The following is a 56,539-nucleotide window of genomic DNA, read 5'->3' as shown; positions in this document are numbered from 1 at the left end:
CTTCACGACGGGCAGATGGGCCAGGGCTGCAATGGGGGCGGTGGTGCTGCGTTCCCCCTTATCCTTGCGTGGGGCGCGTTCGGTGAAGCTGAACCGCCACAGGGTCAGCGCTGTCAGCCCCAGCCCGACCCCCAGCCAGATCAGCCGGTTCCACAACAAGGCACCTTCCAGCGTTGGCAGGCTGCCATTGCGTTCCGCCATGGTCCAATAGCGGGTGGCATTGCCCAGGGCGGCCAGCCCGAACGGGTCCAGAAAAGCCCGGATCTGCCGATATTCGATGTCGGAAAAGATGGCGTTCAGGGTGAGATAAATCACCAGCACAGCCACCAGACTGGCATAGGTCACCATCAGGCTGCGGGTGGCCGTGGCCACGGCAAAGAAGATGGCACCCGTGGACAGCAGGTTGGGGATGGCGATCACGGCCAGCGTGAACAGATAATCCCCCGGACGGAATGGCCCCACTGTTTCCGGGTCCAGCCACCACATGCAACTGCCCACCGCCATGCCCAGCGCCGTGGTGGCAAAGGCCAGCACCACGGCGATGAAGGCACCGGTGAAGCGCCCGGCCAGGAACGGATATTTTTCCACCGGCAGGGAATGCATGATGCCGGCCATGCGGGTTTCCCCATCGCGCAGCACCACGTTGGACAGCATGGCCACCGGGATGAACATGCCAAACAGCGACAGGATGGCCAGCGTCTGCATCACCGCAAAGGGTGAATTGACATGCACCGCGTCGTTAGAGCCGATCTGGATATTATCGACCGTGACGGACAGGAAGGTCATCAACCCGAAAATCAGGGCAGTGACGATGAAAACGGGCTGGCGTATCTGGTAACGCAGCTCGAACCAGGCGATCTTGCCGAACATGTTCTGCGGCTCCCGGCTCAGGCGGCGGTGCGGCTGGCGCGCAGGGTGGAGAAATAGACATCCTCCAGCCCGCCGGCCACCGGCTCAAACCCGTCACCGGGGTCGCTGTCGGCCACCACATGCACCACGCTGCGGCCGGCGAACAGCCGGGTGGAGATGACATTGTAACGGGCCTGATGGTCGGCCACGGCGGCCTTATCCAGCATCTTGCGCCAGATGCGGCCGCGCATCCCCTCAATCATTGCCAGCGGCTGGCCCTGGGCCACGATGCGGCCACCGACAATGATGGCCATGTTCTGGCAGAGATCGGCCACATCCTCTACGATATGGGTGGAAAGGATGACCACTACGTTTTCCCCAATCTCCGACAGAAGATTGTGGAAACGGTTGCGTTCCTCCGGGTCCAGGCCAGCGGTGGGCTCATCGACGATGATCAGCTTGGGGTCGCCCAGAAGGGCCTGGGCGATGCCGAAACGCTGGCGCATCCCGCCGGAATAGCCGGCCAGCGCCTTCTTGCGCACATCATAGAGGTTGGTCTGGCGCAGCAGCTCCGTCACCAGTTCCCGGCGCTGTCTGGTATTGGTGATGCCTTTCAGCACGGCCAGATGGTCCAGCATATCCTCGGCTGAGATGCGGGGATAGACGCCGAATTCCTGCGGCAGATAGCCCAGCATCTGGCGCAGACCCATTGGGTCGGACAGCACATCGACCGTGCCGAAGCGGATGCTGCCGCCGGTGGGTTTCTGCAGGGTGGCGAGCGTGCGCATCAGCGTGGATTTGCCGGCCCCGTTGGGGCCCAGCAGGCCAAACATGCCGCGCGGTATGTCCAGGCTGACATTGTCCAGCGCCTGCACCCCATTGGCATAAACATGGCTGAGATTGCTGATCTGTAGCATGGCCACCCTGCAGGTCTTCCCGATTATGTCCCCTGAGCGTGCCACCGGGTTGCATTGGTTGCAATAAGGGGTTGGTTACCCAACCGTTTCAGGGGGCAGCATCGCCGTACCGGCGCTTTCATTGCGCTGCGGCAAGGGCTATACAGGGCCGTTCTGCTGGTTAACCAAAGCACTGTTTTATGGCCATCAAGCGCACCTATACCCGCAAGGAAGTTGAAGGACTGATCGGCGCCCTGGAAAAGCAGGCGCGTGACGCCATGCGTCTGGCCAAGCTTGCGGAGGAAGAGGCCGCCAAGGACAGTTTCCAGGCTTATAATGAGTTCCGCAACAAGGTGGGGGAGTTCCGCGCGCTCTGCATCCTGATCGAAGGACGGCTGAAATCGGTGGAAGCGGTGCGGGTGGATGACCTGCGCGATGAATATGCGCGGCTGGATACGCTGATGCTGGGCCTGCTGGTGCGGGCCTCCATGCGCTTTTTCTTCGTGCTGTCGGCCAAGACCATGCTGCCCATGGGTGCGCGGGATATTTTCGTTTCCGAGCTGCATAGCCTTTACGATGCGGCCGAAAAGCTGCGCCGGCCGGAATATCAAAAACAGCTGGGCGACAAGCTGAAGGGCGATCTGGATACGGCGGAAATGATCCTGGAAGAGATCATCGACAAGGCGCCCAGCTTGCTGAAGTTCGGTTGAGGCCTGCCGAGAACGCGGCCGGAATGCCCGGCCGCGTTGGTGAAAACCCCCTTATCCGGCAGGCGCCCGCACATCCAGCACGGTCAATTGCTTGGATCTGCGGTCAATCGTCTCATAGGTGATGGTCTGGCCCCGGCTCAGCCCCAGCAGGGCGGCCCCCACAGGGGTCAGGATGGAGATGCTGTCGGGCGGTGCCTCCTGCCGTTCTTCCGGCAGGTGCAGTGTGCCGGCATGGCGGGCACCTTCCTCATCGCAGAAGGCGACCCATGAACCCAGCTGGATGAAGGGTTGCCGGGTCTGACGGTCGACCAGTTCGGCACGCATCACCTCGTTCTGCAGGAAAAGCGAGACACGGGCATAGGCGCGGTGCAGATGGTCCAGCAGGTTTTCCAACTTTTCCAAATCATTGCGCAGGATGCGGATGGGCGGATCGCCGATCTGGGTTTTGCGGTTCATGATGCATGGTCCATAAGGTTGCAAAGGTGCCGGCAGGGGCGCCGGTACCGGTGCAGCAAAGCGGTTGGTGGCGGTTGCGTCAATCCCCATCGCCCTTTCGGGCATGATCGGCCATCACCGGCATTCGGGCGGATTAATCCCACCGCTGGCGGGAGCGCTGGCGGCACCAGGGCGTTCAGCACATATCGCCAATGGGCGCTGAACGATAAGAAGGAACCGCCGGACCATGACCACCATCCTGTTGATCATCCTGATTCTCATCCTGATCGGCGTGCTGCCGGCCTGGCCGCATTCCCGTGCCTGGGGCTATGGGCCCAGCGGACTGTTGACGGTGGTGGTCGTGGTGCTGCTGATCCTGCTGTTGATGGGGCGTATCTGATGCCACTGGCGTGATCGGTCGCTGCGGGGGTAGCCTTGGATGAAGCTGCGGCGACGCATAGCAAGGGAACCCCGATGACCGATCACGCCGATACCCACCCGGATGCCCAGGACCAGCATTTCCTGACCCTGGCGGCCGCGCTGTCCCGCCAGGGGATGGAGGCGGGCGATGGTGGCCCCTTCGGCTCTGTGGTGGTGCTGGAAGGGCAGGTGGTGGGGCAGGGCTGGAACCGCGTCACCTCCACCAATGATCCCACCGCCCATGCCGAGGTGGTGGCCATCCGCGATGCCTGTCAGCGCCTGTCGCGCTTTGATCTGCGCGGTGCTACGCTCTATGCCAGCTGTGAGCCCTGCCCCATGTGTCTGGCCTCGGCCCTGTGGGCGCGGGTGGATCGCATCGTCTATGGCAATACCCGTGATCAGGCGGCCGCCATCGGCTTTGACGATGCGCTGATTTATGAACAGGTGCCGCTGCCGCCTGATGCCCGGATCATTCCCTGCCAGCATCGCCCCAGCACGGCAGCCTTGTCCGTCTTTAATGACTGGATTGTGAAGGCGGATCGTGTCCCCTATTGATAGGGTCTGACAACGAAGGGTAGCGGCCATGCGCACAATTCTTGATCCCGAGGCGGGCGATCTGCTGGTGCTGGTGGATATCCAGAATGATTTCTGTGGTGGTGGCGCCTTGGCCGTACCAGACGGGGACGCCGTGGTGCCGCTGGCCAATGACCTGATCCGCCGCTTCAAGGCGGCGGGGGCGGGGATTGTGCTGACACAGGATTGGCACCCGGCGGGCCATTCCTCCTTCGCCTCCGTTCATCCCGGCCGGGCACCCTATGATATGGTTGAGATGCCATATGGGCCGCAGACACTGTGGCCCGACCATTGTGTCCAGGGCACCGCAGGGGCGGAATTCCACCCTGATCTGCTGACGCTGGCGGCCGATATGGTGGTGCGCAAGGGCTTCCGCCCTGCCATCGACAGCTATTCCGCCTTTTTTGAAAATGACGGTATCACCCCGACCGGGTTGACTGGCTATTGCCGGGAACGCGGTTTCCGCCGGCTGTTCTTTGCCGGGCTGGCGCTGGATTACTGCGTCTCTTATTCAGCGGAGGACTCGGCGCGCTGCGGCTTTCAGCCCATCGTGATTGAGGATGCCTGCCGCCCCATCGACATGAACGGGTCGCTGGATCTGGCGATTGCCCGGATGAATGCCATCGGCGTGCAGTTCACCCGTGCGACCTGCGGGAAATAGCAGGCCGCACGGGTGAGTAGTGGGCGGGCTGGCGCCGTTCCGGCTCAGGCAGCCTTGATGGCGGTCAGGAACCGTTCCACTGCCTGTTTCAGGCTGTCCGACTGGCTGGACAGGCCGGCGGCGGCCATCAGCACCTGGCCGGCCGCCTCACCCGACTCCGCTGCCGCCTGCATCAGCTGATCGACATTGCCGGAGACGTTCCGCGTGCCGGCCGCTGCCTGGGTGACATTGCGGCTGATCTCCGCCGTGGAAGCGCCCTGCTCCTCCATGGCGGCGGCGATGGAGGTGGAGATGTCATTCACCTCGTCGATGGTGCGGCCAATGGCCTGAATGGCGTGGCAGGTCTCGCCGGAAACCTTCTGGATGGCGGCGATCTGCACGGCGATTTCCTCTGTCGCCTTGGCCGTCTGGCTGGCCAGGTTTTTCACTTCGGAGGCGACGACGGCGAAGCCCTTGCCGGCCTCTCCCGCCCTTGCGGCCTCAATAGTGGCATTCAGGGCCAGCAGGTTGGTCTGGGCCGCGATGGCCTGGATCAGCCCCACCACATCGCCAATCCTCTGGGCCGCCTGGGCCAGCCCGGTGACCGTCTCGTCGGTCTGGCGCACCCCGGTGGCGGCCTCCCCGGCCACCTGCTTGGCGCGGTAGATCTGTTGACTGATCTCGGTGATGCTGGCCACCATCTGCTCGCTGGCGGCGGCCACCGTTTCCACATTGGATGTCGTCTGTTCTGCCGAGGCGGCGGCATCGGCGGCCTGCCGGCTGGTCTGTTCCGACAGGGCCGACATGGTGTGGGCGGTGCTGTCCAGATCATGGGCGGCGTCGGTGACGTTGCGCAAGGTCTCACCGGATTCGCTGTCAAAGGCCTGGATCAGCCGGTCGATCTGCGCCGCGCGGCGGTTCTTGGCCTCCTCCTCCGCCTGCTGGGCGGCAGCCAGCGCGTCGGCCTGGATCAGCCCTTCCTTGAACACCTGGACGGCGCGTGCCATGGAACCGATCTCATCCTGGCGGTCCAGGCCGAAAATCTCCGTCCCCAACTGCTTCTGGCTCAGCAGGGACATGCATTGCGTCAGCCGGTTGGTGGGGACGGTGATGGCGCGGGTAATGGTAAAGGCAATAGCCACTGCCAGAACCAGGGCGACGGCAAGGGCGCTCATCGCCACGGTGCGCGCCCGATCCCATTCCGATTGCATGGTGTGGCTGGCGATCTCTCCCTCACTCTCATTTACCGCGACGGCCCTGTCCAAGGCCTTGAACATTTCATTGACGGCCGTGCGGCTGTCACCCTGGAACAGGGCCGTTGCGCCCAGCGCATCGCCAGCGCCCAGCTTCTGCAGGATAGCGCTGCTGCTGGGCTGGAAAATGGCCCACGCCTGATCGAAGCGGGTAATTTCTGCCCGCTCTATATCCACCAATGCTTCGTAGTCTTCCCGAACCTTGAGGATGTCACTTTCCAGCGCGGCAATAGTCTTTTGATGTTCTTTCAGCTTATCCGGATCATTTTCGATAATCGCGGTAGCCTGGAAGCGACGCACTTGCAGGATATTCGTCAGCAATTTATTGCTGGCGACGATGGATGGCATGGTGTTGGTCATTACTTCATTGCCGGCTTCGCCCATGGCGGACATACCGTTCAGCGAAAATAACCCAAGAAAAGCTGTGACAATCAGCATCAATCCAAAGGATCCAATGATCCGGGTCCGAAAAGATAAATCGGACAGGCGCATCTCAACTCTCCCGGCTAGGTAACCAAAGATGGAGGATCTTCTTTTTCTTTCTGACTTATCCTTTCGTATAGGGTATTTTTCTTTCATATATCTGACCAGTTAAAAATTTATGCCATTTATTCACGTGTGAATATTTTTCTTGGCTGATTTCCTGGATCGGCTTGTCTTTTGAGGGCTTGTGACGCCTGCCGCGCTACCGCTTGGCAGTGTTAACAAACCGTCACTTCCCCTTTTTCCGGCGCGGGTTTACTCCCAATCGGATATGTCCAGCACCAGCGGGGCCGTCGGCTCAGGGGAGGTCGGGTTTGTTCTCGATATTGATCCCGCTCATGAACGAGCAGGATAATGTCCAGCCCTTGCTGGCGGAGATTTATGCGACATTGCCGGGTACGCTGGCCTTCGAAGTGCTGCTGGTGGATGACGGTTCCACTGACGAGACGGTGGCACGGGTGCGAGAGGTGCAGGGGCTTTATCCGGGCCTGCGGCTGATCCGTCATCAATGGCGCGCCGGCAAGAGTGCGGCCCTGCGCACAGGCGCGCTGGCCGCGCGGGGGGATTGGCTGGTGACCATTGATGGCGACCGCCAGAATGATCCGGCCGATATTCCCCGCCTGCTGGCCGAGCGCGACAGACAACCCGATCTGGTGCTGGTGGCCGGCAACCGCCGTCGACGCGATGACACGCTGGCCAAGCGTCTTACCTCGCGTCTGGGCAATGGTATCCGGCGGGCCTTCCTGCGCGATGCCTGTCCGGATACGGCCTGCGGGTTGAAGCTGATCCGCCGCGACCTGTTCCTGGCACTGCCGTTTTTCGACAGCCAGCACCGGTTCCTGCCCGCCCTGGTGAAGGGGCGGGGGCTGGCCTATGCCAATCTGGCCATCAATGACCGTGCCCGTGTCGCTGGCCGGTCAAAATATACCAATCTGGGCCGGGCCGCCGTCGGGCTGTTCGACCTGCTGGGTGTGGTCTGGCTGTTGCGCCGCACCAGCGTGCCGGGCGCTGTGACGGAGGAAAGGCAAGCATGATCTGGACCCATATCGCAGCCTGGTGGCACGCCGCCATTGCGGACAAGGGCTGGCTGGTGCTGTTCGGCCTGTCGGCGCAGATCATGTTCATGATGCGCTTCGTGGTACAGTGGATCAGTTCTGAACGTGCCGGACGCAGCGTCATGCCGGAAGCCTTCTGGTATTTTTCCCTTGGCGGTGGGCTGATGCTGATCATCTATGGCGCGCTGCGGCCCGATATCGTGATTATCGTTGGGCAGATCCCGGCCTTGGTCATCTATGCCCGCAATATTGTGCTGATCCGCCGGCACAAGCCGGGCCGGGTGGTGTCGGCTGCCCGCCAGACGGCGGCGGTGGCGGAATGAGCCGGCTTTACCGCCCGGCGGTCTTGTTGCCGGTCCATTGGCTGCTGTTGCTGGTGGTGGCGCTGGCGGCCTTTCTGCCGGGCTTCGCCGGTATCCCGCCCTTTGACCGCGACGAGTCGCGCTATGTGCAGGCCAGCCGGCAAATGCTGGAGACGGGCGATTATGTCGATATCCGCTTCCAGGATGAGGCGCGGCATAAGAAGCCGGTGGGCATCTATTGGGCGCAGGTGACGGCGGTGAAGGCGCTGGGCGGCGATGCCACCGATGCGCCGATCTGGATGTACCGCATCCCCTCCCTGATTGGGGCGGTCGTGTCGGTGCTGCTGACGGCCGGGATTGGGGCACGGCTGTTTGGTGCCACAGTGGGGTTGGCCGCCGGTTTGATGATGGCAGCTTGCGTCATTCTGGGCGTGGAAGCACGCATGGCAAAGACCGATGCGGCTCAACTGGCCTGCATTCTGGGGGCCATGCTGGTGCTGGCGCATCTTTATCTGGACCGGGAAAAGCCCTTTGCCGCCCCGCTGGGGATGGTGTTGCTGTTCTGGCTGTCGCTGGGGCTGGGCATCCTGATCAAGGGGCCGATCATCCTCATGGTGGTGGGGACGGCCTGCGCCGCCCTCTGGGCCATGGACCGGCGGGCCGGCTGGCTGAAGCGGCTGCGCCCCGCCATCGGGGTGCCCCTGCTGCTGGCCGTGGTGCTGCCCTGGCTTGTGGCGATTGCCATCGTCACCAAGGGGGCCTTTTTCAGCTATGCCATCGGGCATGAATTTCTCGGCAAGGCCAATGCCGGGCAGGAAAGCCATGGCGCACCGCCCGGCTATTTCCTGGCCACTTTCTGGTTGACCTTCTGGCCCTGGGCCTTCCTGGCCCTGCCGGCCATCCCCTGGGCCTGGCGGCACCGGCATGTCGATGCCGTGCGCTTCTGTGCCGCCTGGATCATCCCCACTTGGGCAATTCATGAAGGGGTGGTGACAAAGCTGCCGCATTACCTGCTGCCGGTGCTGCCGGCGGTGGCCATGCTGTCGGTGGCAGCCCTGCAGGACCGGGTGGATGGGCTGTCGGTTCCGGGGGATCGCTGGTGGCGCCGGGTGGCACTGGCCCTGGGCGGGCTGGTGGGGCTGGGTTTTGCTGGCGCGCTGGTGGTCTTCCCCATTCAATTGACCGGGGGGCCGGTCTTCACTGCCATCCTGGCGGCGCTGGGCGTGCTGGTGACGGTGGGGGCCATGTTCCTGTTCGACCGGCGTGGCGATGGTGACCGGCTGCTGCTGGCCGGCCTGGGCGGGGCGGTGGCGACCTTTGTGCTGTTGTTCGGTGTGGCCCTGCCAGCCCTGAAGCCGATGTGGCTCAGCCCGCAGGTGGCCGATGCCTTCACCCGCACACGGCCCTGTGGCCATTCCGTGCTGGCGGCCGGGGGCTATAACGAACCCAGCATGGTGTTTCTGGTCGGCACCAATACAAGGCTGGGCGGCGGGGAAATGGTGGCTGGCCATCTGCTGGCCGATCCCGCCTGTGCCGTGGGTCTGGTAACCAAGGGACGGGAGGAGGATGCCTTCATGGCAGGGCTTGCCGCACAGGGGCGGACGCCACGCCTGCTGGTGGAACTGGCCGGCTTCAACTATTCGCGGGGTCGTAAGGAGGTTCTGCACCTCTATACATTGGCACCGTGAGACAACAGAACGGCCTTTCATGGCGGCCCATTGAAGCGCTAAACAGAGGCTTGACCAATGTTTCGGCCGGACCCGTATGCCGAAACTTGCAGCAATCAACATACAGGAGGATTTCATGTCAGGTCGTATTGATGCACGTCTGGCGGAACTGGGGATTGAACTGCCGAAGGCGGCGGCCCCGGTGGCGGCCTATGTGCCGGCCGTGCGCACTGGCAACCAGCTGTTCATCTCCGGCCAGATTCCGCTGTGGAATGGGGAACTGCGCCATGTCGGCAAGCTGGGTGCCGGGTATAGCATTGAGGAAGGGCGCGAGGCCGCCCGCACCTGTGCGCTGAACCTGATCGCCCAGGCCAAGGCGGCGCTGGATGGCGATCTGGACCGGATCACCCGGGTGGTGAAGCTGGTTGGCTTCGTCAATTCCACCGGCGACTTCAATGATCAGCCCAAGGTGATCAACGGTGCCTCCGAACTGATGCAGGAAGTGTTCGGCGAGGCCGGCCGCCACGCCCGCTCCGCCGTTTCCGCGTCTTCCCTGCCGCTGGGCGTGGCGGTGGAGGTCGAGGCGATCTTCGAAGTGGCGTAAAACGTTATCTTTTCAGGGGTTGGCCCTTGGCGGGCCGGCCCCTGGTGCCATATCGTCTGTCGCAGACGTGACGGAATGTTGAGCGATATGGAAACAGGCACGCCCCCCGGCACCATTACGCTGAAGCTGGTGGACAGTATCAGCGACATTCCCGCCGCCGACTGGGCCTCCTGTGCCGCCGGGGTGCCGGGTGGGGCCGATAACCCCTTCATCAGTCATGATTTTCTGCGCATTCTGGAACAAAGCGGTTCTGTCGGGGGGGATACCGGCTGGCAGCCGCGTCACCTGACGCTCTGCGATGGGGAAGGCCGCCTGCTGGCGGCCATGCCGCTTTATGTGAAATCCCACTCCTATGGCGAATATGTCTTCGACCAGGGCTGGGCGCGTGCCTTTGAAAATGCTGGCGGCGATTACTACCCCAAGCTTCTCTCTGCCGTTCCTTTCACCCCCGTCACCGGCCCCCGGTTGCTGCTGCGCGCCGATGCGCCGCCCGGTGTGGCGGCGGTGATGATGACGGGGCTGCGTCGGCTGGCCGAAGAGAATGAGCTTTCCGGCGTGCATGTGAATTTCGTGACGGCGGCGGAATATCGTGATTTCACCGAACGCGGCTGGCTGGGCCGCATCGGCACCCAATATCATTGGACCAATCAGGGCTATCGGAGCTTCGATGATTTCCTGGCCCAGTTCAGTTCCCGCAAGCGCAAGGCGGTGCGCAAGGAGCGCCAGGCGGTGGCTGACAGCGGGCTGGCGCTGGTCACCCTGACCGGGGATGAGCTGCGCGAGGAACATTGGGATGCGTTTGATCGGCTGTACCGCGCCACCTCTGACCGGAAATGGGGCTGGCCCTATCTGACGCGGGAATTTTTTTTCCGCCTGGGGGAGACAATGGCCGATCAGGTGGTTCTGGTCATGGTCCGTGAAGGCACCCGCTGGGTCGGCGGTGCCTTGAACCTGCTGGGTGGCGACACGCTTTATGGCCGCAACTGGGGCGGGGCGGGGGAATACCCGTTCCTGCATTTTGAGGCTTGTTACTATCGCGCGCTGGATTTCGCCATTGAGCGCGGGCTGGCGCGGGTGGAGGCTGGCGCCCAAGGCGAGCATAAAATCCAGCGCGGCTATCTGCCGGTGGAAACCTACAGCGTGCATCACCTGACCCATCCGGGCTTGCGCGATGCGGTGGCCGGTTTCCTGGATAATGAACGTGCCGCCATGGCGCAGGAAATCACCGCCCTGATGGCGGAGAGCCCTTATAAGCGGGAAGGGTAGGGAGTCTCATACCAAGCTCCCTCAGGTGCCGGGCGCTGCCTCCGGCAGCTTGGCTTACGCGGACATGTGCCCGCGGGCCGGCAGTCGCCGGCCTTCAAGGGTCATTCCCGTGCCCTTTTGTATCAGACAGGCGCGTCGGGCTTCGGCGGTTTGGGGGCCTTGGGCGGCTTCGGCGGCTGGGTCAGGGAGGCAACGCGGGAGGCGTATTTCTCCGGCTCCCCCTTGACCAGGGTGGCTAATTCACCGGTCAGTGCGTCCAACAGCTTGGGCAGCCAGGACTCGTCAGCCTTGGCGAAATTGCCCAGCACCCAGCCGTGCACCCGGTCCTTATCGCCGGGATGGCCGATGCCAATCCGCACGCGCCAATAATCCTTGCCGATATGATCGTCGATGGAGCGCAGGCCGTTATGGCCGCCATGGCCACCGCCCTGCTTCACCCGGATCTTGGCCGGGGCGACATCCAGCTCGTCATGGAAGACGATGACCTGATCGGGGATCAGCTTGTAGAAGCGCATGGCCTCCCCGACCGACTGGCCGGAAAGGTTCATGAAGGTCTGGGGCTTCAGCAGGAAGCACTTCTCGCCCCCCACCAGACCTTCGGCAACGAACCCCTGGAAGCGTTTTTTCCAGGGGCCGAAGCCGTAATGGCGGTGGATATCATCCACCGCCATGAACCCGACATTATGCCGGTGCCGTTCATATTCCGGGCCGGGATTGCCCAGGCCGACCAGCAACCGCATCGTTCGAGTCTCTTGCTGTTATCAGGCAGCGTCGCTGCCGCCCGACGGGGCGGCGATGGTCGCGATGGTGAAATCGCGGTCATCAATGGTCGGACGCACGCCTTCCGGCAGCTTCACGGCGGAGATGTGGATGGAGGCACCCACGTCAACACCGGCCAGATCAACGGTGATCTTCTCCGGGATGGCAGCGGCGCGGGCATACACTTCGATATCGTGACGAACGATATTCAGCATACCGCCGCGCTTGATGCCCGGGCAGGTTTCAACGTTCACGAATTCCACCGGCACCTTCAGGGTGATTTCGGTGGTGTCGCTGACGCGCAGGAAGTCCACATGCAGCGGACGGTCATAGACCGGGTCCAGCTGAACGTCGCGGGGCAGAACGCGATGCTTCACGCCATCCAGTTCGATATCGAACAGGTGGGTGAAGAAACCCGGACGGTGCAGTTCACGGGTGAACTTCGTGGTGTCCAGGGCGATCATCACCGGCTTTTCCTTGTTGCCGTAGATGACAGCCGGGATACGACCATCACGGCGCGTAGCACGGGCGGTCCCCTTTCCGGCCCGGTCGCGGGCCGTGGCGGCGAGCGCGATAATCTGGGTCATTGTACTCTCCTGACATGCAAAAAAGACCCTTACCCGGTGGAATCCGTTCCCACCGGTCCGGGTCGGTATGGCGCCAGCCTCCAGGGGTGCTGTACGCCGTGAAAAAATGTGGGGCGCTTGTAGGCGAAAATCGCCGGAAAGTAAAGGGACGCCGCGCTGTCCGGCGGTAGATGGGTGCCTTGCGGCATCCTCACCCTGCCAAGGCCGTGACATAATCCTCCCGCCAGCGGGTGATATCATATTCCCGCAAGTGCTGCAGCATGGCCCCATGGCGTTCCTTGCGCTCGGCCAGCGGCATATGCAGGGCCCGCTGCAGCGATTCAGCCACTTCACCTGTATCATAGGGGTTGACCAGCAGCGCCTCCCCCAGTTCCCGCGCGGCGCCGGCGAAGCGGGACAGCACCAGCACGCCGGGATCGTCCGGGTCTTGGGCTGCGACATATTCCTTGGCGACCAGATTCATCCCGTCACGCAGCGGTGTCACCAGCCCCACCTGGGCGGCGCGATAGAATCCGGCCAAGGTGCGCCGCCCGAAGCTGCGGTTGAGATAGCGGATGGGCACCCAGTCGAAATCGGCGAAGTGGCCATTAATATGGCTGGCCATGGTTTCCAGCTCCCGCCTGATCTGCTGATATTCCGTCACATCGCTGCGTGATGGCGGGGCGATCTGCAGAAAGCTGACGGCGGAGAGATTTTCCGGATAGCGGTCCAGTAGTTCCTGAAAGGCGGTGAAACGCTGGGGCAGGCCCTTGGAGTAATCCAGCCGGTCCACACCCACGATCAGGGCGCGACCGACCAAGCTGTCCCGCAGCCTTTGTGTCGCCTCGCTATGGGCGGCCTGTGCCGCCAGTTTCTCCAGATTGGCGGTATCGATACTGATGGGGAAGACACGCGCCTCAACGCGACGGCCATCGGCGGCGGTGATGCGGGCCGATGCACCATCTTCTGCCATCTCTATGGTGCCGGTGCCGCTCGTCGCCACACATTGGGTAAAACAGCCCAGATCGTCACGCGTATGGAAGCCGATCAGGTCATAGGCGCAGAGGCTCTCCACCAGTTCCACCATGGCCGGCAAGGCCGACAGGATTTCCGGCGATGGCCAGGGTGTGTGCAGGAAGAAGCCCATCCGTTGGCCGTGCCCGCGCCGGCGCAATTCCTGCCCCAGCGGCATCAGATGATAATCATGCACCCAGACCAGATCCTGGTCGCGCAGCAGGGGTGTCACCTTTTCGGCAAACAACGCATTGACGCGGCGATAGGCTTCATAGGTGGCGGCATCAAAGCTGGCCAGATCCAGCCGGTAATGCAGCAAGGGCCACAGGGTCGCGTTGGCATAGCCATTATAATATTCGTCATGGTCACGCCGGTTGAGCGGCATGGTGGCATAGGTGATGTTGCCCGCCTTTTTCAGAATCGGCTCGGTGGCCTCTGCGCTCTCCTCAATCTCTCCGTTCCAGCCGAACCAGATGCCGCCCTGACGCTTCAGGGCCTCCAGAATGGCGACAGCCAGGCCGCCGGCCTGGCTTTTCCCCTCGGTTACCGGTGCGACCCGGTTGGAGATGATAATGAGACGGTTCACCTGCCTTGTCCCCCGATGGCTTCAACGGCTACCCGACGGCCATGGCTGGCCGGGGCATCGGCGGTAACGCTGTGACAGGAAAAAGGGTCCGTCCGGCAGGCGGGAATCAGCCATGCCTCCGTTATGATCAACGGCGGCCGGGGACACCGTGCCCAGAGGTGTGACTATTCCGCAGCATCATGCTGCGGCGCGAAGCTGGCATCGTTGGAAATGGTTGGTAACCGGTTACCAAACGTCAGAACAAGCATGCATGACGGGTTTCTTATTTTGCACTTGCACAATGGGGGTGAGGCGCGCATAGTCTGTCTTGCGACACGGCCCTATGCCCTCTGTCGTAACGCACTTCTTGGGCGTTTCCTCCCTAAACTCAGGCCGTGGCAATGCCACGGCCTTTTTTCTTGCCCAATGGCGGGGAGGAGCGGAACCGGTAGTGAAATTACCGGTTCCGGTTCGTCGTCTGAATGGTTCGGTTAACGCGGATCGCGTTTGGGGGGCGCCAGAAGCTGAAATCACCTTCTGGCGTGTATCCGATTGCAGCTGACCCTAGGCGGTTGTTTTGGAATATTTCACGCTGCAACCATAGGGGCGGCTGGTGTTGGTTCGAACCGCGCGGCCGGCCAGAATATCCTCCATGGCGGCGCGTACATAATTGGTGGCGCTGGTCACGTCTTCGGGCTTGGCCGTGGGCTTGTCATCGATCCCGCCCTCATAGAGCAGGGCACCATCGGCCCCGATGATGAACATGTGTGGCGTGACCTTGGCATCATAGGCGCGGCCGATCTCCCCCTTCGGGTCCAGGATCACGGCGCTGGCACCCCAGCTTTCAGCCGCATAGCGCTGCTTGGCCTCTGCCGGGCTGACATGGCCCTGCTCACCAGGGGCAGAGCTGATGATGGTGATCCAGGTAGCACCCCGGCCCACCATTTCCTTTTGCAGGCCCTGCATATTGGCGGTGTCGTAATGTTTGCGCACAAAGGGGCAGCCATGGTTGGTCCATTCCAGGATCACCGGCTTGCCTTTGAAATCAGCCAGACTGATCGTCTTGCCGTCAATGGTGCTGCCGCTGAAGGCCGGGGCCGGCTTGCCCACCGCCAGCGGTGATGCTTGGGCGCTGCTGGTGATTAAGCCCGTCAGCACGCTGCCCCCGCCGATTGCCGTCAGATAGGTGCCGGCAAGGGCAAGGCCGCTTCGCTGCATCAGGTCACGTCGGGTGGGGCGCTTGGACATGGCTCTGCTCCGTCATGTACATTATAACGGGCAGCTATGTGGTGGCGATATGTCGCGGGGTCAATCGCTGACCCCGCGAATTTATCGCGCAGAGTTTTTTCACACCACCTTGCGCATGGCGTCCAGAAAGCCGTCAATCTCCCGGTCCAGATCCTGGGATTGGCGGGCGAGTGCTGCGGCTGATCCCAGCAACTGGGTGGAGGCGGCACCGGTGTCGGCCGCCGCCCGGGTGACATTGGTGATGCGGTGGGAGACATCCTTGGTGCCGGTGGCCGCCTGATCGACATTGCGCGCGATCTCATTGGTGGCGGCACCCTGCTGCTCCACGGCGGCGGCGATGGCCACCGTGCTGCCATTGACGTCGACGACCACTTGGGTGATCTCGTTGATGCTGTCGACGGCTGATTGGGTGGCCGCCTGGATGTCGGCCACCTGGGTCTGGATATCCTCCGTCGCCCGTGCCGTCTGGCCGGCCAGATTCTTCACCTCCGACGCCACCACGGCAAAGCCCTTGCCGGCTTCCCCGGCGCGGGCTGCCTCAATCGTGGCATTCAATGCCAGCAGGTTGGTCTGGGCAGCGATTTCCTGGATCAGGCCGACAACTTCACCGATGCGCTGTGCCGCGATGGCGAGCGTGCCCACCCGGTCATTGGCGGCACGCGCGCGCTCCACGGCATTGCCGGTAACGGTGCGCGACCGTTCCACCTGTTCGGTGATGGCTTTGATGGAGGCGGACAATTCCTCCGCTGCTGAGGCCACCGTCTGCACATTGCCCGACGCCTGTTCGGCGGCACTGGCCACGGCCATGCTTTCGTGATTGGTGTCTTCGGCGGCTTCCGACATGGTCTTGGCCGTATCCTCCACTTCCGTGGCGGCGCGGGTCACCTGATCGGTGACATTGCGGATGGAGCTTTCGAACTTATCCGCCATGGCGCGGAACTGTTCCACCTTCTGCCCCATGGCGCTGGTGGCGGTGTTCATCATCCGGCTGCCGGCCAGGAAGGTGCCGACCATGCCCTTTTCCATGACACGCCGATAATAGATCTGGTTGGTCACCGCCTGCATGGAGGCCGCCGCCTCCCGCACGAAGGCGTCGGCCCGGTCGGTGACATCATTGATCCGGTGCAGCAGTTCCCCCAGCTCCCCGCCTTCGCGGATGCCGATGATGCGCGCCTCATAATCGCCCTGCGCCAGCCGGGCCATCACCTGATTGGCGGCAATGATGGCATTGTTGGCACGGGTCAGCAGCAGGAAGGCGGCACCGGTGCCGGCCATGGTGATGGCCCCGCCGATGGCGGACAGGATGCTGTGCCCCAAGATCCAGCCGACCAGCCCGACCAGCCCGCCGCACAGGGCGATAATGCCGGCAACCTGTGCCTTAAAGAGAGAAGATGAACTGGTCATAGCTCTGCCCCCGTTCGCGCAATACCTTGCCCAGCAATGCCTCGCTCGCCGCCATGCCTTCCCGGATGCGGCTATGCTTGGCCTCCTCGTCCAACAGCGCCTTGTAGACGGGGGTGATGATCTCACTGACGATGCGGCGGTCGGCGGTGCGCCGGTTGGAATGGTAGCCGATGATATTGCCGCCCATGTCGCGCGACGGCGTCACATGGGCGAAAACCCAGTAATGGTCACCATTACGGGCCCGGTTAAGCACGTAAGCAAAAATTTCCTTACCGGCACCGATCTGGTCCCACAACAACTTGAAGACGACGCGCGGCATATCCGGATGCCGGATACAGTTGTGGGGGGCGCCCAGTGCTTCCGCTTCAGTCATATGGGCAACGCGCAGGAAGGTGCGGTTGGCATAGGTGATGCGCCCGCCCTTATCTGTCTTGGTGACGATCAGTTCGTCATCGCTAAACTGACGCTCCCGACCGGTCAGGGGTGGCCTCTGGTTACTTGCTTCACTCATCGGCGTTCCTTCCACGGCATTCTTGTGGTCCCTTATGCCAGAATGATTAAGTGGCCGCATTGATCTAGGTCAGCTACTTTCCATCTGGATATTGTTGGAAATTTTCCACCTTCTCGTGTGGTGGACCTCACTATTTGTTAACGGTACTTGGTTTACGCTGTTTACAGGCGAGGCACAGGCTTGGGAGGGCTTGGCCGATGAAAAACTTTCTGGACTCTTTTATGTCCGTCCTGCGGGAGGATGATGCCGAGACCCCGGCCCCGTCAATGGCCGGGCGAGCTCATGCAACTGAAAATGCGCATGAAACGGTGGAAATACCGTCGCGTGGGCACAGCACGGCGCTGGCTCCCGCCCTTCGGCGCATTTTCAGTGAACGTGACCCCACACAGTGCGGCAGTATGCATCTGCTGGGGCTGGAAAGCCTGCAGGTCCGCCTGGGTTCCCGCTGGGCCACAGTGGCGGAGCGGGTTCATCAGCTGACGGAAAAGCTGCTGGAACAGAAGCTGGGGCCAAGCGACGCCTGGTTTCGGCATGGGCCGGAAACCTATGTCGTTGTCTTCTCCCATCTGGGGCCGGACCAAGCCCGGCTGATCTGTGCCAAGCTGCTGGAGGAGCTGCAAAAGCTGCTGCTGGGGGATGCCGATACCGACTCGATCATTGTGCACACGGCCGTGCAGGAGGTCGGTTCGGAGATGCTGTTTGCCCCGGCCAAGCTGAAGGACATGCTGGATGCCGCCGTGGCGCAGCAGCGCCATGGTCTGGCTGGCGGGAAGGCGGGACAGGTGGAACCGGCGGCGGCGGCGGGGGCGCATCCTTCCCTGTCCAGCTGGGCCGGCCCGCTGGAGGTGAAATTCCGGCCGGCCTGGGATTCGCGCCAGCAGGTGCTGTCGATCTTTATCGCCCGCTGCTGCCGGGCCCGCCGGGGGCGGATGCCGGCCTGGGGCTATGAGTGTCAGGACGATCCTGCCGACCCCAATCAGATTATGCAGACCGACATGGCGATCATGCGCCACGCCCTGGATGTGGCGCTGGAGCTCTATGACAATCGCTTCCGCTTCTTTCTGTCGCTCCCGGTCAATTTTGAAACGCTGGCGGCCCTGACCCGCCGGCGGGAGCTGGTGGCCCTGCTGCAAACCATCCCGGCGCATATGCGGGCCTTCATGACTTATCACCTGACAGGGGTGCCCACGGGGGTGCCAGCCGGTCGGCTGGCCGAGATGGTATCTACCCTGCGGCCCTTTGGCCGGACCATCATGGTGGTGGTGGATATTCATGGCAATGACCTGCCGGCCGTCGCAGCGTCGGGTGCCAAGATTGCTTCGCTGATGCTGCCGCCGGGCAGCAGTGCGGAGCGGCTGCGGCCGGATTTGCTGCGCTTCGCCGCTGCCGCCGCCAAACTCCGCCTGCATATTTCGGTAGAGCCGGTGGAGGATGTGGCGATGGAAAAGCTGTGCGAGGAGGCGAGCGTCTCATTCCTGGCCGGCGGGTTGATCGGCGGCTGGGTGGATGTGCCGGAAAATGTGCTGCGCCTGTCGCGTGACGAACTGGTGAAGCCGCATTGATACCAATCTCCCTTGATCGTGACCGATCAAGGGAGATTTTGCGTTCCCTCATGCGCCGGGCGCTGCCATCCGGCAGCTTGGCTTACGCGCCCATGGGGGCGCGGGCCAGCGGTCGCTGGCCTCCAACCTGCCTAAAGGTCAACTTTTAGGCAGGTTGGTATGAATCTTGGGTGCGGGCGGGCAATAAAAAAGCCGCCCGGCGGCGGCTTGATGGCTGGGAATGGTGGGCGGTACAGGGATTGAACCTGTGACCCCTTCCATGTCAAGGAAGTGCTCTCCCGCTGAGCTAACCGCCCGTATCATTCACACGCAGGGCGCAGGATGCCTTGCGATCTGGCCTTTCGGCCCGTACCCGTTGGATGGTGGGCGGTACAGGGATTGAACCTGTGACCCCTTCCATGTCAAGGAAGTGCTCTCCCGCTGAGCTAACCGCCCGATCCATCGAGTGCCCCGGAAGCCATGGCCACCGGAGTGGGCGGGCTTATAGCAACTGCCCCGAGGGCTGGCAACACCCTATTTGGGTGGCGGGGATAAATTTTTCATACCCGCCTTGGCTGGCGGGCGGCGACGGATTCCGTTACATCTCAAACCATGAGATCCACGCCACCCAGTCCCAGTGATGAACACCGCGTCGCCGATGCGGAAGGGGGCATCTTCCGGCTGCATCAGCCGGTGGAGCAATTGCTGCCAGTTGTGCTGGCCAGCCCGCATAGCGGGCGGGATTATCCGCCTTCCTTCATCGCCCGTTCCCGGCTGGACCCGGTCAGCCTGCGCCGGTCGGAAGATGGCTATGTGGACGAGATTTTCCAGGCGGCCGTCGGCCTGGGGGTGCCGATGCTGGCGGCCCTGTTCCCGCGGGCCTTCCTGGACCCCAACCGCGAAGCCTTCGAACTGGACCCCACCATGTTTGACGGGCCACTGCCCGGCCATATCAACAGCCGCAGCCCGCGCGTTGCCGCCGGGCTGGGCACGGTGCCCCGCGTGGTGGCGAATGGGGAGGAGATCTATGCCGGCCGCCTGTCCTTTGCGGAGGCGCAGGCCCGGCTGGATCGCTGTTATTATCCCTATCATCAGGCGCTGCGCGGGTTGATCGAGGCGACGCGGGCGCGCTTTGGCTATTGCATCCTGCTGGATTGCCATTCCATGCCCTCCATCGGTCTGCCGCCGGAACTGGCCGCTGTCGGCAGCCTGGATGCCGTGCTGGGGGATTGCTTCGGCAGCGCCTGTGCGCCGCAGGTCACACTGTCGGCAGAAAGCAACCTGACCGCCATGGGCTATGTGGTGGGACGCAATGCCCCCTATGCGGGGGGCTATACCACCCGTCATTATGGGCGCCCTGCCGACGGGGTGCACGCCTTGCAGATTGAACTGAACCGTGCGCTTTACATGGAGGAGCTGTCTTTAAGCCGGCTGCCCTATCTGGAGGTGCTGGCTGGTCATATGCGGCGACTGGTGGCGGCTGTGGGGGCCGTTCCGGCGTCGGTTCTGCTGGCGCGGCGGTAGAAACCGCCGGGCCGATCACGCCCGATCAAGAATGAAGAAGAACAGGGGGACATCAGATGAGCAGCATCAGCATTCGCCCGGTCCGGCCGGATGACGCGGCCGCCATCGCCGCGATCTATGCGCCGCATGTCACGGATGGAACCGCCAGCTATGAGGCCGTGCCACCCGATGCCGCTGAAATGACCCGGCGCATCCAGGCGCTGCTGGATCAGGGCTATCCCTATCTGGTGGCTGAACGCGACGGGCGCTTTCTGGGCTATGCCTATGCCAGCCCCTTCCGCTCCCGTCCCGGCTATCGCTTCACCGTGGAGAATTCGATCTATATCGCGCCGGAGGCCCAGGGGGCCGGGGTGGGGCGCGCCCTGCTGCGGGCGCTGATCGATATCTGCACCAAGGCCGGTTATCGCCGCATGGTGGCGGTGATCGGGGATGGCGGCAATGACGGCTCCATGGGCCTGCATCGGGCGCTGGGCTTCACCCCGGCGGCCACCGTGCCGGGCCTGGGGGTGAAACATGGGCGCTGGCTGGATTGGGTGATGATGGTGCGGCCGCTGGGTAGCAGCGAGGCACCGCCCCCGCCCGACGCCATGCCCGTACCCTTTACCCCCCAGATGCTGCCGGGCCTGTAAAGCCGCCCTTCTGGGCCAGCACCGCCCAGGTGCGGGCCGCCAGCCGCGCCGTATCGTTCAAGGGCTGATAATCCCAGCTTTCCAGCCGCCCGGTGAAGGGCCGGGTGATGCCGGCTGCCCGCAGCCTGTCATGGAAGCGGGTGAATTTGGGCGCATTGCCGGCCAGGTCGATAATATGCACCGGCTTGCCGGTGCTGGCGGCTTCCGACACCATGGCCACGCTGTCGCTGGTGACGATCAAGGCATCGGCCAGCGCCAGGAAGCCGAAATAGGGATTATCGCCCGTACCATCCCACAGCCAGACGGGCAGGCCCGCCAGCCTCTCCCGCAGGATGGCTTCATTTTCCGCCCCCGTACGGCGTGAGGTGGTGATCATCAGCCCCAGCTGCTGTTCGCGCACCAGCCGGGCCAGCCGGTCGGCCAGCTCCGCCATGATGGCCGGCGTCAGCTGGCTGAAACGGTTGGAGCCGCCGATCATTACCGCCACCAGCGGCCGGGCCAGCCCCGCCACGCGCGGCGCGAAGGTGGCGGCCGCTGCGGCCAGTTTCGCCGGTGTCACCCGGTGGATGGCGCCGATGCTTTCCACCAGATTGGCCCCGCTTTTGCCGTCATGGGCGGGCAGGGAGACCAGATCGAACCGGTCGAACGGCACACCGGGATTCTGGATATGCACCCGCACGCAGCGCGATGCCCGGCGCCCGATGGCCATGGATAGGCCCACCGCCTGCCGGCCGGAGGAAATCAGCACATCCGGCCAGGGCGGGCCCAGCCGGTTCGAGCCCGGCGCCAGCGGCAGGGAGAGGCCGGGCAGCGGCAGATAGGGCGTGGTCTGCCGCCAGGGTGTGCGCAGGGCAATGCGCTTGACGATGGGTGTCAGGCCCATGGCTTCCGCCAATCCCAGGCAGGGATTTTCAATCCCGGCGCGGCCATCGGACATTACCCAGCAGGTGGGAGAGGGGCTGATTGTCACGGTTAATGGCCTTTTACCAATGGATCGTATAAGAAAATTTCACCTGAAACGGCCCCCCGCTCTTGCAGCTTGCCGTCGGGCGTGTAATATCATTGCTCAAATCCAAACCCCTGGAGTCAAAGAAATCACCATGCGGCGGGTTAAACTCGACCGGATTGATCGGCGCATCCTACGCGACCTGCAGGCAGACGGCCGGATGACGAATGTGGAGCTGGCGCGTCGTGCCGGCATCTCGGCCCCCCCTTGCCTGCGCCGTGTGCGCGCGCTGGAGGAAGCCGGCTATATTCGCGGCTATCATGCGGACATCAATCCCGAATCCATGGGCTTCCATGTGACGGTTTTCGCACAGGTCGGCCTGTCCTCCCAGGCCGAAACCGACCTGAAGCGTTTCGAATCCCTGGTCAACAGCTGGCCGGAGGTGCGGGAATGCAACATGCTGGCCGGTGAGACGGACTTTCTGCTGAAGGTAGTCGCTGTGGACTGGGACAGCTATCAGCGCTTCCTGACCACCAAGCTGACGGCGGCCCCCAATGTCAGCCATGTGAAGTCGGCTTTGGCCATCCGTCAGTCCAAATATGAACCGGGCGTGCCGATCGATGTCGATGTCGGCCCGGAAACCAAGGACGATGACGAGGAATACGACGACGAGGCGTAATCCTGGCCGGCGGCGGTGACCGCCGCCGGTGTCGGTGTGAAGAACCGATATCTAAAATTGGGGGGCTTGGCAGAATGGTGCCAAGCCCCCCCTTTGTTTTTATAACTCCAGCACACCCCTGCGCAGCCCTGCTGCTTCCGCTTCCACCCGGATCGGGCCGCTGCCCCTGGCCTGAAGGATGGCGACACACAGCCCGTTGAAGGCCCGGCGCTGGTCGGCATGGTCGGGTTCCAGGCTGCGCGGGTCGCCATTGCCGACCCCCAGCAGCCGGGCGGCACCAGCCAGCCGGAAGCGGACCAGATTGTCGGCCGTCGGCACCTCCCGCCCCGCCGCGTCCAGCACGGCGGCCCGCACCACGGCCACCTCACCACTTTTCAGCCGTTGCCGGTCGCTGGAAAGGGCGATGGCGGCCGGCTGGCCGGCTGTCTCCCGCCGCTGGGTCAATATCTGCCGGCCCTGGGCGTCAAAGCCCCGCGCTTCGATCCAGCCCGGCGCATAGGGCACGTTCCATTGCAGGTGGCCGTTCCGTTCCACATTCTGCCGGCCCAGGCTGCGGCCATTGGCCAGCAGTTCCACCGCATGGCAATTGGCGTGAACCCAGACCTCCACCGGCTGGCCCTCCCGTCCCGGCCAGGTCCAGTGCGGGAACAGGTGCAGCATCGGTTCATTGCGCCACCAGGCGCGGTAATAGAAGTAATTGTCCTTCGGCAGGCCGCAGCTATCCATGATCCCGAAATAGGAGCTGTGCTGCGGCCAGCGTTCGAACGGGCTGGGCTCTCCGCGATAATCGAAGCCGGTCCAGACAAAGCCGCCAGCCAGAAAGGGCCGCTCGTCATAGAAACGCCACCAGCGCTCCGCTGTGCTGGCCCAGCGCGGGAATTCCCGGTCATAGGCGGGCAGGATGCCGGCCTGATCGTCACGGTGATAGGCGCCACGGGTCATCACCGTGCTGGCCGTCTCCGTGCCGATCATCGGTACGGTGGGATGGGCGGCGTGGAAGGCGTCGATCTCATCCAGATAATAATTACAGCCCATCACATCCAGCACCCGGCTGGCCCCCTGGCCCAGCTTGCCGTTAAAGGCCTCTGTCACCGGGCGGGTACCGTCTAGGGCGTAGACGCGGCGCTTCATCGCCGCCGCGATGCGGGCACCGGTTTCCGTACCCCGGTGAATCTCCTCATTCCCGATGCTCCACAGGAAGATGCTCGGGTGGTTGCGGCCCCGGCGCACCATGCGTTCCAACTGGCCCAGCCCCTCCGGGTTGCTGGACATCTGGCGCGTCTCCTCCAGCACCAGCATTCCCAGCCGGTCGCAGGCCTCCAGCACCGCCGGCGGGGCTGGGTGGTGGGTGGAGCGATAGGCGTTGCTGCCCATCGCCTTCAACTGTTCGATCCGCCAGACATGCAGGCTGTCCGGCACGGCAAAGCCGACCCCGGCATGGTCCTGATGGTTGCAGGTACCCTTCACCTTCACCGGCTTGCCGTTGAGGAACAGGCCATGATCGGCATCAAAGCGGAAGCTGCGGATGCCGAACGGCGTCTCCTGCCGGTCGATCACCCGATCGTCTTCGATAATCTCGCTGATCAACCGGTAGAGCGAGGGCTGTTCCAGCGACCAGAGGGCGGGGCGGTCCAGCCGCACCGTCTGGGTCAGTTCATGCGCCCCCCACTCCGGCAGGGTGACGGGATCGGACAGCAGTACCGCCACCGGCTTTCTCTGCGGGTCCAGCAGGGTGGAGCGCAGGCGGATGGGCAGGGTGGGGCCGTCATTGTCGATCTCGGTGGTGATGGCGATGCTGGCGGCGTCCCCCGTCGCTTCCCCCTCCACCGCGCAGCGGACAGCGGTGCCCCAGTGGCGGATATGGGCGGGGGCGCAACTGACCAGCCGCACCTGCCGGTAAAGCCCGGCTCCTTCGTAAGACCAGGCCTCGCCTAAGCTGACATCGCAGCGGATCAGCAGGATGTTGCGTTCCCCCGGCTTGGCGAAATCACTGATATCCAGGCGGAAGGGCACATAACCGCTCTCATGGCTGCCGACGACGAAGCCGTTCAGGATCACCAGACAATCCCGGCCCACCCCGTCAAAATCAAGGAACAGGCGACGCCCAGCCTCGCTGGCGGCGATGGGCAGTTCCCGGCGGTACCAGCCGACAGAGGTGGCGGGGAAGCGCCGGCCCAGCGGCTTGAACCCTTGATAGGCGCCGATCTTGTCGGCCTCGCTGCCCGGTGCGCCGAAGGGGGTGAAGGGCAGGTCGACCGCCCAATCATGCGGCAATTCCACCGCCTGCCAGGCGCTGTCATCATAATCGCCGGCCTGGATGGCCGTGCCGATATCGCCTGATTTGGCATAGGTATCGTGGGAGGCGCCGAAGCCGAAATCCCGCGCCGGGTCCGCCGCATGGCCCAGATGGAAGCGCCAGCCGCCCTCCAGCGGCGTCACCTGCCGGGCGGGGGGCGATGTTGTCGCCTCAGCCGCTGCGTGGCCCGCCACCGTACCCAAGGCCACCAGCGCCCCACCAGCCTGCAAAAACCCCCGCCGCGACAGATTTTCCATCGGTTCGCCTCCCCTGTTTGCGTAACTGAATAAAGTATACGCTTTGGGGGTGTGGGCAGGTCAAGCGATCTGGCGGGGGGGCTTCGGGCTTTACCCCAGCATCAGCCGCACCAGCCCGGCGGCGGCACCAGCCAGCACCAGCCAATGCACCGGCAGGCGCCAGCGCAACAAAGCCAGCAGACCGCCGGCTGCCAGGGCCCAGGCGAACAGGTCCGGCTGGCCCGGCCACAGCACCTGAACCCCCAGCCAGACGGCAAGGTTCAGGATCACCCCGACAATGGCGGCACTGACGGCGGCCAGCGCGCCAGCCGCTGCCTTGTGATGGATCAGCCGTTCCACATAGGGGGCACCGGCAAAGATGAAGAAAAAGCAGGGCAGGAAGGTGACATAGGTGGTCAAGACCCCGCCCAGCAGCCCCGCCGCCAGCGGGGACAGGCTGCCCGGCTGGTTCCAACCGGCGAAGAAGCCGACATATTGCGTCACCAGGATCAGCGGTCCCGGCGTGCTTTCAGCCAGGGCTAGCCCGTTCAGCATGTCGGCGGCGGTCAGCCACTGATATTTCTCCACCGCCGCCTGCCCAATATAGGGCAGCACCGCATAGGCACCGCCGAAGGTGACAAACGCCGCCTGGGTGAACAGCCGGGCGATATCCGCCCAGGGGTCGCGTCCGAAGGTGAACAGCAGCAACCCCACCGGTACCACCAGCAACAGTCCGAACAGCAGCGCCAGCCGGGCCAGCCGCGCGGCTCCGCCGTAGGAGGGGGGGGCCGGTTCGGGCAGGGGATCATCCGCCGCCCCGCCATGGGGTGCGGCGAACAGGTGCAGGCCGCGCCGGGCCGTCAGCCAACCGATCAATGCCGCTGCCGCGACGATGGCGGGGAAGGGTAGATGGCCCAGGAACAGGCCCAGAAAGGCGGCACCCGCCAGCAACGGCGGGGCCCAGCCCTGCAGGGTGCGGCGGCCCAGCCGCCACAGGGCCCCGATGATGATAGCGACGATGACAGGCTTCACCCCGTCGAACATCGCCCCCACCCAGGCCAGATCGCCATGCGCCGCCGCCAGCCAGGACAGGGCCAGCATCAGCACCGCCCCCGGCAGCACGAACAGCCCGCCCGCCACCAGCCCGCCGGCCCAGCCATGCAGACGCCAGCCGACATAGGTCGCCAGTTGCTGCGCCTCCGGCCCTGGCAGCAGCATGGCGAAGTTCAGCCCGTGCAGAAAACGCCGCTGATCGATCCAGCCGCGCTTATCCACCAGTTCCTGCTGCATCAGGGCGATCTGCCCGGCAGGGCCGCCAAAGCTGACGCAGCCAAGCCAGAACCAGAAGGGCAGCACATCACGCAGACGGGGCATGGGTTTGGGCCGTCATGGGGGGAGGGGCTGCCAACCTGCGGGCGGGCGGCGGGTTTGGCAAGTTTGTCTCGATGACAAGCTTATGACTGCACGGTCGGCCCCGCTTGCGGCACAAAAGAAGCATCCCCGATATCGGAGCCCTTCCATGTATATCCCCGCCGCCTTCCGGATGGAGACCGATGCAGCCCTGGCCCTTGTCGCGGCACATCCCTTTGCCACGCTGGTCAGCCTGGGCAGCGGCGGGTTGCTGTCCACGCCCTTGCCCCTGCTGCTGGACCGGCAGGGGAATCAGGTGCGGCTGATCGGCCATATCGCCCGCGCCAACCCGCATTGGCGCGATTTTGATCCGGCGGTGCCGTCGCTGGCGGTGTTCCAGGGCGGGGATGCCTATGTCACCCCGTCCTGGTACGCGGCCAAGCAGGAGACGGGCAAGGTGGTGCCGACCTGGAACTATAAGGCCGTGCATATTCACGGCACGCTGCGTTTGGTGGAGGAGCCGGCGGCGCTGCTGGATATCGTCACCCGCCTGACCGACCGGCACGAGGCAGACCGGCCTATGCCCTGGGCCGTCAGCGATGCACCGGCGGATTATCTCGCCACCATGCTGAAGGCCATTGTCGGGCTGGAATTGCTGGTGGAACGGGTGGAGGGCAAGGCGAAACTGAGCCAGAACCGTCCGGCAGAGGATCAGGCGGCGGTGCGGGCCGGCTTGGCGGGCGTATTGGACATGTAATCAGCCCTTGGCCAGGGCGACCACGCCGGTGCCAATCAGCACCGCGATGGCAATGGGGCGGAACTGGGCGCCGCTGCCGCGCCGGAACCAGATTTCGCCCAGCCGCGCCGCGCCGATCAGTGGGGGAATGATCAGCAGGGACCAGACCAGCGTATGGCGGGTGAACAGCCCGGCCCAGGTCATGCCGACGACCGAGATGGCGTTCAACCCGGTGAAATAGAGCAACAGGCTGGCCCGCGCCACGGCGGGGGCCAGCGGCATGGCCAGCATCAGCAGGATGACCGGCGGCCCGCCCATCCCCACGGACCCGTTCATCAGGCCCGACACCGCACCTGTCAGCAATTTCAGCCCATGGCCGGCCTTCCGCACCCGGAAGCCGCGATACAGCAGCAACAGCCCTGCCACCACCACACTGGCCCCGATGGCCCGGCGCAGAATCTCCGCCGGCAGCACGGCCAGCAGCCAGATGCCGCAGGGGATGGTGATCAGGCAGCCGGCCAGACAGACGGCCACCATGCGCTTGTCGCTTTCCCGCCAGGCCCCCGGCAGCAAGGGCAGGTTGGTGGCGGCAATGGCCAGCACGCTGGTCGGCACGGCCTCTGCCGGATGCAGGAACAGCGACAGGCCCGGCACCATCAGCAGGGCGGCGCCGAAGCCGGTCAGCCCCCGGATGACACCCGCCACCAGGGCCACGGCCAGCAGCCCCGCCGCCTGGGCGGGCGTGGGCAACAGGTCCAGCAGGATGGAAAGATCGATCACCGCCGGTCAGCCGACGACAATCTCATCCGCGCGATAACCCTGAAGATAGAGCAGCGCCGTCAGGTCGCCATGGTCGATGCGGGCGCGGGCCTGGGCGGCGACGGTGGGCTTGGCGTGGAAGGCCACGCCGATGCCGGCGGCCTGCAGCATCGGCAGGTCGTTGGCGCCATCACCCACGGTGATGCTGGCCGCCACCGGCACGCGCCGCGCCCCGGTGATGCGGATCAGCGCCTGCAGCTTGGCATCCTTGTCCAGAATCGGCTCAAACGGCTTGCCGGTCAGCTTGCCATCGGCCACTTCCAGATCATTGGCCTGATCCTCGTCAAAACCCAGCCGGCCGGCGACATTGGCGGTGAAGGTCTTGAAACCGCCCGACACCAGGGCGCAGTAAACCCCGTGCTTCTTCAAGGTGGCGATCAGGCTGGGGGCGCCGGGCATCCAGGTGATGCGGCCGATCATGTCGGTCAGCACATGGGCCGGCAGCCCGGCCAGCAGGGCCACCCGCTCCCGCAGGGCGCCCTTGAAATCAATCTCCCCATTCATCGCGCGGGCGGTGATGGCGGCGATGCGGTCGCGCGCACCGACCAACTCCCCCAGCTCATCCAGCATTTCCTGCTGGATGATGGTGGATTCCATATCGGCCACCAGCACCGACTTGCGCCGGCCTTCGGTGGCCTGGGCAACGATATCCACCGGCTGGCCGGCCAGTGCCTTGGCGGCGGCGGCCTGGGCCTGATCATCATTCAGCCCGTCAAAGCCGATATCGCAGGCAATGCCCTTGGCCAGCCAGTCGGCAGGGGAGGTGGAGGCCCCCAGATCGGCCAGGGCGGCGCGGGCGGCCTTGGCCAGCCCTTCATCCAGCACCGGGTTGGCGGGATTGGCGATCAGGGTCAGCGTCTGGGGCATGGGGGAACCTGTCAGGCGTTGGGGTGGTGATGGCTTGCCGCCCTTATCGCCGCCCCCGCCCGCCCTGGCAATCAATCATACGCGGGGGGATGCCTTTCGGAAATATCAGGTCGCGGTACGGATGCGTGACGGGGCTGCCACCGGTTGCCGTGCCGGCTGGAGTTTCCGGCGTCCGCCTTCTTCCACCCGGTCGCGCTCCCACACCATGGCGATGGCCAGCAGGATCAGCAGGCCGGACAGGCCCATCACCCATTCCATGGCATTGGTGGTGGGGGTCTGCTGGATCAGGATGGTCCACAGTGTGGACAGCAGCACGCCGCCTACGAATACCGGCAGGCTGTGACGCCCCATGGTGCCGAACAGCCGGCCGGGTGCCGCGTGGAAGAAGCCGGCATTGGGGCCGATCAGGCCGGAAATGACATAGGCCAGGGCCAGGAAATGCAGCAGGCGGCCGATCTCCAGCGTTTCCTTCCCATGCGGGATCAGCGCCGCCGGATCAAAGATGCGGAAATCAGGCGCGATGCCGAAAATATGCCAAGGGGCCGTCGCCAACAGCCCATAGAGCACCATGCCCACCGCCGCCGCCATCATCATCGGATGCCGGGGCACCGCCTTGCCCATTGAGGCGCGATTGCCCAGCAGGAAGCCGATGACAAACAGGAACTGCCAGCAGAGCGGGTTGAAGAACCATTGCCCGCCATCCGGGTGGGCCGGCGGGGCGATCTTCGCCATGCCGGCGGCCAGCCAGACCAGGGCGGAAATGCTGAAAGTGACGATGGGGTTGCGGGCCATCACTGGCCCCAACAAGGCCAGCGCGCCGATGAAGACAATATAAATGGGCAGGATATCGGCCAGATTGGGCAAATAGGCCAGCAGGGCGACGCGCAGCCAGCCATCGGCCGGGTTGGCGCCCAGATAACCCAGCCCCATCATCTCCCTTAAGCCGGGATTGCCATAGGCCCAGGCGCTGAATGTCACCAGCATCAGCATGGCGCCCACCAGGGCCAGATGGGTGCGGTACAGATGCAGGGCGCGGCGGCCGGCACTTTCCTTGGCTTTGGCCGTGTTGTGCTCGCCCCGGAATCCGGCGCCCCAGGCAAGGGCGGCGCTGAAGCCGGCCAGAAAGACAAAAGTGTCGGCCGCGTCGGAAAAGCCGTAATGCCGCCAGGTCAACAGGGTTGCAGGGCCGGGGATATGGTTCAGGAAAATGGCGCAGAGCGCCAACCCCCGAAAGAAATCAATCCGCAGATCACGCATGGCGCGGTACTCCCATCCCATGGCCTTTGGCAGGCGTGGCCGCCTGTCCTGCCTGATAACGGATGCAACGCATGAATCATGGCAAAGGCGCGCAAATTTGCCGGCCCCGCCGTGATATCAAGGTGACAAAGGGGGCGGCGGGCGGCTACCCAAGGGACAGGTACGATATGGTGATGACGCGCGAAGGGCGTGGTTCCGGCTGTGACGGTTGCTGATTCTTCTTTCCCCCAGGGCGATACAAAGCCCGTGCTGGTGATTGGCGGGCCCACCGCGTCCGGTAAATCCGGTCTGGCGCTGGCCTTGGCCCGCCATGCCAATGGCGTGGTCATCAATGCCGACAGTATGCAGGTCTATCGGGAACTGCATCTCATCACCGCTCGCCCCTCAGCGGCAGATGAAGCGGCGGCCCCGCATCGGCTTTACGGGATTGTTCCGGCTGCGGAACGGATGAGTGCGGCGCGCTGGCGTGAACTGGCCCTGGCGGAGATTGATCAGGCCCATGGCGATGGCCGCCTGCCCATCGTGGTGGGGGGCACGGGGCTTTACCTGCGGGCCTTGATGCAGGGCCTGTCCGATATCCCGGACACGCCGCCGGAGATTCGGACGGCCGCCATGGAGTTGCAGGCCAACATCGGCAGCCCTGCACTTCACGCAAGGCTGGCGGCGGTTGATCCCGTCACCGCCGCCCGCCTGCACCCCACCGACAGCCAGCGCCTGATCCGCGCCTGGGAAGTGTGGCAGGCCACCGGCCGGTCGATCAGCGATTGGCAGGCCACCCCGCCGGAGGCCGCTCCCAGTCACCTGGATTTCCGCCCCCTGGTGGTGGAGCCGCCGCGTGACCGGCTATACGCCCAGTGCGACGCCCGATTCATTACGATGCTGCAACAAGGCGCGCTGGCTGAGGCGGAAGCGTTGGATCGGCTGGGCTTGGACCCGGCCCTGCCGGCGATGAAGGCGCTGGGCGTGCCGGAACTGCGCGCGGTGCTGCACGGTCAGATGGACCTACCCACCGCCACCGCGCGGGCGCAGCAAATGACCCGGAACTATGCTAAGCGACAATTGACCTGGTTCCGCAACCAGATGGGGGCGGTTCTGCGGGTCGATCCTCTGAATATTTCTCAGGCGGCCGATTTTAAGAAATTTTATGATAGGTTCATGACAGGTATGACTTAGAAGATTTCCGAAACGGGTTGACCGGCTTTTCGGTTCCGTCTAGGGTGCCGCCATCGTCGCCCTTCGCCCCTGCGAGAGGCGGCGTTTTTCAACCCTTCTGGAACTGATCCGAAAGCTCTGAGCCATGTCGTCGGGAACCATCCTCTCCGGTGCTGAAATCATCATCAAGGCCCTGCGGGACCAGGGTGTTGACACCATTTTCGGCTATCCGGGCGGGGCGGTACTACCCATCTATGATGCGCTGTTTAAGCAGAACCAGATCAAGCATATCCTGGTTCGCCACGAACAGGCGGCGGTTCACGCGGCTGAGGGCTATGCGCGTTCGTCGGGTAAGGTCGGTGTCGTCCTCGTCACCTCCGGCCCTGGCGCCACCAACGCCGTCACCGGCCTGGTTGATGCGCTGATGGACAGCATTCCGATCGTCTGCCTGACCGGCCAGGTGCCGACGCATCTGATCGGCAATGACGCTTTCCAGGAATGCGACACGACCGGCATCACCCGCCCGGCCACGAAGCACAATTATCTGGTCAAGGACGTCAACAACCTTGCCCGCACGGTGCATGAGGCGTTTTACGTCGCCAAGTCGGGCCGGCCCGGCCCGGTGGTCATCGACATTCCCAAGGATGTGCAGTTCGCCGACGGTGTCTATCGCACGCCGGGCGAAAGCCTGCCCAAATCCTACCGCCCGCAGGTCAAGCCCGACCTGAACAAGGTGGAAGAGGCGGTGGAACTGCTGGCCAATGCCAAGAAGCCGATCTTCTATGTCGGCGGCGGCGTCATCAATTCCGGCCCGGTGGCCAGCCAGTTGCTGACCCAACTGGTGCGGATGACCGGCTATCCCTGCACCACCACCCTGATGGGCCTGGGTGCCTTCCCGGCGCATGATCAGCAGTGGCTGGGCATGTTGGGGATGCACGGCACCTACGAGGCCAATCTGGCCATGCATGGCTGCGACCTGATGGTCTGCGTCGGCGCCCGGTTTGATGATCGCGTCACCGGCAAGGTCAGTGAGTTCTCGCCCAATTCCAAGAAGATCCACATCGATATCGATCCGTCCAATATCAACAAGAATATCCGGGTCGATCTGCCCATCGTCGGCGATGCCGCCTATGTGCTGGAAGATATGATCCGCATCTGGAAGGCGCGCAACAAGCGCGCCGATCAAGCGGCCTTGAAGGTCTGGTGGGACCAGATCAATTTCTGGCGGGCCCGCGAATGCCTGCGGTATGAGAAGACCGACCGGGTCATCAAGCCGCAATTCGCGCTGGAACGGCTGCGCGCCGCCATTGCTGGCCGTGATGACGTGTTCATCTCCACCGAGGTTGGTCAGCACCAGATGTGGGCGGCGCAGTTCCTGCCGTTTAACAAGCCGAACCGCTGGCTGACCTCGGGTGGTCTGGGCACCATGGGCTACGGCCTGCCGGCTGCCATCGGGGCGCAGATCGCCAATCCCGGTGCGCTCTGCATCGATGTGGCCGGCGAAGCCTCCATCCAGATGAATATCCAGGAAATGTCCACCGCCCTGCAGTATCGCCTGCCGGTCAAGGTGTTCATCCTCAACAATCAATGGATGGGTATGGTCCGCCAGTGGCAGGAGCTGCTGCACGGTTCGCGCTATTCGGAAAGCTATTCCGAGGCTCTGCCCGATTTCGTGAAGCTGGCCGATGCATTCGGCGGTGTGGGCCTGCGCGCCACCAAGGTGTCGGAAGTTGATGACGTCATCCGGGAGATGATTGAGACGCCGCGCGCCGTGATCGTCGATATGTGCGTCGATTCCAAGGAAAACTGCTTCCCCATGATCCCCGGTGGCAAGGCACATAATGAAATGCTGCTGGGGCCGGAAGACCGTGTGAGCGAGGCAACGCCGGAGGAGGGGATGGTACTGGTGTGACCCACCGGTTCCGTTTATCCCCTTTGCCGTGCAACCCGTCCGGGAGCTGTTTCAAGTGACGACCCAAGATACCATCCGCCGCCATACCATCGCTGTTCTGGTCGATAACGAGCCGGGCGTGCTGGCGCGGGTCATCGGCCTGTTCTCCGGCCGTGGCTATAATATCGAAAGCCTGACGGTGGCCGAGGTCGACAGCAATGAAAGCCTGTCGCGCATCAATATCGTCACCTCCGGCACGCCGATGATCATCGAACAAATCAAGGTGCAGCTTGATCGTCTGGTGCCCGTCCACAAGGTCAAGGATTTGACCCTGGAAGGCCCCTTCATCGACCGGGAAATGGCCCTGGTGAAGGTGGCGGGCACCGGCGAGAAGCGGGTGGAGGCCCTGCGCATCGCCGATATCTTCAAGGCGCGCGTGGTGGATGCCACCATCACCAGCTTCGTTTTCGAAATCACCGGCACCGGTGAGGATCTGGACCGCTTCATCGATCTGATGCGCCAACTTGGCCTTGTCGATGTCAGCCGCACCGGGGCGGTTGCCCTGTCGCGCGGCACGGCGGCCTTCTGATACAGCGTTTTCCCCTGTCCAACGCCGGCAATCCGGCAATCCAACATCTGTCTGAAAACAAAGGAAGATTCCCATGCGCGTCTATTATGATCGCGACGCCGACGTCAACCTGATCAAGGGCAAGAAGGTCGCCATCGTCGGCTATGGCAGCCAGGGCCACGCCCATGCCCAGAATCTGCGCGACAGCGGCGTGAAGGACGTGATCATCGCGCTGAAGGCCAATTCGCCGACCCGCGCCAAGGCTGAAGCCGCCGGCTTCACCTGCGTCACCCCGGCGGAGGCTGCGGCCACTGCCGACCTGATCATGATCCTGACCCCGGATGAGCATCAGGCAGAGCTGTACAATAACGAGATCGGCCCGAACCTGAAGCAGGGTTCCGCCATCGCGTTCGCCCACGGCTTGAACGTGCATTTCCGCCTGATTGAGCCGCGCCAGGACACCGACGTGTTCATGATCGCGCCGAAGGGCCCCGGCCACACTGTGCGCGGTGAGTACAAGAAGGGCGGCGGCGTTCCCTGCCTGGTGGCCGTTCACCAGAACGCTTCCGGCAATGCCTTCGATATCGCCCTGTCCTATGCCTGCGCCGTTGGCGGTGGCCGTTCGGGCATCATCGAAACCACCTTCAAGGAAGAGTGCGAAACCGACCTGTTCGGTGAACAGGCCGTGCTCTGCGGCGGCCTGACCAAGCTGATCCAGGCTGGTTTCGAAACCCTGGTCGAAGCCGGCTATGCCCCGGAAATGGCCTATTTCGAGTGCCTGCATGAAGTGAAGCTGATCGTGGACCTGATCTACGAAGGCGGCATCGCCAACATGCGCTACTCCATCTCCAACACGGCCGAATATGGTGACTATGTCACCGGTCCGCGCATCGTGACGGACGAGACCAAGGCCGAGATGAAGCGCGTTCTGGCCGACATTCAGTCGGGCCGTTTCGTGCGCGACTGGATGCTGGAAAACAAGGCTGGCACCCCGTCCTTCAAGGCGACCCGTCGCATTGAGGCCGAGCATCCGATCGAAGAAGTGGGCGCCAAGCTGCGCGCCATGATGCCCTGGATCTCCGCCAACAAGCTGGTGGACAAGTCCAAGAACTGATCGCCGGCTTCACCTGAAGCCTGATCGTTCAAACGCCCGGCCCCTGAGAGGGGGCCGGGCGTTTTGTTTGGGCGGATATTGCAGCCGCCGCGCGAATGGCTTATCCTGCGTATAGATCAAAAGGATCTATCGTGCGGGGGCAAAGATGATATCGCTAAATGCGAGTTCGCTCTTTTCCGCCACCAACGCCAAGGCGTTGAAATCGCAGATCGAACGTCACATCGATCAGGCGGTGGGGGAGCGGGACCGGAACCGTCAGGACGAGTTGGTGACTGACAAAGGCAGCATCAAGGGTGGCAAGTCCAACGACGCCATCTATAAACGGCTGATGAGCCTGGGCCTGTCCGGTGACGCCTTTGATGGCGCCGCGAAGAATGCGGCCGGTGCCGATGCGCTCTCCGACTATATGGATAAAGCCCGGACAGTGATGAACCAGAAGGCGGCGGCGGAAAAGCTGCAGCAGTCGCGCCGCCGTATCAGCGAACTGGAACAGGAAGCCCGTCAGGCTGCCGCCAAGGGCGATGGTGCTAAACTGGCCCGCATTGCGCGTGAGGCGGCGGGTATCACCAAGGGGCTGGCGGCGGAGGCCAAGGGGATTGTAGAGGGGCAGGATGCCAGCCCCGCGGAACGGGCGGCGGCCATTGCCGCCGGGGAGGGTGATCCCAATATCCGGGTGGCTGCCCAGCCCGGTATGACGGCAGGCGGTGTCACCACCGGCTTTGCGCGTTCCTATGTGCAGGAAGTCCGTGACGTTGCCGGCCGGGCCCGCACCATGCTGACCCAGGCGGAAACCCAACGCGCCGAACAGCGGGGCCGCCCCCTGACGGAAGAGGAGCGCAAGGAACGGGAGGAGGAGTTGCGGGCCGCCCGCGACGATCTTGCCGCCAGCGATCAGATCCTGACGCGCCTGCAAGGGGCGCTGGGCGATGCCAATGCGGATGCGGCGGGCAGCGCAGAAGCAGCAGGGGAGGGGGGCGCGGATGCGCTGGTGGTCACGCAGACCTATGTGCGCACGGAGACCATCACCATCGCTGTGGCCTTCAGCGAAACCAGTGTCAGCGTTACCGCCTGACGCAACTTCCGGCATCGCTGCCTTGCGAGGACGACAGATTTTTGCCTGACAAAGCTATTGCGGCTAAGTCAATTGCGGCATAAAGATTATCGAACGGCGGTCGGTTCAGTTCCGGCTGTCATATCTTTTACCCTCAGTCAGGACGTCACCCTGTGACCAGCCGTCGCCAACAGCCTGAAGCCATCGCCGGGGATCGTTCCCCCGCCATGGCCATGCTGTGCGCATCCGGCCTGTTCCTGACCTTTGCCCTGCTGCTGGCGTCCAAGGCGCTTGGCCTGGGCGGGCTACGACTAATCAGCCCCTGAGCGCTCTGTGTCCCGTCCCATCACTGATGGACGGGTTCGCGTTCAGGGGACCGGGTGCGCGCCCTATGCGCACCGCCGATCTGATCCGACGGGTCAGGCCATCATCGGCCAAATGCGATCATCCAGATTGATCTCCATTCGACCGGCAATGGACGGCTTGCCCGCCAAAACCAACCACGGCACCGCTAATCAAGAATGACGGTGCCCCCAGGGCTTCAGGGACCGACGATCATGACCAGCATTTCCCGCGACAAGAACCGCGTCATCATTTTCGACACCACCTTGCGCGATGGGGAGCAGGCGCCCGGCTGCTCCATGAATCTGGAAGAAAAGCTGCGCATCGCGGCGGTGTTGGAAGAAATGGGCGTCGATGTCATCGAGGCCGGCTTCCCCATCGCGTCGAACGGCGATTTCGAATCCGTGCGCGAAGTGGGCAAGCTGGCCAAGAACAGCGTCATCGCCGCCCTGGCCCGCACCGCCCGCGCCGATATTGACCGTGCGGCGGAAGCTTTGCAGTTCGCCCCCCGCAAGCGCATCCACACCTTCATCTCCACCAGCCCGGTGCATATGAAGTACATGCTGAAGATGACGGAAGAAGAGGTGCTGCAGCGCACCATCGATTACGTCACCTATGCCCGCAATCTGGTGGATGATGTGGAATGGTCGGCCCAGGATGGCAGCCGGTCAGACCGTGATTTCCTTTGCCGCACGGTGGAAGCCGCCATCAAGGCCGGTGCGACCACCATCAATATTCCCGATACGGTCGGCTATGCCCTGCCGGAAGAATATGCCGCGATGTTCCGCGACGTGATGACCCGCGTGCCGAACAGCGACAAGGCCATCTTCTCCGTACATTGCCATAATGATCTGGGCTTGGCCGTGGCCAACTCCCTGGCTGGCATCGGTGCCGGCGTGCGTCAGGTCGAATGCACCATCAACGGTCTGGGCGAACGTGCCGGCAACGCCTCGCTGGAAGAGGTGGTGATGGCGCTGCGCACCCGCCATGATCTGATCGGCTGCACCACCGGCATCAAGACCGAGCATATCACCCGCATTTCCCGGCTGGTTTCCACCATCACCGGCTTCCAGGTCCAGCCCAACAAGGCCATCGTGGGCGCCAATGCGTTTGCCCATGAAAGCGGCATCCATCAGGACGGGATGCTGAAGCACGCGGAAACGTACGAGATCATGACGCCGGAATCGGTGGGTCTCAACCGTTCCTCCCTGGTCATGGGCAAGCATTCCGGCCGCGCCGCCTTCCGCGCCAAGCTGAAGGAGCTTGGCTATGATGAGATCGGCGAGAACCAGATCAATGACGCGTTTGGCCGCTTCAAGGATCTGGCCGACCGTAAGAAGGATATTTACGACGAAGATATCGTTGCCATCATGGATGACGAGGCTGGCCGTCAGCACGAACATATCCGCTTCCAGGCGCTGCATGTCGTGGCCGGTTCCCGCGGGCCGCAACATGCCGTGCTGGAACTGGAGGTGGATGGCAAGCCCATCGCCCCGGTGGTGGCCTTCGGCAATGGCCCGGTGGATGCCGTGTTCAATGCCCTGAAACTGGCCTTCCCGCATGAGGCCAAGTTGCAGCTTTATCAGGTCCATGCCGTGACGGCGGGCACCGATGCCCAGGCAGAGGTGACCGTGCGGCTGGAAGAGAGCGGCAAGTCGGTCAATGGCCAGGGGGCCGATGCGGACACGCTGGTGGCTTCCGCCCGTGCCTATATCCATGCCCTGAACAAGCTGGTGACAAAGCGGCAGAAGACGGCACCGGTGGCCATGTCGGCCTGATCGGGTTTGCCCTTTTTTCCCGAGTCCCGTGATATCCCCGTCGGCCCCTGGCCGGCGGGGATTGTCTTTTCATGATAAGGCGGTCGGAATCGGGATATGTCGCAGCCTTCCGCCCTATTCCTGCCGTAATCTCCGCCGCGACATGCGGATGTGCGCAGGATGTTCACCAATCGCTAAAATGCCATATAGAATCTGACTTGCGGCGGCTTTCAAGGCTTGAGGGACCGGGACTAAATGGTCTATGCAACAGTCGCGGTTCGGCATATCCGGGGTTCGGCCGCACCAAGGGCGGCAAAATCCGGACATTCAGAGATATTTTTCATCCATGCTTTCAAACCTGCTCGGTATGTTCTCGGCCGACATGGCGATCGACCTGGGAACGGCGAATACGCTGGTCTATGTCAAGGGACGCGGCATCGTTCTGAATGAACCGTCGGTGGTCGCGATCCGCGACCTGCGCGGCAAGAAGCAGGTGCTTGCCGTGGGTGACGAGGCCAAGCTGATGCTGGGCCGCACGCCGGGTAACATCCAGGCCATCCGCCCCTTGCGCGACGGTGTCATTGCCGATTTCGAAGTGGCGGAGGAAATGATCAAGCATTTCATCCGCAAGGTGCACAATCGCCGCAGCTTCACCAGCCCGGAGATCGTCATCTGCGTGCCGTCGGGTTCCACCGCCGTGGAACGTCGCGCCATTCAGGAATCGGCGGAAGCCGCTGGTGCGCGCCGCGTTTCCCTGATCGAAGAGCCGATGGCTGCCGCCATTGGCGCCGGTCTGCCGGTGACGGAACCGACAGGCAGCATGGTGGTGGATATCGGCGGTGGCACGACGGAAGTGGCCGTGCTGTCGCTGAACGGCATCGTCTATGCCCGTTCCGCCCGCGTTGGCGGCGACAAGATGGATGAGGCGATCATCGGCTATATCCGCCGTCACCATAACCTGCTGGTCGGTGAAGGCTCTGCCGAGCGCATCAAGAAGGAAATCGGCTCCGCCTGCCCGCCGGAAGATGGCGAAGGCCGGGTGATGGAGATCAAGGGCCGCGACCTGATGAATGGCGTGCCCAAGGAACTGGTGATGAGCGAACGGCAGATCGCCGAGAGCTTGGCCGAACCGGTCAGCCAGATCATTGAGGCGGTGAAGGTCGCCCTGGAACATACCGCCCCCGAACTGGCGGCGGATATTGTTGATAAGGGTATTGTGTTGACCGGTGGCGGCGCGCTGCTGGCCAATCTGGATTTTGTGCTGCGCCATGCCACTGGCCTGCCGGTTTCGATTGCGGATGATCCGCTTTCCTGTGTGGCGCTGGGCTCCGGTCGGGCGCTGGAAGAGGAAAGCCTGCGCAACGTGCTGATCCGCATGTGAGGCGTCAGGACAGGGCCGCGAATATCGCGGCCCTGCTGCATTGAAATGCAGCGATTTACAGCCGACTGTTAACGGTTTAATTTCACTTTAGGCGGTAAGCTGCCGGTAACCCTGGCACCTTTAACCCAGTCGCCGGTTCTCCGCCGTCGGCCCAATAACGGGACATCCCCCGGTGAAGACGCGCAACAACGGATCGGTCGTGCGGATCGCAGCCCCTTTCTGGGGGTTGATGCAGCGATTCTACTTCCCGCTGCTGGTGCTGGCCGCCGTCGCGCTGATGATGATCGGGCATGTCAATGTCGGTGCGGTTGATCAGGCCCGCGCCCGGGTGACCGATGCCTTTACCCCCATCCTCAATGTGATGTCGCGCCCGGCGGCCAGCGTGGCCGATGCGCTGGAATATGGGCGCCAGCTGGTCGATCTGCATGAAGAGAATGCCCGGCTGCGGGAGGAGAATACCCGCCTGCGCCAGTGGGAGCAGGTGGCCCTGCGGCTGGAGGCGGAAAACGGTTCCCTGCGCTCCCTGCTGGCCTTCAAGGCCGATCCGCCGGCCCGCTTCATCACCGCCCGCGTGGTCGGCGATCCGGGTGGTGCCTTCGTGCGCACTGTTGTCATCACCGCCGGTGCGCGCGACGGTGTGGAGCGTGGGCAGGCGGCCATGTCTGGCCAGGGGCTGGTGGGGCGTGTGGTGCAGGTGGGGGAATGGTCTTCCCGTGTGCTGCTGATCACCGATCTCAACGCCCGCATCCCGGTGGTGCTGGAAACCAGCCGCCAGCGGGCCATGCTCGCCGGTGATAATTCCGATCATCCGACTCTGCTCTATGTGCCGGGCAATACGGCGGTTTCGCCGGGTGAGCGGGTGTTCACCTCTGGTCATGGTGGGTTGTTTCCGCCCGGCCTGCCGGTGGGGGTGATGGAAATTGGCCAGGATGGCCAGCCCCATGTTGTGCCCATGGCCGACCTTTCCCGTCTGGAACATTTGCAGATTGTCCGGTTCGGTGGCACCGGCGGGCTGGCGGCGGAAGCCGCGCAACCGGGCGCGATGCAGTGAGGGGTTCGGCCTTGGCCGGTGGTTTCTGGCATCGTCTTGATCAAACCGCGCGCAACCTGCTTCCCTTCGGGTCCATCGTGGTGGCCATGCTGCTCGCTATGGTGCCCTTGCCCTTGCCTGGCTATTCGGTGGTGACACCGCCGCTGGTGTTGATCTGCCTGTTCTACTGGGTTATCCACCGGCCGGATTTGCTGCGCCCGCTGGTGGTTTTCGCCCTGGGCGTCCTGCATGACCTGATCAGCGGTTCGCCGCTGGGGGTGACCTCGCTTTATCTGATTCTGACCTATTGGTTGCTGATCACTCAGCGCCGCTTTTTCCTGGGCCGGTCTTTCGGGATGCTATGGCTTGGCTTTGCCCTGGTGGCGTTCGGGGCGTCGGCTGTACAATGGCTGGTCTTTGCCCTGATGAGCGCGCATCTGCTGGATGCGCGACCAGTGCTGGTCCATGCCGCCCTGGGGGTGGCAATATTCCCGCTGCCGACATATCTGCTGCAACGTCTGCACCGCGCCTATTTGAGCTGAGGAGACAATCTTGTCCGCCTATGATCGCGATGCCGAGCGACAGCGTATGCTGAGCCGCCGCACGCTGGTGCTGGGCGGTATGCAGGTGGCTGCCGTTTCCGCACTGGTGGGGCGGCTCTATTACCTGCAGATCGTGGAGCGCGACCGCTACAGCATGCTGGCGGATGATAACCGAATCTCGCTGCGGCTGGTGGCCCCGCCGCGCGGCCAGATACTGGACCGGTTCGGCGTGCCGCTGGCGGTGAATGAGCAGAATTTCAGCGTCACCGTGGTGTCGGAACGCGCCGGCGACGTGCGGCAGATTCTGGATGAGGTTGGCAAGCTGGTGCCGCTGACGGAGGCCGATGAACGGCGCATCCAGCGTGATCTACAGCGCTCCCGCGCCTTTGCCCCCATCACCATCAAGGAAAACCTGAGCTGGGATCAGGTTTCCGCCATTGAGGTGAATTTGCCCGACCTGCCGGGCATTTCCATTGATGTCGGGCAGGTGCGTTCCTACCCGTTCGGGGAGGCATTGGCCCATGTGCTGGGCTATGTCGGCGCCGCGACGGACAAGGATCTGGAGAAATCCGATGATCCGCTGTTGACCCTGCCGGGTTTCCGCATCGGCAAGGGCGGGGTGGAAAAGCAGTTTGATTCTGCTCTGCGCGGTGCCGCCGGTACCCAGCAGCTGGAGGTCAATGCCGTTGGCCGGGTGATTCGTGAACTGTCACGCGATAATGGCCAGCCGGGGCGGGAAACCACGCTGACGCTGGATGCCAAGCTGCAGCATTATGTGCATCAGCGGCTGTCGGCGGAGATGAGCGCTGCCGCCGTGGTGATGGATGTGCGCACCGGCGGTATCCAGGCGCTCTGTTCCTGCCCCGCCTTCGATCCCAATCAGTTTGCCATGGGCATTGGGTATGATGCCTATCAGACGCTGCTGAAGGATGAGCGCACACCGCTGATCAACAAGGCGATTGCCGGGCAATATCCGCCGGGATCAACCTTCAAGATGATCACAGCGCTGGCGGCGCTGGAATCGGGCATCGTCAATGCCGATCATCGGGTCAATTGCTCCGGCCATATCGAACTGGGCAGCCACCGCTTCCATTGCTGGCGGCGCGGTGGCCATGGCACCCTGGATATGGTCGGCGCGCTGATGAACAGCTGCGACGTCTATTTCTATGATCTGGCCCAGCGCATCGGCATGGACCGAATCGCCGCCATGGCCCGCAAATTCGGGCTGGGCGATAAGGTGGGGCTGGAACTGCCGGGGGAACGGCCGGGGCTGGTGCCTGATCCGGCCTGGAAGCGCCGGGCCTTGAAGGCCGCTTGGCACCCCGGTGAAACCCTGATCGCCAGTATGGGCCAGGGCTATGTGCTGGCGACGCCCTTGCAACTGGCCGTGATGACGGCGCGGTTGGCCAGTGGCCATGCGGTGCAGCCGCATCTGGCCAAGATGATCGAAGGCCAGTACCGCGAACAGACGGAATGGCCGCGCATTGATGTGAAGCCGGAAAATCTGGCGGTCGTGCTGAAAGGCATGAATGCCGTGACCAATGTGCCGGGCGGTACCGCCTATAAATCGCGCATCACCATTCCGGGGATGGAGATGGCGGGCAAATCGGGCAGTGCCCAGGTGCGCCGCATCTCCATGGCGGAACGCAATAGCGGCGTGCGCAAGAACGAGGATCTGGCCTGGCGGGAGCGCGACCACGCGCTGTTTGTTGCCTATGCCCCGGTGGAGGCACCGAAATATGCGTGTGCCGTGTTCGTTGAACATGGCAGCAGCGGCGGTGGAGTCGCGGGACCGATTGCCCGCGATATCCTGCTGGAATGCCAGATGCTGGATGCGGCCCGCGCCAGCGTGGCCCAGCAGCCGGAACCGGCCGCCGCACCTTCCCGGCCTGATGCCGGCAGCACGGGGCAATAGCCATGAGCCTGGACCTCTCCATTGACCGGGGGGCGATGACCATCGGGGAGAAGCTGGGCCAGATTTCCTGGAGTCTGGTCTTCCTGATCACCCTGGTGGCCAGCATCGGCTTTGCCATGCTCTATTCCGCCGCCAATGGCCATTTCGATCCCTGGGCCTCGCGCCAGATGCTGCGCTTCGGCGTGGGGCTGGTGGTGATGCTGCTGATCGCCCTGATCGATATTCGGCTCTGGATGAAGCTGGCCTATCCACTTTACGGCATCGTCATGGTGCTGCTGATCGGGGTGGATTTATTCGGCAATGTTGGCAAGGGGGCGCAGCGCTGGATCGATCTGGGCATTATCCAGCTGCAGCCGTCGGAAATCATGAAGGTCACGCTGGTGATGGTGCTGGCCCGCTATTTCCATGGCGCCACGCTGGAAGACAGTGGCCGTATCCCCTTTCTGATTCCGCCCTTGTTGCTGGTGGGGGCGCCGGTGGCGCTGGTGCTGGCCCAGCCCAACCTCGGCACTTCCTTGATGCTGATAATGGCGGCGGGGGCGCTGTTCTTCCTGTCCGGGGTGCGGCTATGGAAGTTCGGTCTGCTGATCGCCGCCGTCATCATTGCTGTGCCGCTGACCTGGCAATTCGTACTGCATGATTATCAGCGCGACCGGGTGGAAACCTTCCTGGACCCGGACAGCGATCCGCTGGGCACGGGGTACCACATTACCCAGTCAAAGATCGCCTTTGGCTCCGGCGGGCTGATGGGCAAGGGCTTTTTGCAGGGCACGCAGAGCCATCTGAACTTCCTGCCGGAAAAGCAGACCGACTTCATCTTCACCATGCTGGCGGAGGAATTTGGGCTGGTGGGCAGCCTGTTCTTCCTGTTCCTCTATGGGCTGCTGCTGCTCTACGGTTTCGTCATTGCCGGGCGCTGTCGCCATCAGTTCGGCAAGCTGCTGGCGTTGGGCGTCACGGTGAACCTGTTCCTTTATCTCTTCATCAATGTGGCCATGATCATGGGGCTGATCCCTGTGGTGGGCGTGCCGCTGCCGTTGATCTCCTATGGCGGCACGGCGACGTTGGGGGTGATGATCGGTTTCGGCCTGCTGCTATCGGTGCATGTGCATCGGGATGTACGCATGTCCCGCCGTGGCATGGGTGACCTTTGACCCTGGCAGGGGCCGGGGTAGAGGGTTGAATTGCTTGCAGTGCCCGGCTGCGTGAAATCCCGGTCGGCAGCCTTCATTTTCTTGTCGACAAGGTGTGAACCCTTTGCTACACAGCGCGCCTCGACGCGATGAACGAAGCGTCGGGGCCGCGAAAGCGGGTTGGGAATGGGCGCATAGCTCAGTTGGTAGAGCAGCTGACTCTTAATCAGCGGGTCCAAGGTTCGAGTCCTTGTGCGCCCACCATTCCCAAAAATGGCCGCTCCGGCGGATATCAAGGTTGGGCGCATAGCTCAGTTGGTAGAGCAGCTGACTCTTAATCAGCGGGTCCAAGGTTCGAGTCCTTGTGCGCCCACCAACCTTGATCCCTGACCGTTGCAGCCTCTCAAGGTTGGGCGCATAGCTCAGTTGGTAGAGCAGCTGACTCTTAATCAGCGGGTCCAAGGTTCGAGTCCTTGTGCGCCCACCAACCTTGAAACAACATCCTGACATCAAATCCGGATATACTCGCCAGACAGATAAGTCTCGGCGGGTTTTTTTATGCTCAGCACCCAATATGCCCCTTTTCGCATCACCGTGTGCGGGATCGAGGAATTGCCTGACCATTGCCGGGTCGGCGTCAGCCATATGCTGTCCATCATGGACCCTGGAAGGTCCAAGCTGCCGGTGTTCAACGGCTATGGTGCGCATGTGCGGCTGGATTTGCGATTCGATGATGTGGTGGAGCCGGTGCCCGGCAAACAGCCGCCACAGACGACGCATGTGCGCCAGATTCTGGATTTCGGGCGCAGTTTGACCGCAGAGCCGCCGGGAAAGGCGCATCTGCTGGTGCATTGCCATATGGGCGTGTCGCGGTCCACCGCAGCGATGGCGCTGATTCTGGCCCAGGCGCGGCCGGATCGGCCGGCGGCGGAGGCCTTGGCGGAGGTGGCGCGCATCCGGCCCCAGGCCTGGCCCAATCTGCGCATTCTGGAAATGGGCGGTGACATGCTGGGCTGCCGGGATGAGCTGCTGGCGGCCTTGCCCGCCATCTATCAGCGGGCCACGGCGCATTGGCCGGCGGACTGGCTGGATTACCTGAAAAAGAATCACCGCGGGCGGGAGGTGCGGCTGCTGGAAGGTGGCTGACCGGTGGGAAAGGGCAATCAGGCCCAGGCCGATTCGCCGCTGTCCCCCAGAATTTGCCGGCAGAATCGCACGGTGATCGGCTTCTTGGCGGCCAGCGCTTCCCGGTCCAGTCGGTCCACCACCCGGCGGGCGTTGGCAAAGCTACGCTCCGTGCGGGTCAGCAGCCAGACAATCACCTCTTCCCCCACCCTGATCTGCCGGTCGGCAAACAGCTTCACCAGCACGGCCATGAACAGGGCATCATCGGGGGCGGCCATGCCGACGGCCGGGGCCGCCAGCAGGCGCGAGCGCAGGTCCGGCAGGCGCAGCACCCAATTGATGGGCGCCTTGTCCGCCAGCAGCAGCAGATGGCCGCCGGCATCGCGGGCCAGATTGTAGAGATGGAACAAAGCGCGTTCCAGCACCGGGTCGCCGGCCACCTGCTGCGCGCCATCCAGCACGGCGGCGCGGGTGGGGTGCAGCAGGTCGGGCAGGTCGTCGGTACGCAGATCATCCACCTGCAACAGGTTGGCGCGCGCGCGGGCGCGCCAGATCTGTGCCAGATGGCTTTTACCGGAACCGCTGGGGCCGAAAATCACCAGGGCCGGGGCCGGCCAGTCCGGCCAGCTGTCCAGCCAGGCGACGGCATCCTGGTTGCCGGGTGCCACCAGAAAATCCGCCTCGCCCATGGCGGAACGGTGACCCAGATCCAGGGGGATTTGCCGGGTGCTGCTCAACGGCAGTCCCGGAGGAAGGGAGCCGATGGGCATTGTCGTATCCATGATCATGGTGCGGCCGGAATATCTGCGGGGCGGCGGAGGTCGGTACCTTCCGCGGCGGGATTGGCGGGAAGCGGGTCGGCGCCCAAGTCAGGGCAGGGCGGCGCTGGTGGCAGGGGGCCGTGATAAAGGCTGCTGTCCAGGTAGCGGGTGATGGCGAATCGGACCAGCACGCCGATGACGGCTGCCACCGGCATGGCCAGCAGCACGCCGACGAATCCGAACAGCGCGCCACCGGCCATCAGGGCGAAAATCACCCAGACCGGATGCAGCCCCACCTTGTCGCCCACCAGCTTTGGCGTCAGCACATTGCCTTCCACGGCCTGGCCGAAGAAGAAAATGCCGACCACGATGCCGACCCGCCACAGTTCGTCGAACTGGAACAGGGCGATGCCGACAGAGGCACAGAACCCCACCAGCGAGCCGACAAAGGGGATGAAGGAGAGCAGGCCGGAGATCATGCCGACGATCAGGCCGAAATCCAGCCCGGCCAGCGACAGGGCGATGGCATAGAAACTGCCCAGCGCCAGACAGACCGTGGCCTGCCCGCGCACGAATCCGGCCAGGGTGGTGTCCACCGCGCGGGCCTGTTCACGGATGGTGTCGGCCTGCTGGCGGGGCAGCCAGCCATCGATGGCACCGACCATCCGGTCCCAGTCGCGCAACAGGTAAAAGGCGACGATGGGGGTAATGAAGGTGACGGAGATGATATCCACCAGGGCAACACCCTGGCTCACCAGCCCTTTCAGGAAATCGGCCGTCCAGCTCATCGCGGTGCCGGCATAATCACCGGCGGCACTGCGCAGCCGTTCCACATCCTCCGGCGAGAGCCGGTTGATGAAGCGCTGAATCTGCGGCAGCAATTCCCGCTTGGCCCAGGCGATCCATTGCGGGGCGGCATCGATCAATTGCACGATCTGGCCCTGCAGCAGCGGCACCAACAACAGCAGGGCCAGTACCGCCGTGAGGGCGAATCCGAGCAGAACGACGCTGGTGGCGGCCCAGCGCGGCATGTGCCGTTCCAGCCGGTCGGTCACCGGGTCCAGCAGATAGGCCAGCGCCATGCCGGCCACGAACGGGGCCAACATGCTGCGCAGCAGCCAGACTAGGGCGATGAAGACCACCAGCCCCCAGACCCAGAATCGCCATTGCCGTCCGGCCTTCATGCCGCGTCTCCCGGTTGGTCGCCGGCATCATCCCCGGCATTGCGTGTGCGCAGGATGAACAATCCGCGCAGCACATAGGCCACCATCGACCAGAGCGTGGTAGCGGCGACCAGCAGTTCCGCCGGCAATACATAGTCTTCCGGGGCCAGACGGGCGCCATAGACGGCCAGAATCAGCGCCGCCAAGGCCAGTTGCAGCGCGGTATTGAGCTTGCCCACCCAGAGCGGCTGGATGGACAGCCTTTCGCGCAGCATCACCAGCAGCACGGCCAGCCCCAGGATAATGGTGATATCCCGCAGCAAAATCAGCGCCACCAGCCAGAGCGGCACCAGCCCCACCGTGGCCATGGCCACGAAACAGCCGACCAGCAGGGCCTTGTCGGCCAGCGGGTCTAGCCAGGCACCCAGCTTGCTGCGCGCCCGGAACAGCCGCGCGATCATCCCGTCCAGCCCGTCGGAAATGGCTGCCAGCATGAACAGCCAGAATGCCAGAATCAGGTGGTCGGACAGAATCAGCCATACCGTCACCGGCACGGCCAGCAGACGGCCGCCTGTGATCAGGTTCGGCACGTGCAGCATTGGGTTCGGTGTTTCGGTTTTCATGCGGGCGTGATCCGGCAGGGGCAGGTTCTGAATTTAATCTAGGCGCTTTTGCAGACGCCTTATAGAGGCCCCGGCCCCCACCCGGACCCCCATGCCCATATTCCCCATTATCCACGGCTGGGGAAAAGATGTTCCTATAATGTTCCGATTGTCCAGTCGCTTTTGATGAAATTATCCCCATGTTTCAGGAATAATGTGTCCAAATCCGTGCATGGATCGCCAAGCGCTTCTGATCATTGGCAATTTGGCTTCCGGGGATCGGGAGGCCATAAAAAAACGGCATCGGTGCCTGTGCGCCGATGCCGTTTTTGACCGAACCGTTTTTCAGCAACCGTACCTTACGGCACCGCCGGTGCCTCGGCTTGGGCCGGGGCAGGCGTGCTGCTGGCCGCCGCTGCGGCCCCGCGCCAGCGCAGTTCGCCAGTACCTCCGCCTTCGCTCAGGATCAGATCCTGTTGGGCCAGGGCGTTGCGCAACTGTTCCAGCCCGCCCATGTAGCGCAGCTCCAGCTCTGCCCCGCCGCGGGCCAGGGAGACGACGCGGGTTTGCGTGATGGTGGGAACCTTCGACAGGCGACGGCGGGTTTCCACCCATTCATTCTGGGCGGTGAAAGGCACTTTCAGGCTCAGCCCGCCTTCATTTCCGCCGACCACCACATTGGCCGCGGTCCAGCGTTCCTCCAGCCGGCCAACAATCTTGGTGACGGCTTCCCGCAGGGTCGGGTTCCCGCGCGATGCCATGTCGGCACCGGCCGTCACCGTCGGCTGGCTGACAGTGAAGCTTTCCGGGCTGCCGCTGGCCGGGTGCAGGGTGACGGTGGCGGTCACCCCGCCGCTGGTTGTCGTCAGCACGGCGACGGCCACGTCGCCCGCCTGATAGCGGTCGGCGATGCGGCGCAGGGCGGCGGCATCGCCGGACAGGGCCTGTTCCACCCCGACATCGGCCACGTCCGCCGCTTCCCCATAGGGAACGGTCACCGGCACCAGCCCGCCTTGCAGCGGCAGGTTGGCCCAGCTTTGCCGCCAGCCGGTTTCCGCCTGCCACAGCACGGGCGCGCCGCCAGTCTGGTCCACCGGCAGCACCAGCACCGGCTTGGACCGCACCTCTGTATAAGAGACACCACGGCTGCGCATGAAGTTGCGCACGGCGGCCGGATTGAAGGTGACGGCCAGCCGGCCGAGATAGCGCACGGCGGAGGTGCGCTCCTCCTGCACCTCAAAGCTCTGCACCATCTGGTCGATGCTGGCGCCATCCAGGCCGGACAGGGCGCTGCGGGCGCTGTCCGGGGTCAGCCGGTCGAACAAAGCCTCAAACGCCTTGCGCTGACCGTCGCGGATGCCGCGATCGCGCGCCGCCGTGGCCGAATCCGCCGTGACATCAACGGAAACATCGCGCACCGTGAACAGATCGTCCGACGGGGCAGCCCAGGCGGGCAGGGCCAGCGCCAGAACGGTCAAGGTGGCGGACAGGACTTTGCGCAAAGCGGGGGTGCAGGGAACCGGCATTGCCTTGGCTTCCGATATTGCTATGTTCGGCGCCGTCTAAACAGTCCGGTGCCGGGTTTGTTGCGGTTGGTTCTACCGCACCCGGCCCCCTTTACGCCAGCAGCGAGGATGAAGGCGATGAGCAGCTATTCCTACCGGGATGCCGGTGTCGATATCGATGCAGGCAATGCGCTGGTCGAGGCCATCAAGCCGCTGGCGAAATCCACCGCCCGCACCGGCTCCGATGCCGGGCTGGGTGGCTTCGGTGCCCTGTTCGACCTGCGCGCCGCCGGCTTCCACGATCCGCTGCTGGTATCCACCACCGATGGTGTGGGCACCAAGCTGAAGGTGGCCATCGATGCCAATCACCATGACACGGTGGGTATCGATCTGGTGGCCATGTGCGTCAATGATCTGGTGGTGCAGGGGGCCGAGCCGCTGCTGTTCCTGGATTATTACGCCACCGGCAAGCTGGACGTGACCGCCGGTCGCGCCATTGTCGCCGGTATCGCCGAGGGTTGCCGTCAGGCCGGCTGCGCCCTGGTGGGGGGCGAGACGGCTGAAATGCCCGGCATGTATGCCGAGGGCGATTATGATCTGGCCGGCTTCTCCGTCGGCGCCGTTGAGCGCTCCCAGGTGCTGGTGGGCGACAAGGTGCAGGCCGGCGACGTGGTGCTGGGTCTGGCTTCCAGCGGCGTGCATTCCAACGGCTATTCGCTGGTGCGCAAGCTGGTGGGTGTCTCTGGCCTGACCTATGAAAGCGCCTGCCCCTGGGATGCCGGTCGCAGCCTGGGTGCCGCCCTGCTGACCCCGACGCGCATCTATGTGAAGCCGCTGCTGGCGGCAGTGCGCGCCGGTCTGGTGAATGCCATGGCCCATATCACCGGCGGCGGCCTGCTGGAAAATATCCCGCGCGTGCTGCCCGATGGCTTGGGCGTCGATCTGGATGCTGCCACTTGGGAATTGCTGCCGGTGTTCAGCTGGCTGAAGCGTACCGGCAATGTCGATGCCACGGAAATGGCCCGTACCTTCAATTGCGGTATCGGCATGGTGGTCATCGTCCCCGCCGACAAGGCGGACGAGGCCCTGGCGCTGCTGACCGAGAAGGGTGAAAAGGTCACCCGCATCGGCACCGTGGTGCCGCGCGACGCTGCCGATCACCGCGTCGCCATCAGCGGGCTGGAGCGTTGGTCGTGAAGCTGCGCCTGGGCGTCCTGATCTCCGGCCGGGGGTCGAACCTGCAGGCCCTGATCGACGCCTGCCGCGACCCGGATTTCCCGGCGGAGGTGGCTTTGGTCATCTCCAACAAGGCCGATGCCGGCGGGCTGGCCCGTGCCACCGCCGCCGGCATCCCCAGCCTTGTGCTGAAGCCCAAGGATTTCGCCGACAAGCCGGCGCATGAGGCGGCCATGACGGCCGCCTTGGAGCAGGCGGGCGTCGGGTTGGTCTGTCTGGCCGGTTTCATGCGCCTGCTGACGGGTGGATTCGTGGCCCATTGGCATGACCGCCTGATCAATATCCACCCGTCGCTGCTGCCGTCTTTCCCCGGCATCGACACCCATGCCCGCGCGCTGGCCGCCGGTGTGCGCTTCCATGGCTGCACCGTGCATTATGTGCGCGAGGTGATGGATGAAGGCCCGATCATCGTGCAGGCCGCCGTGCCAGTGTTGACCGGTGACACGCCCGACGATCTGGCCGCCCGCGTGCTGGTGCAGGAACATCAGGCCTATCCCCTGGCCGTGCGGCTGATCGGGGAGGGACGGGTGCGGGTGGAAGGCTTGGTGGCTCATATCGAAGGGGCGACGTTGCCGGCAGCGGTGATCTGCCCCGTTGCGTCGCCCCTTTAGCGGCTGAAATCCCATGATCATCCGCCCCGCCACCGCCGACGATCTGCCTTTCATCCACGCCCAGGCCCCGCGTCTGGCCGGGGTGGCCGATCTGGCTTGGCGCACGGCGGCGGAGGTGATGCATTTCCAGCGTGCCTTCATGCATGAAACGCTGGAAGCCCCCCGGCCCGGTGCCGTCACCTTCATCGCCTGCGAAGGGGATGAACGGCTGGGCTTCATCCATGCCGAGCCGCAACTGGATATCTTCACCGACCGGCAATGCGCCTATGTGCCGCTGCTGGCCGTCACGCCGGTGGCGGAGGGCAGGGGGGTGGCCGCCGCCCTGATGGCGGCGGTGGAATCCTGGGCGCGTGGGCAGGGCTATGACAATGTGGCTCTGGATGTGTTCGCCAGCAATGCGCGCGGCCGCGCCTTCTACGCCCGGCAGGGCTATGGGGAAGAGACGCTGCGGCTGGTGAAGGATATCCGCTAGTCCCGTCCCCGGTCGGCACTTCCCCCCTTGGCATGGAACCGTTCCGCCTGTACATAATTGACATAACTGGTCGATATGACAGTCAGGGAGGAAGAATCATGGCGGGCAGCCACGGACCGGCGGTGGTCAATGACAAGCTTGTGCGCGAACATGCGGAAGGGTGGCATTCCTTCACCCGCTTCACTACCATCAGCATCATCTGCGTCACGCTGATCCTGCTGATGTTCATGCTGCATTTCGCTGTGGGCTGGGGCTATGCGGTATTTTTCATGCTGCTGGGCTGGGTTGCCACGGCCATTCTCGCCCTGCTGGGTAAGATATAGGCATTTCGAATCGGTTTTAATCGATTGAGCGACGTTCAAAGGGCTGTCCGGGATGATCGGACAGCCCTTTTTGTATTTTTCCGCCCCCGCAACGGGTGGCTTTATCCGCCCACCCTGACCTTTAGTGCGCGTTGGTCACGGTTCAAGCCCTTGAAGGGGGCACACCCCTGTGCCACGTTAACAGCTGAACCGTCACCCACCGTTCATTGCCGTGCCCATCTGGGGCGGGCGGTCGGGTCCAGGCCCAGCGGGGCTGGCGGTGCATTGAGATCAGAAGGCAGATAGATATGCTGGACATCCCCCGTGGTGTTCTCTACCCGGTCCTTCCGCTGAGAGACATCGTCGTCTTCCCCCATATGATCGTCCCGCTGTTCGTGGGCCGGGAAAAATCCGTCCGCGCCCTGGAAGACGTGATGAAGGATGACAAGCAGATCCTGCTGGTCACCCAGAAGAACGCCTCACAGGATGATCCCACGCCGGCCGACATCTATAGTGTCGGCACCGTCGGCACGGTGTTGCAGCTGCTGAAACTGCCCGACGGCACCGTCAAGGTGCTGGTTGAGGGCGGCAAGCGCGCCACCATCACCAAGTTCGGCGAGAGCGAGGAATTCTTCCAGGCCTATGCCGAACTGATCGAGGAAGCGGCCAGCGAGCCGCAGGAGCTGGAAGCGCTGTCCCGCGCCGCCGTCTCGCAGTTTGAGCAATATATCAAGCTCAACAAGAAGATTCCGCCCGAGGTGCTGGTCTCGATCAACCAGATCGAGGAGCCGGGCAAGCTGGCCGATACCATCGCCAGCCATCTTCAGCTGAAGATTCCCGAAAAGCAGCAATTGCTGGAGACCCCCACCGTCGCGGAACGGCTGGAGAAGGTCTATGCCTTCATGGAAGGCGAGATCGGCGTGCTGCAGGTGGAAAAGCGCATCCGCAACCGCGTGAAGCGCCAGATGGAGAAGACCCAGCGCGAGTACTATCTGAATGAGCAGATGAAGGCCATTCAGAAGGAGTTGGGCGAGGGCGAGGACGGCAAGGACGAGGTGGCGGAGATCGAGGAAAAGATCGCCAAGACCAAGTTCAGCAAGGAAGCCCGCGAAAAGGCCCAGGCCGAGGTCAAGAAGCTGCGCACCATGAGCCCGATGAGCGCCGAGGCGACCGTCGTGCGCAACTATCTGGACTGGATGCTGTCGATTCCCTGGAAGAAGCGCAGCAAGGTCAAGAAGGATATCAAGGGCGCCGAAGCCATCCTGAATGCCGACCATCACGGTCTGGAGAAGGTCAAGGAACGTATCCTTGAGTATCTGGCCGTGCAGCAGCGCATGGATAAGGTGAAGGGGCCGATTCTCTGCCTCGTCGGTCCGCCGGGTGTGGGCAAGACCTCGCTGGGCAAATCCATCGCCAAGGCCACCGGCCGCACCTTTGTGCGCATGTCGCTGGGCGGCGTGCGCGATGAGGCCGAGGTGCGCGGTCACCGCCGCACCTATATTGGCTCCATGCCCGGCAAGATCATTCAGGGCATGAAGAAGGCCAAGACCTCCAACCCGCTGTTCCTGCTGGACGAGATCGACAAGCTGGGCGCCGACTGGCGCGGCGACCCGTCTTCGGCTCTGCTGGAAGTGCTGGACCCGGAACAGAACAGCACCTTCAGCGACCATTATCTGGAGGTGGATTACGACCTTTCCGACGTGATGTTCGTCTGCACGGCCAACTCGCTGCGGATGCCGCAGCCGCTGCTGGACCGTATGGAGATCATCCGCCTGTCCGGTTACACCGAAGATGAGAAGGTGGAGATTGCCAAGCGCCACCTGATCGCCAAGCAGGTGACCGACCATGGGCTGAAGGAAGGCGAGTTTGCCATCAGCGACGAGGCACTCCGCGACCTGATCCGCTACTACACCCGCGAAGCCGGCGTGCGGTCGCTGGAACGCGAGCTGGCGAACCTGGCCCGTAAGGCGATCAAGGAAATCCTGATGCAGGGTGTCACCAAGGTGAAGGTGACGCCGAAAAATCTGGAGAAGTTCGCCGGCGTCCGCCGCTTCCGCTTTGGTGAGGCGGAGCTGGAGGATCAGGTGGGGGCGACCACCGGTTTGGCCTGGACCGAGGTGGGCGGCGAGCTGCTGACCATCGAGGCGGTGATGCTGCGCGGCAAGGGCCGCATCCAGACCACCGGCAAGTTGGGCGATGTGATGAAGGAATCGGTGCAGGCCGCCGAATCCTATGTGAAGGCGAATTCGCTGAAATTCGGCATCAAGCCGACCCTGTTCGAACGGCGTGACATCCATGTCCATGTGCCGGAGGGGGCCACCCCGAAGGACGGCCCCTCGGCCGGTGTGGCCATGATCACCACCATCGTCTCCGTGCTGACCGGCATCCCGGTGCGCAAGGATATTGCGATGACCGGTGAAATCACCCTGCGCGGCAAGGTGCTGCCGATTGGCGGGCTGAAGGAGAAGCTGCTGGCGGCCTTGCGGGGCGGCATCAAGCGGGTTCTGATTCCCCAGGAGAATGAAAAGGACCTGGCGGAGATCCCCGACAATGTGAAGAAGGGCCTGACAATCATCCCGGTTTCGACGGTTGATGAGGTGATTGCCAACGCGTTGGCCTCCGCTCCGGTTGAAATTGAGTGGTCTGAGCCCGACGAAGTGGCTCAGATGCCCGGAAAAGCTGGGGAAGAGGACCGGGATGGCGTGATTCGCCATTGAAGTGGATCAGGAAATCGTGTGAATTGGGTTCCCGCTGCCCCCCCGACCAATGTGGGCGTCGGCAGCGGTATCCAATCTCTTTGTGCCTGGACATGCCGTTCGGGCACGCGCAACCGATACTCTCTTGATGAGGGGGGCCTTAAGTGAACAAGAACGATCTCGTTGCCGTGGTCGCCGAAGCGGCTGGTTTGTCCAAGGCGGACGCGAATAAGGCCGTTGATGCGGTCTTCGATGGGATCACCGGCGCGCTGCAGAAGGGCGACGAAGTGCGGTTGGTTGGTTTCGGCACCTTCGCCGTTGCCGAGCGTGCGGCTTCCGAAGGCCGTAATCCCCGCACCGGTGAGAAGATCGCCATCTCCGCCAGCAAGCAGCCGAAGTTCAAGCCCGGTAAGGGCCTGAAGGACGCGCTGAACTGATCTGGCGTATGGATGCCTCCGGCCGGTCTCCGGCCGGGTGTACCCATCAGATGTTGATGAAACGGGCGGCCACAAGGCGCGCCCGTTTTCTTTTTTTTAAGGGTCAGATGAAGAACGGGGTTGATTCTTTGCGCGCCGCCGCTAATGTCGCCCCCGCAAACGGTTCGGGCGGTTAGCTCAGAGGTAGAGCTTCGGTTTTACACACCGCAGGTCGGGGGTTCGACTCCCTCACCGCCCACCATTGCCCCTTATCAAACATTGAAATACCTGATGAATAAGGCCGCCGGCAGATGTCGGGCGGCCTTTTTGCTGTCTGTGTTCCGGTGTTCCGGTGGGCGCTGTCGTACTGAAAAAGGTTTTTCGAAAAAAAGCTGATTTCATGTTTGACAAGGGTGGGTGGGTCGCTTATACACCCGCCCACCTCACGGCGACGGGGTGATCGGAAACGAAACGACGGCGCCGGGAAGAGTTAAGCGGGTGTAGCTCAGTTGGTTAGAGCGCCGGCCTGTCACGCCGGAGGCCGCGGGTTCAAGTCCCGTCACTCGCGCCACTCTCCACGAGGTTTAAGCCAGCAGACTGGTTTTGCTGTGCGGGTGTAGCTCAGTTGGTTAGAGCGCCGGCCTGTCACGCCGGAGGCCGCGGGTTCAAGTCCCGTCACTCGCGCCACCCCTTACGACAAAGGGTGATGGCGCCTTAAAGACGATGCCCGATGGAAGGGGCGGTAAAACTTCCCACCCTGCGCGGGTGTAGCTCAGTTGGTTAGAGCGCCGGCCTGTCACGCCGGAGGCCGCGGGTTCAAGTCCCGTCACTCGCGCCACTTCATTAAGCAATGTATGTTTTGCAAAAAGCCGTCGAACGCCAGGCGCGTTCTGTACGGCTTTTTTGCTTTTTGATCATAGGCTTGTGCGCTGTGCCTGTTTCCGGATCTCCGGTGCGGGCACCTGCATACCGGGATGTTGGTGCGGGTAATTTCGCGCCAGCCTCACCGTCCATGCAAGGCTGCCTTGCCGCAGCGCATCAAAGGGCGGAAAGCCAACCATTTCCATGGAGTTGAGAACGTTTCTCAGGCCAAAAAATGGCGTAATTCGCTTTCCTTTGTGCAGGGCAGGGGCCTATATTCCGTTGGGCTTGGGGTACCCCTCGCAAGCCTGCCAGTCCATGAACCGCCCGCGGTTTTGCCAGATGCCCACCGGCCCGTATCGACGGGTCGGCAGAGCGCCGTGGCATAAGCCCGGGCTGAAACGGTGTGACGATGTCCGATCCGTTGTCCAACCCGCTGTTGGTGCAGTACCTGCCGATCCTGGTCTTCTTGGTTATCGCTACCGTGATCGCCGGTGCGATGGTTGGCGCCGCCCTTCTGGTGGGGCCCAAGAAGCCGGATAGTGAGAAGCTGTCGGCCTATGAATGCGGTTTCGAAGCTTTCGACGATGCGCGCAGCAAGTTCGATGTGCGCTTCTATCTGGTCGCCATCCTGTTCATCATTTTCGATCTGGAAGTGGCGTTCCTGTTCCCCTGGGCTATCTCCCTGGGTGGCATCGGGATGTTCGGCTTCTGGTCGATGATGATCTTCCTTGGCATCCTGACCGTCGGCTTCATCTATGAATGGAAGAAGGGCGCGCTGGAGTGGGAGTGATCCCGTTTCCGCGCCGCCTG

Annotated in this window: 54 protein-coding genes and 9 tRNA genes (1 of these 63 running past the window's edge); 41 read left to right on the top strand and 22 right to left on the bottom strand. The window is 63.4% G+C overall.

The window, feature by feature from the left end:
* Both CHB97_RS11525 and CHB97_RS11520 read right to left on the bottom strand, forming a co-directional pair.
* On the bottom strand, positions 1–870 hold the 5' portion of the coding sequence (locus tag CHB97_RS11525; RefSeq protein WP_089288090.1) for a M1 family aminopeptidase. Its footprint begins 2,736 nt before the window's first position; only the first 870 of its 3,606 coding nucleotides appear in the window; its start codon is at positions 868–870; its stop codon lies beyond the left edge, outside the window.
* A 17-nt stretch (positions 871–887) separates the two neighbouring features.
* On the bottom strand, positions 888–1,766 hold the full coding sequence (locus CHB97_RS11520) for an ABC transporter ATP-binding protein (RefSeq protein WP_089288089.1): 879 nt from the start codon (positions 1,764–1,766) through the stop codon (positions 888–890).
* Between the two features lie 179 nt (positions 1,767–1,945).
* On the opposite strand from CHB97_RS11520, the gene CHB97_RS11515 reads away from it, so the two are divergent.
* Positions 1,946–2,455, top strand: coding sequence for a hypothetical protein (locus CHB97_RS11515; protein WP_089288088.1), 510 nt, complete (start codon positions 1,946–1,948; stop codon positions 2,453–2,455).
* A gap of 51 nt (positions 2,456–2,506) precedes the next feature.
* On the opposite strand, the gene CHB97_RS11510 is transcribed toward CHB97_RS11515, so the two are convergent.
* On the bottom strand, positions 2,507–2,911 hold the full coding sequence (locus CHB97_RS11510) for a GreA/GreB family elongation factor (protein WP_160105772.1): 405 nt from the start codon (positions 2,909–2,911) through the stop codon (positions 2,507–2,509).
* A 226-nt stretch (positions 2,912–3,137) separates the two neighbouring features.
* On the opposite strand from CHB97_RS11510, the gene CHB97_RS11505 reads away from it, so the two are divergent.
* From CHB97_RS11505 to pncA, 3 genes are all read left to right on the top strand, one after another.
* Positions 3,138–3,290, top strand: coding sequence for a DUF3309 family protein (locus tag CHB97_RS11505; RefSeq protein WP_089288086.1), 153 nt, complete (start codon positions 3,138–3,140; stop codon positions 3,288–3,290).
* 74 nt (positions 3,291–3,364) lie between these two features.
* Complete coding sequence (locus tag CHB97_RS11500; protein WP_089288085.1) at positions 3,365–3,865, top strand: nucleoside deaminase; 501 nt, start codon at positions 3,365–3,367, stop codon at positions 3,863–3,865.
* A 28-nt stretch (positions 3,866–3,893) separates the two neighbouring features.
* Positions 3,894–4,544, top strand: coding sequence for a bifunctional nicotinamidase/pyrazinamidase (gene pncA, locus CHB97_RS11495; RefSeq protein WP_089288084.1), 651 nt, complete (start codon positions 3,894–3,896; stop codon positions 4,542–4,544).
* Between the two features lie 44 nt (positions 4,545–4,588).
* Here the strand turns inward: pncA and CHB97_RS11490 are convergent, their stop codons facing one another.
* The gene (locus tag CHB97_RS11490) at positions 4,589–6,268 is read right to left on the bottom strand and encodes a methyl-accepting chemotaxis protein (protein WP_089288083.1); all 1,680 of its coding nucleotides are present in this window, start codon (positions 6,266–6,268) and stop codon (positions 4,589–4,591) included.
* Between the two features lie 305 nt (positions 6,269–6,573).
* Here CHB97_RS11490 and CHB97_RS11485 point away from each other — a divergent pair, with 305 nt between their 5' ends.
* From CHB97_RS11485 to CHB97_RS11465, 5 genes are all read left to right on the top strand, one after another.
* Positions 6,574–7,293 (top strand): glycosyltransferase family 2 protein, encoded by a 720-nt coding sequence (locus CHB97_RS11485; RefSeq protein WP_256387123.1) that lies wholly within the window; start codon positions 6,574–6,576, stop codon positions 7,291–7,293.
* Positions 7,290–7,637 (top strand): lipid-A-disaccharide synthase N-terminal domain-containing protein, encoded by a 348-nt coding sequence (locus CHB97_RS11480; protein WP_089288081.1) that lies wholly within the window; start codon positions 7,290–7,292, stop codon positions 7,635–7,637. The genes CHB97_RS11485 and CHB97_RS11480 overlap by 4 nt, the downstream gene beginning before the upstream one ends.
* Complete coding sequence (locus CHB97_RS11475) at positions 7,634–9,304, top strand: glycosyltransferase family 39 protein (protein ID WP_089288080.1); 1,671 nt, start codon at positions 7,634–7,636, stop codon at positions 9,302–9,304. The genes CHB97_RS11480 and CHB97_RS11475 overlap by 4 nt, the downstream gene beginning before the upstream one ends.
* Positions 9,305–9,419: 115 nt before the next feature.
* Positions 9,420–9,887 (top strand): RidA family protein, encoded by a 468-nt coding sequence (locus CHB97_RS11470; protein WP_089288079.1) that lies wholly within the window; start codon positions 9,420–9,422, stop codon positions 9,885–9,887.
* Positions 9,888–9,962: 75 nt separating this feature from the next.
* Entirely contained in the window at positions 9,963–11,153 is a 1,191-nt protein-coding gene (locus tag CHB97_RS11465; RefSeq protein WP_244559503.1) for a GNAT family N-acetyltransferase, read from the top strand.
* Between the two features lie 122 nt (positions 11,154–11,275).
* Here the strand turns inward: CHB97_RS11465 and pth are convergent, their stop codons facing one another.
* From pth to CHB97_RS11435, 6 genes are all read right to left on the bottom strand, one after another.
* Positions 11,276–11,893, bottom strand: a complete 618-nt coding sequence (gene pth / locus CHB97_RS11460) for an aminoacyl-tRNA hydrolase (RefSeq protein ID WP_089288077.1) — start codon at positions 11,891–11,893, stop codon at positions 11,276–11,278.
* Positions 11,894–11,914: 21 nt separating this feature from the next.
* Positions 11,915–12,499, bottom strand: a complete 585-nt coding sequence (locus CHB97_RS11455; RefSeq protein WP_089288076.1) for a 50S ribosomal protein L25/general stress protein Ctc — start codon at positions 12,497–12,499, stop codon at positions 11,915–11,917.
* Between the two features lie 190 nt (positions 12,500–12,689).
* Entirely contained in the window at positions 12,690–14,078 is a 1,389-nt protein-coding gene (otsA, locus tag CHB97_RS11450; RefSeq protein WP_089288075.1) for an alpha,alpha-trehalose-phosphate synthase (UDP-forming), read from the bottom strand.
* Between the two features lie 543 nt (positions 14,079–14,621).
* The gene (locus tag CHB97_RS11445; RefSeq protein ID WP_089288074.1) at positions 14,622–15,305 is read right to left on the bottom strand and encodes a thioredoxin family protein; all 684 of its coding nucleotides are present in this window, start codon (positions 15,303–15,305) and stop codon (positions 14,622–14,624) included.
* 99 nt (positions 15,306–15,404) lie between these two features.
* The gene (locus tag CHB97_RS11440; RefSeq protein ID WP_089288073.1) at positions 15,405–16,709 is read right to left on the bottom strand and encodes a methyl-accepting chemotaxis protein; all 1,305 of its coding nucleotides are present in this window, start codon (positions 16,707–16,709) and stop codon (positions 15,405–15,407) included.
* Positions 16,684–17,220 (bottom strand): PAS domain-containing protein, encoded by a 537-nt coding sequence (locus tag CHB97_RS11435; RefSeq protein WP_089288072.1) that lies wholly within the window; start codon positions 17,218–17,220, stop codon positions 16,684–16,686. The genes CHB97_RS11440 and CHB97_RS11435 overlap by 26 nt, the downstream gene beginning before the upstream one ends.
* A gap of 398 nt (positions 17,221–17,618) precedes the next feature.
* On the opposite strand from CHB97_RS11435, the gene CHB97_RS11430 reads away from it, so the two are divergent.
* The gene (locus CHB97_RS11430; RefSeq protein WP_089367432.1) at positions 17,619–18,782 is read left to right on the top strand and encodes a hypothetical protein; all 1,164 of its coding nucleotides are present in this window, start codon (positions 17,619–17,621) and stop codon (positions 18,780–18,782) included.
* A gap of 221 nt (positions 18,783–19,003) precedes the next feature.
* On the opposite strand, the gene CHB97_RS11425 is transcribed toward CHB97_RS11430, so the two are convergent.
* Positions 19,004–19,078 (bottom strand) — tRNA-Val (locus CHB97_RS11425).
* A 64-nt stretch (positions 19,079–19,142) separates the two neighbouring features.
* Positions 19,143–19,217, bottom strand: a tRNA-Val gene (locus CHB97_RS11420).
* A gap of 156 nt (positions 19,218–19,373) precedes the next feature.
* Here CHB97_RS11420 and CHB97_RS11415 point away from each other — a divergent pair.
* Entirely contained in the window at positions 19,374–20,285 is a 912-nt protein-coding gene (locus tag CHB97_RS11415) for an N-formylglutamate amidohydrolase (protein WP_089288070.1), read from the top strand.
* Positions 20,286–20,341: 56 nt separating this feature from the next.
* Positions 20,342–20,914 carry a GNAT family N-acetyltransferase gene (locus CHB97_RS11410; RefSeq protein ID WP_089288069.1) on the top strand — a complete coding sequence of 191 codons (573 nt, stop codon included), beginning with the start codon at positions 20,342–20,344 and terminating at the stop codon, positions 20,912–20,914.
* On the opposite strand, the gene CHB97_RS11405 is transcribed toward CHB97_RS11410, so the two are convergent.
* Positions 20,886–21,851, bottom strand: coding sequence for a mitochondrial fission ELM1 family protein (locus tag CHB97_RS11405; protein ID WP_089288068.1), 966 nt, complete (start codon positions 21,849–21,851; stop codon positions 20,886–20,888). The two genes, CHB97_RS11410 and CHB97_RS11405, sit on opposite strands and share 29 nt — an antisense overlap.
* A gap of 163 nt (positions 21,852–22,014) precedes the next feature.
* Between CHB97_RS11405 and CHB97_RS11400 the strand changes: the two genes are divergently transcribed.
* Complete coding sequence (locus tag CHB97_RS11400) at positions 22,015–22,539, top strand: Lrp/AsnC family transcriptional regulator (protein ID WP_200819896.1); 525 nt, start codon at positions 22,015–22,017, stop codon at positions 22,537–22,539.
* A 99-nt stretch (positions 22,540–22,638) separates the two neighbouring features.
* On the opposite strand, the gene galA is transcribed toward CHB97_RS11400, so the two are convergent.
* Together galA and chrA are read right to left on the bottom strand one after the other, a co-directional pair.
* Positions 22,639–25,092 (bottom strand): beta-galactosidase GalA, encoded by a 2,454-nt coding sequence (gene galA / locus CHB97_RS11395; protein ID WP_089288067.1) that lies wholly within the window; start codon positions 25,090–25,092, stop codon positions 22,639–22,641.
* 90 nt (positions 25,093–25,182) lie between these two features.
* Positions 25,183–26,445, bottom strand: a complete 1,263-nt coding sequence (gene chrA / locus CHB97_RS11390) for a chromate efflux transporter (RefSeq protein ID WP_089288066.1) — start codon at positions 26,443–26,445, stop codon at positions 25,183–25,185.
* 145 nt (positions 26,446–26,590) lie between these two features.
* Between chrA and CHB97_RS11385 the strand changes: the two genes are divergently transcribed.
* A complete protein-coding gene (locus tag CHB97_RS11385; protein WP_089288065.1) occupies positions 26,591–27,178 on the top strand; it encodes an FMN-binding negative transcriptional regulator in 588 nt (195 codons plus the stop codon).
* Here the strand turns inward: CHB97_RS11385 and CHB97_RS11380 are convergent, their stop codons facing one another.
* The 3 genes from CHB97_RS11380 to CHB97_RS11370 form a co-directional block, all read right to left on the bottom strand.
* Positions 27,179–27,937, bottom strand: a complete 759-nt coding sequence (locus CHB97_RS11380; RefSeq protein ID WP_089288064.1) for a sulfite exporter TauE/SafE family protein — start codon at positions 27,935–27,937, stop codon at positions 27,179–27,181.
* Positions 27,938–27,943: 6 nt separating this feature from the next.
* A complete protein-coding gene (serB, locus tag CHB97_RS11375) occupies positions 27,944–28,843 on the bottom strand; it encodes a phosphoserine phosphatase SerB (RefSeq protein WP_089288063.1) in 900 nt (299 codons plus the stop codon).
* A gap of 105 nt (positions 28,844–28,948) precedes the next feature.
* Positions 28,949–30,100 carry an OpgC family protein gene (locus tag CHB97_RS11370; protein ID WP_160105770.1) on the bottom strand — a complete coding sequence of 384 codons (1,152 nt, stop codon included), beginning with the start codon at positions 30,098–30,100 and terminating at the stop codon, positions 28,949–28,951.
* A 201-nt stretch (positions 30,101–30,301) separates the two neighbouring features.
* Between CHB97_RS11370 and miaA the strand changes: the two genes are divergently transcribed.
* The 16 genes from miaA (at position 30,302) to CHB97_RS11295 (ending at position 45,122) form a co-directional block, all read left to right on the top strand.
* Entirely contained in the window at positions 30,302–31,273 is a 972-nt protein-coding gene (miaA, locus tag CHB97_RS11365; protein ID WP_089288131.1) for a tRNA (adenosine(37)-N6)-dimethylallyltransferase MiaA, read from the top strand.
* A gap of 124 nt (positions 31,274–31,397) precedes the next feature.
* Complete coding sequence (locus tag CHB97_RS11360; RefSeq protein ID WP_089288061.1) at positions 31,398–33,164, top strand: acetolactate synthase 3 large subunit; 1,767 nt, start codon at positions 31,398–31,400, stop codon at positions 33,162–33,164.
* Positions 33,165–33,219: 55 nt separating this feature from the next.
* The gene (gene ilvN / locus CHB97_RS11355; RefSeq protein ID WP_200819895.1) at positions 33,220–33,732 is read left to right on the top strand and encodes an acetolactate synthase small subunit; all 513 of its coding nucleotides are present in this window, start codon (positions 33,220–33,222) and stop codon (positions 33,730–33,732) included.
* Between the two features lie 73 nt (positions 33,733–33,805).
* Positions 33,806–34,825 (top strand): ketol-acid reductoisomerase, encoded by a 1,020-nt coding sequence (gene ilvC, locus CHB97_RS11350; protein ID WP_089288060.1) that lies wholly within the window; start codon positions 33,806–33,808, stop codon positions 34,823–34,825.
* Between the two features lie 145 nt (positions 34,826–34,970).
* Entirely contained in the window at positions 34,971–35,897 is a 927-nt protein-coding gene (locus CHB97_RS11345; protein ID WP_089288059.1) for a hypothetical protein, read from the top strand.
* 152 nt (positions 35,898–36,049) lie between these two features.
* Entirely contained in the window at positions 36,050–36,202 is a 153-nt protein-coding gene (locus CHB97_RS26365; protein ID WP_160105768.1) for a hypothetical protein, read from the top strand.
* A gap of 231 nt (positions 36,203–36,433) precedes the next feature.
* Positions 36,434–37,996, top strand: a complete 1,563-nt coding sequence (locus CHB97_RS11340) for a 2-isopropylmalate synthase (RefSeq protein ID WP_089288058.1) — start codon at positions 36,434–36,436, stop codon at positions 37,994–37,996.
* Between the two features lie 325 nt (positions 37,997–38,321).
* Positions 38,322–39,356, top strand: coding sequence for a rod shape-determining protein (locus CHB97_RS11335; RefSeq protein WP_089288057.1), 1,035 nt, complete (start codon positions 38,322–38,324; stop codon positions 39,354–39,356).
* Positions 39,357–39,528: 172 nt separating this feature from the next.
* Positions 39,529–40,407, top strand: coding sequence for a rod shape-determining protein MreC (gene mreC / locus CHB97_RS11330; protein WP_089288056.1), 879 nt, complete (start codon positions 39,529–39,531; stop codon positions 40,405–40,407).
* A complete protein-coding gene (gene mreD / locus CHB97_RS11325) occupies positions 40,404–40,928 on the top strand; it encodes a rod shape-determining protein MreD (RefSeq protein ID WP_256387122.1) in 525 nt (174 codons plus the stop codon). Before mreC ends, mreD begins: the two co-directional genes overlap by 4 nt.
* Positions 40,929–40,974: 46 nt before the next feature.
* Positions 40,975–42,843, top strand: coding sequence for a penicillin-binding protein 2 (gene mrdA, locus CHB97_RS11320; RefSeq protein ID WP_089288129.1), 1,869 nt, complete (start codon positions 40,975–40,977; stop codon positions 42,841–42,843).
* A gap of 2 nt (positions 42,844–42,845) precedes the next feature.
* Positions 42,846–43,997: a rod shape-determining protein RodA gene (gene rodA, locus CHB97_RS11315; protein ID WP_089288054.1), complete on the top strand. Its 1,152-nt coding sequence runs from the start codon at positions 42,846–42,848 to the stop codon at positions 43,995–43,997.
* Between the two features lie 167 nt (positions 43,998–44,164).
* Positions 44,165–44,240, top strand: a tRNA-Lys gene (locus CHB97_RS11310).
* 36 nt (positions 44,241–44,276) lie between these two features.
* Positions 44,277–44,352, top strand: a tRNA-Lys gene (locus CHB97_RS11305).
* Positions 44,353–44,387: 35 nt separating this feature from the next.
* Positions 44,388–44,463, top strand: a tRNA-Lys gene (locus tag CHB97_RS11300).
* Between the two features lie 71 nt (positions 44,464–44,534).
* Positions 44,535–45,122, top strand: coding sequence for a tyrosine phosphatase family protein (locus CHB97_RS11295; protein ID WP_089288053.1), 588 nt, complete (start codon positions 44,535–44,537; stop codon positions 45,120–45,122).
* 17 nt (positions 45,123–45,139) lie between these two features.
* Here CHB97_RS11295 and CHB97_RS11290 read toward each other — a convergent pair whose 3' ends face one another.
* From CHB97_RS11290 to CHB97_RS11275, 4 genes are all read right to left on the bottom strand, one after another.
* Positions 45,140–45,871, bottom strand: coding sequence for a DnaA ATPase domain-containing protein (locus CHB97_RS11290; protein ID WP_089288052.1), 732 nt, complete (start codon positions 45,869–45,871; stop codon positions 45,140–45,142).
* Between the two features lie 14 nt (positions 45,872–45,885).
* Complete coding sequence (locus tag CHB97_RS11285; RefSeq protein WP_089288051.1) at positions 45,886–47,046, bottom strand: AI-2E family transporter; 1,161 nt, start codon at positions 47,044–47,046, stop codon at positions 45,886–45,888.
* Entirely contained in the window at positions 47,043–47,648 is a 606-nt protein-coding gene (locus CHB97_RS11280; RefSeq protein WP_244559501.1) for a CDP-alcohol phosphatidyltransferase family protein, read from the bottom strand. The genes CHB97_RS11285 and CHB97_RS11280 overlap by 4 nt, the downstream gene beginning before the upstream one ends.
* 338 nt (positions 47,649–47,986) lie before the next feature.
* Entirely contained in the window at positions 47,987–49,153 is a 1,167-nt protein-coding gene (locus tag CHB97_RS11275) for a DUF2066 domain-containing protein (protein WP_089288049.1), read from the bottom strand.
* A gap of 108 nt (positions 49,154–49,261) precedes the next feature.
* Here CHB97_RS11275 and purM point away from each other — a divergent pair, with 108 nt between their 5' ends.
* The 11 genes from purM (at position 49,262) to CHB97_RS11220 (ending at position 56,519) form a co-directional block, all read left to right on the top strand.
* Positions 49,262–50,329 carry a phosphoribosylformylglycinamidine cyclo-ligase gene (gene purM, locus CHB97_RS11270; protein WP_200819894.1) on the top strand — a complete coding sequence of 356 codons (1,068 nt, stop codon included), beginning with the start codon at positions 49,262–49,264 and terminating at the stop codon, positions 50,327–50,329.
* The gene (gene purN / locus CHB97_RS11265; protein WP_200819893.1) at positions 50,326–50,979 is read left to right on the top strand and encodes a phosphoribosylglycinamide formyltransferase; all 654 of its coding nucleotides are present in this window, start codon (positions 50,326–50,328) and stop codon (positions 50,977–50,979) included. Before purM ends, purN begins: the two co-directional genes overlap by 4 nt.
* 13 nt (positions 50,980–50,992) lie before the next feature.
* Entirely contained in the window at positions 50,993–51,451 is a 459-nt protein-coding gene (locus CHB97_RS11260; protein ID WP_089288046.1) for a GNAT family N-acetyltransferase, read from the top strand.
* Between the two features lie 98 nt (positions 51,452–51,549).
* Positions 51,550–51,774: a hypothetical protein gene (locus tag CHB97_RS11255; protein WP_089288045.1), complete on the top strand. Its 225-nt coding sequence runs from the start codon at positions 51,550–51,552 to the stop codon at positions 51,772–51,774.
* A gap of 287 nt (positions 51,775–52,061) precedes the next feature.
* Positions 52,062–54,470, top strand: a complete 2,409-nt coding sequence (gene lon / locus CHB97_RS11250) for an endopeptidase La (RefSeq protein WP_089288044.1) — start codon at positions 52,062–52,064, stop codon at positions 54,468–54,470.
* Positions 54,471–54,613: 143 nt separating this feature from the next.
* Entirely contained in the window at positions 54,614–54,886 is a 273-nt protein-coding gene (locus CHB97_RS11245) for an HU family DNA-binding protein (protein WP_089288043.1), read from the top strand.
* A 166-nt stretch (positions 54,887–55,052) separates the two neighbouring features.
* Positions 55,053–55,127: transfer RNA gene (locus tag CHB97_RS11240), tRNA-Val, on the top strand.
* Between the two features lie 232 nt (positions 55,128–55,359).
* A tRNA-Asp gene (locus tag CHB97_RS11235) sits at positions 55,360–55,436 on the top strand.
* 39 nt (positions 55,437–55,475) lie between these two features.
* Positions 55,476–55,552, top strand: a tRNA-Asp gene (locus CHB97_RS11230).
* 74 nt (positions 55,553–55,626) lie between these two features.
* Positions 55,627–55,703 (top strand) — tRNA-Asp (locus CHB97_RS11225).
* 435 nt (positions 55,704–56,138) lie between these two features.
* Positions 56,139–56,519: an NADH-quinone oxidoreductase subunit A gene (locus CHB97_RS11220; RefSeq protein WP_089288042.1), complete on the top strand. Its 381-nt coding sequence runs from the start codon at positions 56,139–56,141 to the stop codon at positions 56,517–56,519.
* The last annotated feature ends 20 nt before the right edge of the window (positions 56,520–56,539 follow it).

Source organism: Azospirillum sp. RU38E, from assembly GCF_900188385.1.
In the GTDB taxonomy this organism is placed as follows: domain Bacteria; phylum Pseudomonadota; class Alphaproteobacteria; order Azospirillales; family Azospirillaceae; genus Niveispirillum.
The sequence above is the reverse complement of the archived record's forward strand: the minus strand, read 5'-3'. Positions and strand labels throughout refer to the sequence as shown.

Bases quoted from the DNA above. Each gene is read 5' to 3' on its own strand.
- chrA (WP_089288066.1), bottom strand. From the start codon at position 26,445: ATGCCCCGTCTGCGTGATGTGCTGCCCTTCTGGTTCTGGCTTGGCTGC.
- CHB97_RS11455 (WP_089288076.1), bottom strand. From the start codon at position 12,499: ATGACCCAGATTATCGCGCTCGCCGCCACGGCCCGCGACCGGGCCGGA.
- CHB97_RS11515 (WP_089288088.1), top strand. From the start codon at position 1,946: ATGGCCATCAAGCGCACCTATACCCGCAAGGAAGTTGAAGGACTGATC.
- CHB97_RS11475 (WP_089288080.1), top strand. From the start codon at position 7,634: ATGAGCCGGCTTTACCGCCCGGCGGTCTTGTTGCCGGTCCATTGGCTG.
- CHB97_RS11275 (WP_089288049.1), bottom strand. From the start codon at position 49,153: ATGCCGGTTCCCTGCACCCCCGCTTTGCGCAAAGTCCTGTCCGCCACC.
- CHB97_RS11505 (WP_089288086.1), top strand. From the start codon at position 3,138: ATGACCACCATCCTGTTGATCATCCTGATTCTCATCCTGATCGGCGTG.
- CHB97_RS11510 (WP_160105772.1), bottom strand. From the start codon at position 2,911: ATGAACCGCAAAACCCAGATCGGCGATCCGCCCATCCGCATCCTGCGC.
- CHB97_RS11490 (WP_089288083.1), bottom strand. From the start codon at position 6,268: ATGCGCCTGTCCGATTTATCTTTTCGGACCCGGATCATTGGATCCTTT.
- CHB97_RS11465 (WP_244559503.1), top strand. From the start codon at position 9,963: ATGTTGAGCGATATGGAAACAGGCACGCCCCCCGGCACCATTACGCTG.
- rodA (WP_089288054.1), top strand. From the start codon at position 42,846: ATGAGCCTGGACCTCTCCATTGACCGGGGGGCGATGACCATCGGGGAG.
- ilvC (WP_089288060.1), top strand. From the start codon at position 33,806: ATGCGCGTCTATTATGATCGCGACGCCGACGTCAACCTGATCAAGGGC.
- CHB97_RS11430 (WP_089367432.1), top strand. From the start codon at position 17,619: ATGCATCTGCTGGGGCTGGAAAGCCTGCAGGTCCGCCTGGGTTCCCGC.
- CHB97_RS11335 (WP_089288057.1), top strand. From the start codon at position 38,322: ATGCTTTCAAACCTGCTCGGTATGTTCTCGGCCGACATGGCGATCGAC.
- CHB97_RS11480 (WP_089288081.1), top strand. From the start codon at position 7,290: ATGATCTGGACCCATATCGCAGCCTGGTGGCACGCCGCCATTGCGGAC.
- CHB97_RS11280 (WP_244559501.1), bottom strand. From the start codon at position 47,648: ATGAAAACCGAAACACCGAACCCAATGCTGCACGTGCCGAACCTGATC.
- lon (WP_089288044.1), top strand. From the start codon at position 52,062: ATGCTGGACATCCCCCGTGGTGTTCTCTACCCGGTCCTTCCGCTGAGA.
- CHB97_RS11220 (WP_089288042.1), top strand. From the start codon at position 56,139: ATGTCCGATCCGTTGTCCAACCCGCTGTTGGTGCAGTACCTGCCGATC.
- CHB97_RS11400 (WP_200819896.1), top strand. From the start codon at position 22,015: ATGCGGCGGGTTAAACTCGACCGGATTGATCGGCGCATCCTACGCGAC.
- purM (WP_200819894.1), top strand. From the start codon at position 49,262: ATGAAGGCGATGAGCAGCTATTCCTACCGGGATGCCGGTGTCGATATC.
- CHB97_RS11415 (WP_089288070.1), top strand. From the start codon at position 19,374: ATGAGATCCACGCCACCCAGTCCCAGTGATGAACACCGCGTCGCCGAT.
- CHB97_RS11470 (WP_089288079.1), top strand. From the start codon at position 9,420: ATGTCAGGTCGTATTGATGCACGTCTGGCGGAACTGGGGATTGAACTG.
- CHB97_RS11345 (WP_089288059.1), top strand. From the start codon at position 34,971: ATGATATCGCTAAATGCGAGTTCGCTCTTTTCCGCCACCAACGCCAAG.
- CHB97_RS11290 (WP_089288052.1), bottom strand. From the start codon at position 45,871: ATGCCCATCGGCTCCCTTCCTCCGGGACTGCCGTTGAGCAGCACCCGG.
- CHB97_RS11370 (WP_160105770.1), bottom strand. From the start codon at position 30,100: ATGCGTGATCTGCGGATTGATTTCTTTCGGGGGTTGGCGCTCTGCGCC.
- CHB97_RS11435 (WP_089288072.1), bottom strand. From the start codon at position 17,220: ATGAGTGAAGCAAGTAACCAGAGGCCACCCCTGACCGGTCGGGAGCGT.
- CHB97_RS11340 (WP_089288058.1), top strand. From the start codon at position 36,434: ATGACCAGCATTTCCCGCGACAAGAACCGCGTCATCATTTTCGACACC.
- CHB97_RS11440 (WP_089288073.1), bottom strand. From the start codon at position 16,709: ATGACCAGTTCATCTTCTCTCTTTAAGGCACAGGTTGCCGGCATTATC.
- pncA (WP_089288084.1), top strand. From the start codon at position 3,894: ATGCGCACAATTCTTGATCCCGAGGCGGGCGATCTGCTGGTGCTGGTG.
- CHB97_RS11295 (WP_089288053.1), top strand. From the start codon at position 44,535: ATGCTCAGCACCCAATATGCCCCTTTTCGCATCACCGTGTGCGGGATC.
- CHB97_RS11445 (WP_089288074.1), bottom strand. From the start codon at position 15,305: ATGTCCAAGCGCCCCACCCGACGTGACCTGATGCAGCGAAGCGGCCTT.
- CHB97_RS11285 (WP_089288051.1), bottom strand. From the start codon at position 47,046: ATGAAGGCCGGACGGCAATGGCGATTCTGGGTCTGGGGGCTGGTGGTC.
- CHB97_RS11360 (WP_089288061.1), top strand. From the start codon at position 31,398: ATGTCGTCGGGAACCATCCTCTCCGGTGCTGAAATCATCATCAAGGCC.
- CHB97_RS11410 (WP_089288069.1), top strand. From the start codon at position 20,342: ATGAGCAGCATCAGCATTCGCCCGGTCCGGCCGGATGACGCGGCCGCC.
- CHB97_RS11405 (WP_089288068.1), bottom strand. From the start codon at position 21,851: ATGTCCGATGGCCGCGCCGGGATTGAAAATCCCTGCCTGGGATTGGCG.
- galA (WP_089288067.1), bottom strand. From the start codon at position 25,092: ATGGAAAATCTGTCGCGGCGGGGGTTTTTGCAGGCTGGTGGGGCGCTG.
- mrdA (WP_089288129.1), top strand. From the start codon at position 40,975: ATGCTGAGCCGCCGCACGCTGGTGCTGGGCGGTATGCAGGTGGCTGCC.
- CHB97_RS11260 (WP_089288046.1), top strand. From the start codon at position 50,993: ATGATCATCCGCCCCGCCACCGCCGACGATCTGCCTTTCATCCACGCC.
- CHB97_RS11520 (WP_089288089.1), bottom strand. From the start codon at position 1,766: ATGCTACAGATCAGCAATCTCAGCCATGTTTATGCCAATGGGGTGCAG.
- pth (WP_089288077.1), bottom strand. From the start codon at position 11,893: ATGCGGTTGCTGGTCGGCCTGGGCAATCCCGGCCCGGAATATGAACGG.
- CHB97_RS11255 (WP_089288045.1), top strand. From the start codon at position 51,550: ATGGCGGGCAGCCACGGACCGGCGGTGGTCAATGACAAGCTTGTGCGC.
- CHB97_RS11385 (WP_089288065.1), top strand. From the start codon at position 26,591: ATGTATATCCCCGCCGCCTTCCGGATGGAGACCGATGCAGCCCTGGCC.
- serB (WP_089288063.1), bottom strand. From the start codon at position 28,843: ATGCCCCAGACGCTGACCCTGATCGCCAATCCCGCCAACCCGGTGCTG.
- CHB97_RS11500 (WP_089288085.1), top strand. From the start codon at position 3,365: ATGACCGATCACGCCGATACCCACCCGGATGCCCAGGACCAGCATTTC.